At 71.3% G+C, this 56,293-nt stretch carries 51 protein-coding genes and 1 pseudogene (1 of these 52 cut by a window edge); 22 read left to right on the forward strand and 30 right to left on the reverse strand.

Annotated elements, in window-relative coordinates:
- Positions 1–154 precede the first annotated feature (154 nt).
- The 3 genes from ACZ5CZ_RS24625 to ACZ5CZ_RS24635 all read right to left on the reverse strand — a co-directional run bounded on the left by ACZ5CZ_RS24625 (position 155) and on the right by ACZ5CZ_RS24635 (position 4,537).
- Positions 155–1,480 carry an ABC transporter substrate-binding protein gene (locus ACZ5CZ_RS24625; RefSeq protein ID WP_385843127.1) on the reverse strand — a complete coding sequence of 442 codons (1,326 nt, stop codon included), beginning with the start codon at positions 1,478–1,480 and terminating at the stop codon, positions 155–157.
- Between the two features lie 28 nt (positions 1,481–1,508).
- The gene (locus ACZ5CZ_RS24630; RefSeq protein WP_385843125.1) at positions 1,509–3,119 is read right to left on the reverse strand and encodes a glycoside hydrolase family 13 protein; all 1,611 of its coding nucleotides are present in this window, start codon (positions 3,117–3,119) and stop codon (positions 1,509–1,511) included.
- 146 nt (positions 3,120–3,265) lie between these two features.
- Positions 3,266–4,537, reverse strand: a complete 1,272-nt coding sequence (locus tag ACZ5CZ_RS24635; RefSeq protein WP_468946020.1) for an ABC transporter substrate-binding protein — start codon at positions 4,535–4,537, stop codon at positions 3,266–3,268.
- A 130-nt stretch (positions 4,538–4,667) separates the two neighbouring features.
- Between ACZ5CZ_RS24635 and ACZ5CZ_RS24640 the strand changes: the two genes are divergently transcribed.
- The 3 genes from ACZ5CZ_RS24640 to ACZ5CZ_RS24650 are packed head-to-tail and all read left to right on the forward strand — an operon-like array spanning position 4,668 to position 8,220.
- Complete coding sequence (locus tag ACZ5CZ_RS24640) at positions 4,668–5,174, forward strand: PadR family transcriptional regulator (protein WP_450790083.1); 507 nt, start codon at positions 4,668–4,670, stop codon at positions 5,172–5,174.
- Positions 5,171–5,923, forward strand: a complete 753-nt coding sequence (locus ACZ5CZ_RS24645) for an ABC transporter ATP-binding protein (protein ID WP_385843122.1) — start codon at positions 5,171–5,173, stop codon at positions 5,921–5,923. The genes ACZ5CZ_RS24640 and ACZ5CZ_RS24645 overlap by 4 nt, the downstream gene beginning before the upstream one ends.
- A gap of 2 nt (positions 5,924–5,925) precedes the next feature.
- Entirely contained in the window at positions 5,926–8,220 is a 2,295-nt protein-coding gene (locus ACZ5CZ_RS24650) for an FtsX-like permease family protein (RefSeq protein ID WP_468946024.1), read from the forward strand.
- A gap of 25 nt (positions 8,221–8,245) precedes the next feature.
- Here ACZ5CZ_RS24650 and ACZ5CZ_RS24655 read toward each other — a convergent pair whose 3' ends face one another.
- The 11 genes from ACZ5CZ_RS24655 to uvrC form a co-directional block, all read right to left on the reverse strand.
- Positions 8,246–9,076 (reverse strand): hypothetical protein, encoded by an 831-nt coding sequence (locus ACZ5CZ_RS24655; protein ID WP_385843120.1) that lies wholly within the window; start codon positions 9,074–9,076, stop codon positions 8,246–8,248.
- Between the two features lie 91 nt (positions 9,077–9,167).
- Positions 9,168–10,820 (reverse strand): glucose-6-phosphate isomerase, encoded by a 1,653-nt coding sequence (gene pgi / locus ACZ5CZ_RS24660; protein ID WP_385843119.1) that lies wholly within the window; start codon positions 10,818–10,820, stop codon positions 9,168–9,170.
- Positions 10,821–11,025: 205 nt separating this feature from the next.
- On the reverse strand, positions 11,026–11,361 hold the full coding sequence (locus tag ACZ5CZ_RS24665) for an RNA polymerase-binding protein RbpA (protein ID WP_010352468.1): 336 nt from the start codon (positions 11,359–11,361) through the stop codon (positions 11,026–11,028).
- Positions 11,362–11,566: 205 nt separating this feature from the next.
- The gene (gene secG / locus ACZ5CZ_RS24670) at positions 11,567–11,797 is read right to left on the reverse strand and encodes a preprotein translocase subunit SecG (protein WP_385843305.1); all 231 of its coding nucleotides are present in this window, start codon (positions 11,795–11,797) and stop codon (positions 11,567–11,569) included.
- Positions 11,798–11,911: 114 nt separating this feature from the next.
- Positions 11,912–12,688, reverse strand: coding sequence for a triose-phosphate isomerase (gene tpiA, locus ACZ5CZ_RS24675; RefSeq protein WP_385843117.1), 777 nt, complete (start codon positions 12,686–12,688; stop codon positions 11,912–11,914).
- Positions 12,689–12,694: 6 nt separating this feature from the next.
- On the reverse strand, positions 12,695–13,906 hold the full coding sequence (locus ACZ5CZ_RS24680) for a phosphoglycerate kinase (protein WP_385843116.1): 1,212 nt from the start codon (positions 13,904–13,906) through the stop codon (positions 12,695–12,697).
- Positions 13,907–14,050: 144 nt separating this feature from the next.
- Positions 14,051–15,058 (reverse strand): type I glyceraldehyde-3-phosphate dehydrogenase, encoded by a 1,008-nt coding sequence (gene gap, locus ACZ5CZ_RS24685; protein ID WP_385843115.1) that lies wholly within the window; start codon positions 15,056–15,058, stop codon positions 14,051–14,053.
- Positions 15,059–15,463: 405 nt separating this feature from the next.
- Positions 15,464–16,453, reverse strand: coding sequence for a DNA-binding protein WhiA (gene whiA, locus ACZ5CZ_RS24690; protein WP_030605113.1), 990 nt, complete (start codon positions 16,451–16,453; stop codon positions 15,464–15,466).
- Entirely contained in the window at positions 16,444–17,535 is a 1,092-nt protein-coding gene (locus ACZ5CZ_RS24695) for a gluconeogenesis factor YvcK family protein (RefSeq protein ID WP_385843113.1), read from the reverse strand. Before ACZ5CZ_RS24695 ends, whiA begins: the two co-directional genes overlap by 10 nt.
- Positions 17,532–18,620 carry an RNase adapter RapZ gene (rapZ, locus tag ACZ5CZ_RS24700; protein ID WP_468946031.1) on the reverse strand — a complete coding sequence of 363 codons (1,089 nt, stop codon included), beginning with the start codon at positions 18,618–18,620 and terminating at the stop codon, positions 17,532–17,534. Before rapZ ends, ACZ5CZ_RS24695 begins: the two co-directional genes overlap by 4 nt.
- On the reverse strand, positions 18,617–20,710 hold the full coding sequence (gene uvrC, locus ACZ5CZ_RS24705) for an excinuclease ABC subunit UvrC (RefSeq protein ID WP_468946034.1): 2,094 nt from the start codon (positions 20,708–20,710) through the stop codon (positions 18,617–18,619). The genes rapZ and uvrC overlap by 4 nt, the downstream gene beginning before the upstream one ends.
- A gap of 410 nt (positions 20,711–21,120) precedes the next feature.
- On the opposite strand from uvrC, the gene ACZ5CZ_RS24710 reads away from it, so the two are divergent.
- Entirely contained in the window at positions 21,121–22,068 is a 948-nt protein-coding gene (locus ACZ5CZ_RS24710) for a hypothetical protein (RefSeq protein WP_385843110.1), read from the forward strand.
- Between the two features lie 79 nt (positions 22,069–22,147).
- Here ACZ5CZ_RS24710 and ACZ5CZ_RS24715 read toward each other — a convergent pair whose 3' ends face one another.
- Positions 22,148–22,573: a Rieske (2Fe-2S) protein gene (locus tag ACZ5CZ_RS24715; RefSeq protein ID WP_468946037.1), complete on the reverse strand. Its 426-nt coding sequence runs from the start codon at positions 22,571–22,573 to the stop codon at positions 22,148–22,150.
- Positions 22,574–22,899: 326 nt separating this feature from the next.
- Between ACZ5CZ_RS24715 and ACZ5CZ_RS24720 the strand changes: the two genes are divergently transcribed.
- Entirely contained in the window at positions 22,900–24,003 is a 1,104-nt protein-coding gene (locus ACZ5CZ_RS24720; protein ID WP_468946040.1) for a LacI family DNA-binding transcriptional regulator, read from the forward strand.
- Positions 23,984–24,895, forward strand: coding sequence for a carbohydrate kinase family protein (locus ACZ5CZ_RS24725; protein WP_468946042.1), 912 nt, complete (start codon positions 23,984–23,986; stop codon positions 24,893–24,895). Before ACZ5CZ_RS24720 ends, ACZ5CZ_RS24725 begins: the two co-directional genes overlap by 20 nt.
- 222 nt (positions 24,896–25,117) lie before the next feature.
- Here the strand turns inward: ACZ5CZ_RS24725 and uvrA are convergent, their stop codons facing one another.
- The gene (uvrA, locus tag ACZ5CZ_RS24730; RefSeq protein ID WP_385843105.1) at positions 25,118–28,144 is read right to left on the reverse strand and encodes an excinuclease ABC subunit UvrA; all 3,027 of its coding nucleotides are present in this window, start codon (positions 28,142–28,144) and stop codon (positions 25,118–25,120) included.
- A 225-nt stretch (positions 28,145–28,369) separates the two neighbouring features.
- On the opposite strand from uvrA, the gene ACZ5CZ_RS24735 reads away from it, so the two are divergent.
- The 5 genes from ACZ5CZ_RS24735 (at position 28,370) to ACZ5CZ_RS24755 (ending at position 32,599) form a co-directional block, all read left to right on the forward strand.
- Positions 28,370–29,056 carry a maleylpyruvate isomerase family mycothiol-dependent enzyme gene (locus tag ACZ5CZ_RS24735; RefSeq protein ID WP_385843104.1) on the forward strand — a complete coding sequence of 229 codons (687 nt, stop codon included), beginning with the start codon at positions 28,370–28,372 and terminating at the stop codon, positions 29,054–29,056.
- A gap of 44 nt (positions 29,057–29,100) precedes the next feature.
- Entirely contained in the window at positions 29,101–29,757 is a 657-nt protein-coding gene (locus tag ACZ5CZ_RS24740; RefSeq protein ID WP_385843102.1) for an MBL fold metallo-hydrolase, read from the forward strand.
- Positions 29,758–30,051: 294 nt separating this feature from the next.
- Complete coding sequence (locus tag ACZ5CZ_RS24745; RefSeq protein ID WP_385843101.1) at positions 30,052–30,936, forward strand: ABC transporter substrate-binding protein; 885 nt, start codon at positions 30,052–30,054, stop codon at positions 30,934–30,936.
- On the forward strand, positions 30,933–31,844 hold the full coding sequence (locus ACZ5CZ_RS24750; RefSeq protein ID WP_385843099.1) for an amino acid ABC transporter permease: 912 nt from the start codon (positions 30,933–30,935) through the stop codon (positions 31,842–31,844). Before ACZ5CZ_RS24745 ends, ACZ5CZ_RS24750 begins: the two co-directional genes overlap by 4 nt.
- A complete protein-coding gene (locus tag ACZ5CZ_RS24755; RefSeq protein WP_468946046.1) occupies positions 31,841–32,599 on the forward strand; it encodes an amino acid ABC transporter ATP-binding protein in 759 nt (252 codons plus the stop codon). Before ACZ5CZ_RS24750 ends, ACZ5CZ_RS24755 begins: the two co-directional genes overlap by 4 nt.
- 8 nt (positions 32,600–32,607) lie before the next feature.
- Here ACZ5CZ_RS24755 and aroQ read toward each other — a convergent pair whose 3' ends face one another.
- A complete protein-coding gene (gene aroQ / locus ACZ5CZ_RS24760; protein WP_468946048.1) occupies positions 32,608–33,081 on the reverse strand; it encodes a type II 3-dehydroquinate dehydratase in 474 nt (157 codons plus the stop codon).
- Positions 33,082–33,257: 176 nt separating this feature from the next.
- Between aroQ and ACZ5CZ_RS24765 the strand changes: the two genes are divergently transcribed.
- Entirely contained in the window at positions 33,258–34,562 is a 1,305-nt protein-coding gene (locus ACZ5CZ_RS24765) for an MFS transporter (RefSeq protein WP_468946051.1), read from the forward strand.
- On the opposite strand, the gene ACZ5CZ_RS24770 is transcribed toward ACZ5CZ_RS24765, so the two are convergent.
- Positions 34,552–35,652 carry a calcium:cation antiporter gene (locus ACZ5CZ_RS24770; RefSeq protein ID WP_468946053.1) on the reverse strand — a complete coding sequence of 367 codons (1,101 nt, stop codon included), beginning with the start codon at positions 35,650–35,652 and terminating at the stop codon, positions 34,552–34,554. The genes ACZ5CZ_RS24765 and ACZ5CZ_RS24770 overlap by 11 nt on opposite strands.
- Positions 35,653–35,845: 193 nt before the next feature.
- Between ACZ5CZ_RS24770 and ACZ5CZ_RS24775 the strand changes: the two genes are divergently transcribed.
- Entirely contained in the window at positions 35,846–36,370 is a 525-nt protein-coding gene (locus ACZ5CZ_RS24775; RefSeq protein ID WP_468946056.1) for an EF-hand domain-containing protein, read from the forward strand.
- A 7-nt stretch (positions 36,371–36,377) separates the two neighbouring features.
- Here the strand turns inward: ACZ5CZ_RS24775 and ACZ5CZ_RS24780 are convergent, their stop codons facing one another.
- The 5 genes from ACZ5CZ_RS24780 to ACZ5CZ_RS24800 all read right to left on the reverse strand — a co-directional run bounded on the left by ACZ5CZ_RS24780 (position 36,378) and on the right by ACZ5CZ_RS24800 (position 43,430).
- Positions 36,378–37,367, reverse strand: coding sequence for a TerC/Alx family metal homeostasis membrane protein (locus ACZ5CZ_RS24780; RefSeq protein ID WP_468946058.1), 990 nt, complete (start codon positions 37,365–37,367; stop codon positions 36,378–36,380).
- A gap of 199 nt (positions 37,368–37,566) precedes the next feature.
- Entirely contained in the window at positions 37,567–39,510 is a 1,944-nt protein-coding gene (locus ACZ5CZ_RS24785; protein WP_468946061.1) for a TerD family protein, read from the reverse strand.
- Positions 39,511–39,572: 62 nt separating this feature from the next.
- Positions 39,573–40,151 carry a TerD family protein gene (locus ACZ5CZ_RS24790; RefSeq protein ID WP_385843089.1) on the reverse strand — a complete coding sequence of 193 codons (579 nt, stop codon included), beginning with the start codon at positions 40,149–40,151 and terminating at the stop codon, positions 39,573–39,575.
- Positions 40,152–40,319: 168 nt separating this feature from the next.
- Positions 40,320–42,467 (reverse strand): excinuclease ABC subunit UvrB, encoded by a 2,148-nt coding sequence (uvrB, locus tag ACZ5CZ_RS24795; RefSeq protein ID WP_385843088.1) that lies wholly within the window; start codon positions 42,465–42,467, stop codon positions 40,320–40,322.
- Between the two features lie 84 nt (positions 42,468–42,551).
- Positions 42,552–43,430 (reverse strand): MHYT domain-containing protein, encoded by an 879-nt coding sequence (locus ACZ5CZ_RS24800; protein WP_385843087.1) that lies wholly within the window; start codon positions 43,428–43,430, stop codon positions 42,552–42,554.
- A gap of 279 nt (positions 43,431–43,709) precedes the next feature.
- On the opposite strand from ACZ5CZ_RS24800, the gene ACZ5CZ_RS24805 reads away from it, so the two are divergent.
- Positions 43,710–44,693: a glycerophosphodiester phosphodiesterase gene (locus ACZ5CZ_RS24805; protein WP_468946066.1), complete on the forward strand. Its 984-nt coding sequence runs from the start codon at positions 43,710–43,712 to the stop codon at positions 44,691–44,693.
- Positions 44,624–45,178, forward strand: a complete 555-nt coding sequence (locus ACZ5CZ_RS24810) for a methylated-DNA--[protein]-cysteine S-methyltransferase (protein ID WP_467542452.1) — start codon at positions 44,624–44,626, stop codon at positions 45,176–45,178. Before ACZ5CZ_RS24805 ends, ACZ5CZ_RS24810 begins: the two co-directional genes overlap by 70 nt.
- A 49-nt stretch (positions 45,179–45,227) precedes the next feature.
- Here the strand turns inward: ACZ5CZ_RS24810 and ACZ5CZ_RS24815 are convergent, their stop codons facing one another.
- Positions 45,228–45,659 (reverse strand): VOC family protein, encoded by a 432-nt coding sequence (locus tag ACZ5CZ_RS24815; RefSeq protein WP_468946068.1) that lies wholly within the window; start codon positions 45,657–45,659, stop codon positions 45,228–45,230.
- Positions 45,660–45,758: 99 nt separating this feature from the next.
- Here ACZ5CZ_RS24815 and ACZ5CZ_RS24820 point away from each other — a divergent pair, with 99 nt between their 5' ends.
- The 3 genes from ACZ5CZ_RS24820 (at position 45,759) to corA (ending at position 48,971) form a co-directional block, all read left to right on the forward strand.
- Positions 45,759–46,667: a pseudouridine-5'-phosphate glycosidase gene (locus tag ACZ5CZ_RS24820; RefSeq protein ID WP_468946071.1), complete on the forward strand. Its 909-nt coding sequence runs from the start codon at positions 45,759–45,761 to the stop codon at positions 46,665–46,667.
- Positions 46,664–47,587: a carbohydrate kinase family protein gene (locus ACZ5CZ_RS24825; protein WP_385843082.1), complete on the forward strand. Its 924-nt coding sequence runs from the start codon at positions 46,664–46,666 to the stop codon at positions 47,585–47,587. Before ACZ5CZ_RS24820 ends, ACZ5CZ_RS24825 begins: the two co-directional genes overlap by 4 nt.
- Positions 47,588–47,843: 256 nt before the next feature.
- A complete protein-coding gene (corA, locus tag ACZ5CZ_RS24830; protein WP_385843080.1) occupies positions 47,844–48,971 on the forward strand; it encodes a magnesium/cobalt transporter CorA in 1,128 nt (375 codons plus the stop codon).
- A 21-nt stretch (positions 48,972–48,992) separates the two neighbouring features.
- Here the strand turns inward: corA and ACZ5CZ_RS24835 are convergent, their stop codons facing one another.
- Positions 48,993–49,625: a nucleoside/nucleotide kinase family protein gene (locus ACZ5CZ_RS24835; protein WP_385843079.1), complete on the reverse strand. Its 633-nt coding sequence runs from the start codon at positions 49,623–49,625 to the stop codon at positions 48,993–48,995.
- 225 nt (positions 49,626–49,850) lie between these two features.
- Between ACZ5CZ_RS24835 and ACZ5CZ_RS24840 the strand changes: the two genes are divergently transcribed.
- A complete protein-coding gene (locus tag ACZ5CZ_RS24840) occupies positions 49,851–50,546 on the forward strand; it encodes a DUF2293 domain-containing protein (protein WP_385843078.1) in 696 nt (231 codons plus the stop codon).
- Between the two features lie 99 nt (positions 50,547–50,645).
- Positions 50,646–52,133: a glutamate synthase subunit beta gene (locus ACZ5CZ_RS24845; RefSeq protein WP_385843077.1), complete on the forward strand. Its 1,488-nt coding sequence runs from the start codon at positions 50,646–50,648 to the stop codon at positions 52,131–52,133.
- Between the two features lie 36 nt (positions 52,134–52,169).
- On the opposite strand, the gene ACZ5CZ_RS24850 is transcribed toward ACZ5CZ_RS24845, so the two are convergent.
- Both ACZ5CZ_RS24850 and ACZ5CZ_RS24855 read right to left on the reverse strand, forming a co-directional pair.
- Positions 52,170–52,424 carry a DUF397 domain-containing protein gene (locus ACZ5CZ_RS24850; RefSeq protein WP_385843076.1) on the reverse strand — a complete coding sequence of 85 codons (255 nt, stop codon included), beginning with the start codon at positions 52,422–52,424 and terminating at the stop codon, positions 52,170–52,172.
- Positions 52,425–53,285: a helix-turn-helix domain-containing protein gene (locus ACZ5CZ_RS24855; RefSeq protein WP_385843075.1), complete on the reverse strand. Its 861-nt coding sequence runs from the start codon at positions 53,283–53,285 to the stop codon at positions 52,425–52,427.
- 199 nt (positions 53,286–53,484) lie between these two features.
- Here ACZ5CZ_RS24855 and ACZ5CZ_RS24860 point away from each other — a divergent pair.
- Both ACZ5CZ_RS24860 and ACZ5CZ_RS24865 read left to right on the forward strand, forming a co-directional pair.
- Positions 53,485–54,075: pseudogene (locus tag ACZ5CZ_RS24860) on the forward strand (ATP-binding protein); the annotation flags it as partial.
- 317 nt (positions 54,076–54,392) lie between these two features.
- Positions 54,393–54,791: a hypothetical protein gene (locus tag ACZ5CZ_RS24865; RefSeq protein WP_468946274.1), complete on the forward strand. Its 399-nt coding sequence runs from the start codon at positions 54,393–54,395 to the stop codon at positions 54,789–54,791.
- Between the two features lie 90 nt (positions 54,792–54,881).
- On the opposite strand, the gene ACZ5CZ_RS24870 is transcribed toward ACZ5CZ_RS24865, so the two are convergent.
- The 3 genes from ACZ5CZ_RS24870 to ACZ5CZ_RS24880 form a co-directional block, all read right to left on the reverse strand.
- Entirely contained in the window at positions 54,882–55,052 is a 171-nt protein-coding gene (locus ACZ5CZ_RS24870; RefSeq protein ID WP_385843074.1) for a hypothetical protein, read from the reverse strand.
- Between the two features lie 153 nt (positions 55,053–55,205).
- Positions 55,206–55,853 carry a DUF899 family protein gene (locus ACZ5CZ_RS24875; protein ID WP_468946077.1) on the reverse strand — a complete coding sequence of 216 codons (648 nt, stop codon included), beginning with the start codon at positions 55,851–55,853 and terminating at the stop codon, positions 55,206–55,208.
- Positions 55,854–55,983: 130 nt separating this feature from the next.
- Positions 55,984–56,293, reverse strand: the end of a protein-coding gene (locus ACZ5CZ_RS24880; protein WP_468946079.1) for a cytochrome P450 family protein. Its footprint extends 857 nt past the window's final position; only the last 310 of its 1,167 coding nucleotides appear in the window; the start codon falls outside the window, past its right edge — the gene reads right to left on this strand; the stop codon is at positions 55,984–55,986.

Raw genomic sequence — 56,293 nt, forward strand, 5'->3', positions numbered from 1 at the left:
ACCATCCCGAAAGAGGACAGGGGGGGAAAAAAAGAAAAGGAGGGCCCTTGCCGGTCCCCTCCGCTGGCCGCGGCGAGAGGCCCTAGGCCAGGACCCCGGGCCGCGGGCCCGCCTGCTGTTTCACGAGTGCGGTGGCGGTCATGGGGTCGGCCGCTCAGTCCTGGTAGGCCTTGGCCGCCGCGGACTCCAGCTTCGCCGCGGTCGCCTTGGGGTCGGAGGGGTCGCGCAGGAAGTCCTGGAGCAGCTTCCACTCCCCCGCGCCCTTGGTGCCGCCGAAGGCGGCGGGCGCCTGGTCGGACATGTCGAAGCGGACCGAGTCGCCGGCCGAGACCAGGGACCTGGCGGTGGCGCGGGTGACGTCGTCGGCGTACGCCGTGAGGGCGAGCTTCTTGTTGGGGGACAGGAAGCCGCCCGCCTTCGCCCATACGGCCGCGGCCTCGGGCGTGGCCAGGTACTCCAGGAGCTTCATCCCGGCCGTGGCGTTCTTGCCGTCCTTGAGGACGACCGCCGCGTCACCGCCGCTGACCACCGGTGCCGTGCCGCCGTCGACCGCGGGGAAGGGGAAGAAGTCCGCGTCCTTGCCGATGGTCCTGCCGAACTGGTCGTGCGCGACGCCGGCCACGAAGTCGCCCTCGAAGACCATGCCGGCCTCGGGCTTGGGCCCGAACACCTTCTCCACCGAGCCGGGGAAGTCGGTGTTCAGGGCCTCCTTCCGGCCGCCCGCGATCAGCTGCTTGTCCTTGAACAGCTTGCCGAGCGTCCCCAGCGCCTTGACCACGCTCGCGTCGGTCCACTTCAGCTTGTGGGCGGCGAGGGCGTCGTACTTCTGCGGACCGGCCTGGGAGAGGTAGACGTTCTCGAACCAGTCGGTGAGCGTCCAGCCGTCCTCGCCGCCGACCGCGAACGCGGCGAGTCCGGAGTCGGAGACGGTGTGCCCGTCCTTGAGCATCTCGTCGTACGTCTTCGGCGGCTTGACCCCGGCCTGGGTGAGGGCCTCGGGGCTGTACCAGACGGTGGACTTGTGGGCGGCCTTGAAGTAGAGGCCGTACAGGGTGCCGTCGACGCTGCCGTACTTCTTCCACACGGGGGCGTAGTCGGCGGTGACCGTCGCTCGCGCGGCCGGGGACAGCGGCTTCAGCCAGCCCTTCTTCGCGAACTGCTGGAGCACGCCGACCTGCGGGACCATCACGACGTCGGGCGCGTTGCCGCCCTCGATCTTGCTGCCGACGACGGTCGAGACATTGTCGCCGGTGGACACGAACTGGGTCTTGGCGCCGGTCTTCGCGGTGAACGCGTCCAGCACCTTCTGGAAGTTCTTCTGCTCGGCCCCGGACCAGACACCGGCCACGGTGACGGTCTGGCCGCTGAGCGCCTTGTCCCCGCCGCCGGCCGAGACGGGCCCGCCGCCGCAGGCGGTGGCGCCGAGGGCGAGGGTGAGGGCGGTACAGCTGGTGAGCAGGGTGGTACGGCGTCGCATCATCGTCGATGTCCCTTCGAGAACCGGTTGATCAGAGGTCGCTGAGCCACCAGGCCGCCGTGGAGCCGGGCAGGACGCCGGGCGGGCAGGGGCCGCTGGAGAGCAGGGGGGTGCCGGAGACCGGCGCGGGGGTGGGTGCGGTGGTGAAGTTGACGGCGCAGACCAGGCCGTCGCCCCGGACGAAGGCGAGCACACCGGGCGGGGTGTCCAGCCAGTGCAGCGAGCCCTCGCCCAACTGGGGCAGTTGCCTGCGCAGGTGCAGGCCCTCCCGGTACAGGTGCCAGAAGGAGCGGGTGTCGGCGAGCGCGCGGTCGGTGGCGTACTCGGCGAAGTAGTCGGGCTGCGGCAGCCAGGGCCTGGCGCCCTCGGCGCCGGAGGTGAAGCCGAACGGGGAGGCCTGTCCGGACCAGGGCAGCGGCACCCGGCAGCCGTCGCGGATCCGGGCGCGGCTGCCGGTGCGGCGGAAGATCGGGTCGGTGAGGACGTCGTCGGGCAGGTCGACGACCTCGGGCAGGCCCAGCTCCTCGCCCTGGTAGATGTACGCGGCTCCGGGCAGCGCCAGCATCAGCAGCGCGGCGGCGCGGGCGCGGGCGGCGCCGAGGCCGCTGCCGTGCGGGGCGGGTTCCCCGTAGCGGGTGACGGTGCGGACCTGGTCGTGGTTGTTGAGGACCCAGGTGACGGTGGAGCCGGTGCCCGCGATGTCCTGCATGGCCTCGGAGACGACCTTGCGGAAGGCGTCGGCGTCCCAGGGGGCGCCGAGCAGGTCGAAGAAGAAGGCCTGGTGGAGTTCGTCGGGGCGGACGTAGAGGGCGTGTTCGCGGGCGGTGGGCACGGAGACCTCGCCGACCAGGAGCCGCTCCCGGCCGTCGTGGGCCGTGTACTCCTCGCATATCGCGCGCCACCGCCGCCATATGCCGTGCACCTCGGGCTGGTTCCAGGCGAGCGGGTTGACCGAGTCGCGGGTGCGGGCGTCGGCCTCCGGGTCGTCGGAGTCGGGCAGCTCGGGGTGTTTGAACAGTCCGGCGGCGACGTCGATGCGGAAGCCGTCGACTCCGCGGTCGAGCCAGAAGCGCAGTACGCGGTCGAACTCGGCGGTGACGGCGGGCTCGCGCCAGTTCCAGTCGGGCTGTTCGGGGGTGAACATGTGCAGGTACCACTGGCCGTCGTCGACCCTGCTCCAGGCGGGGCCGCCGAACATCGCGTGCCAGTTGTTGGGCGGCTGCGAGCCGTCCGGGCCGCGGCCGTCGGCGAAGTGGAAGCGGGCGCGGGCCGGGCTGCCGGGCTCGCTCGCCAGCGCCTCGCGGAACCACGGGTGCTCGCTGGAGCAGTGGTTGGGGACGATGTCGAGGAGGACCTTGATGCCGAGCCGGTGGGCGGCCGCCATCAGCAGGTCGAACTCGGCGAGGTCGCCGAAGAGCGGGTCGACGTCGCAGTAGTCGGCCACGTCGTAGCCGTGGTCGGCCTGCGGCGAGGGGTAGAACGGGCTCAGCCAGATGCCGTCGACGCCGAGCTTCTTCAGATACGGCAGCCCCGCACGGACCCCCGCGAGATCGCCGACGCCGTCGCCGGTGCTGTCCAGAAAGCTGCGGACATAGACCTGGTAGATCACCGCGTCGCGCCACCAGCCGTACTTACTCAACATGCATGCATGTTAGGTAGGCGTGTCGCAGAGGTGTCAATGAAAAGAACGGAAGCTACTGCAGAGTTGGGGTGGCGAAGCAGGATGTATTAGGACAATCTGAAGCCAGATGAGATGTCTGCGTTACTTAACAAGTAACTAGAAGATGGTCAGCGGTGGGTGATCGCGTCCAGCTCGTGCGCCAGCCGCCGCACCGCCTGCTCGGGCGTCTGCCGGCCGGTCAGGGCGCCGTACACCACCGCCTGCACCACCAGGCTGACCTGGTCGTAGTGCGCGCTCTTCGGGCGCGGCGCGGCGGTGAGCACGGCGGTGCGCAGGGTCGGCAGATAGGGGAACCGCCGGATCAGCCCGGGGTCCTGGTAGAGCGCGGCGCGTACGGGAGGCAGCGCGCCCCGGACGAGCACCTGGCGCTGGACCGGTGCGCTGGTGAGGTAGGCGATCAGCCGCGCGGCCGAATCGGGGTGCCGCGCATGGGAGTTGACCGCCAGGTTGGAGCCCCCGAGGACGCTCGTCCCCGGCCCGTCGGGCCCGGGCAGCGGTACGGCGCCGATCTTCCCGGCGACCTCGGAGCCCCGGGCGGAGGCGACGGCGTAGGCGTAGGGCCAGTTGCGCAGGAAGAGCAGCCTGCCGTCCTGGAATGCCTGTTTGGACTCCTCCTCCTTGTACGTCAGCGCCTGCTTCGGTATCCACCCCTCGCGCAGCCCCCGGGCGAGGAAGCCGATACCCTCGCGGGCGGCCGCCGAGTCGACGGTGACCCGGGTGCCCTCGTCGCCGAGGATCGTGCCGCCCGCCGAGTAGACGGCCTCGGCCGCGTTGACGGTGAGGCCCTCGTAGGGCAGGAACTGGCCCGCGTAGCCGCCGAGGTGGTACTTCGGCGCGATCGTCCGCGCGTCGTGTTCCAGCTCGGCCCAGGTGCGCGGCGGGGGGACGCCCTCCTTGGCGAGGACGTCCCTGCGGTAGAGGAGAAGTCCGGCGTTGGTGACGTACGGGACCGCGTACAGCCGTCCCTCGTAGGTCGCCGTGTCCACCACCGGCGGCAGGAAGCTGCGCAGCGGGAACCGGCTGCGGGGCAGCGGGCGGATCCAGCCGGCCGCCGCGAACTCCGAGGTCCAGTTGACGTCGATGTTGAGGACGTCGAAGCGGCCCCGGTCGCCGCCGCGCAGGTCGGTGGTCATCTGCGCATGGGTCTCGTCGGCGGAGTCCGGCAGCTCGACGAGCGTGACCTTCTCGCCGGGATGGGTGCGGTTCCAGCCCTGGAGCAGCGGGCCGAGATAACCGGTGAGATCGCCGGCGGTGGCCAGGGTCAGCGGGCCGCGCCCGCTGTGCGCGCCCCCGTCGGACCGGACCCCGGAGGCGACGTACCCGGTGACGATCACCACGAGAACGAGGAGGCCCCTACCGGCGGCGCGTATCCACCGCATAGGTTCCTCCTTGCACACGTACACATGGCTCCGGGCGCCCTCGCCGGGAGTCAGAGGCCATGTATACCTGTTAGGTATGGGCGATACTAGAGCCTGGAGCACATTGTGAGAGGACAGGAGGACAGCACGCGTGCGCCTGGCTCTCCTGGCACTCCTGGCCCGCGGCCCGGCCCACGGCTATGAACTGAAGCAGGACCTTGAGCAACTGCTGGGCTCCGCGTACCCTCAGCCGAACGTCGGCCAGATCTACGTCACCCTCGGCCGCCTGGAGAAGTCCGGGCTGATCGAGGGCGAGGACGTCGAGCAGTCCAGCCGGCCCAACAAGAAGGTCTACCACCTCACCGACGCCGGTCGGGAGGCGCTGCACGTCTGGTTCGAGGAGACCGAGGACGAGCCGCGGGTACGGGACGAGTTCTTCATGAAGCTCGCCCTCGCCCCGCAGACCGGTCTCGCCGACCAGATCACCCTCATCAACCGGCAGCGGCGCCAGTACCTCAACACCATGCGCAGCCTGTCGAAACTGGCCGCGGCCGAGGACCGGGACAACAGAATCGCCCATCTGCTGATCGAGGGCGCGATGCTGCACCTGCAAGCCGACCTCGACTGGCTGGAGCGGTGCCAGGAGGAACTGGAATGAGCGAGGACAGTGTTCCGGTGCTGCGCGCCGAGGGGCTGGTCAAGACCCATCACGGCGAGGGCGCGCCCGCGCATGCCGTCCGCGGGGTCGACCTGAGCGTGGCCCGCGGCGAGTTCGTGGCGATCACCGGCCCGTCCGGCGCCGGGAAGTCGACCCTGCTGCACCTGCTGGGCGGGCTGCAACGGCCGGACGAGGGCAGCATCTGGCTGGACGGCCGGTGCACCGACTCCTTCGGTGAGGCCCGCTGGGCGGTGGAGCGGCGCAGGGCCATCGGCATCGTCTTCCAGTTCTTCAACCTGGTGTCCAACCTGTCCGTCGCCGACAACGTGGAACTGCCCGCCCTGCTCGCCGGGGTCCCGCCGAAGCAGGCCCGCGCCGAGCGCGAGGCGCTCCTGGCCGAGCTGGGCCTCGCGGGCAAGGAGCGCAGCATGCCGGGCGAGCTGTCCGGCGGCGAGCAGCAGCGGGTCGCCCTCGCCCGGGCCCTGGTCAACCATCCGCCGCTGCTGCTGGCGGACGAACCCGCCGGGAGCCTGGACAGCAAGGGCACCCGCGAGGTGATGCGGCTGCTGTCCCGCTTCCACGGGCGCGGCCAGACGATCGTCCTGGTCACGCATGACGCCCGGCTGGCGAGCGCGGCCGACCGGGTGATCAGCTTCTTCGACGGCCGGATCGCGGACGACGCGGCGCTGGACACCGCCCCGCCGCCCCGCCGCGGTGGCATCTCCGGGGTGCTGGAGCTGAGGGACTGACCGTGCTGGATCTGAGGGACGTACGGGCCACCCTGCGCTGGGCCCACTCCGATCTGCGCACCCACCGCGGCGAGGCGCTGTTCCTGGTGCTGGCCACCGCCGGCATCGTCGTCTCGCTGCTGCTGGCCACCGCCCTGTTCGGCTATGCCACCAACCCCTGGCAGCGCACCTTCGCCGAGGCGCGCGGGGCGCATGTCTGGCTGCACACCGTGCCGACCGCGGACGCCGGCCGGCTCGCCCGGCTGGACGGCGTCACCGCCGTCGCCGGTCCCTACCGCACCGAGTCCGTCACCGTCGCCGTACGCGGCACCCGTGCCTCCGTGGAGCTGCGCGGCACCCCCCGGCCGCCCGCCGTGGGCCGGCCGCTGCTCACCAGCGGGCACTGGCTGGATCCGGCCCGGCCGGACGGGGTCGTGCTGGAGAGCAGCCTGGCCCGCGCCCTGCTGGCCGAACCCGGCGACACCCTCAGCCTGCCCGGCACCGCCCGCACCCTGACCGTCGAGGGCGTCGCCGACAGCGCCGAGGCCCCGTACACCCCGGGCGAGCAGCCGGGCCTGGTCTGGGCGCTGCCCTCCGCGGTGCGGGCACCCGGCGGCCAGGTCATCGGGCTGCGGCTCGGCGATCCGGCCGACACCGACTACGCGGTGCAGCGCGCCGTCACCGCGCTGGGCGCGGGCGCGGTCGGCGAGGTGTCCACCTGGCAGCAGGCGCGGGCCGCGGCCCAGGGCGACAACCGGCTGCTGGGCCAGGTGCTCGGCCTGTTCGGGCTGGGCGCGCTGATCGCCGCCGGTCTCGCGGTGCACGGGGCGATCGCCACCCGGATCCGCGGACACCTGCGGGACCTGTCGGTGCTGAAGGCGATCGGCTTCACCCCCGGCCAGGTCGTCCGGGTCTTCCTGCTCCAGCATCTCGCCTACGCCCTGCTCGGCGCCCTGGCCGCCGCCGCGCTCACCGAGACGCTGGGCAGCCGGATCCCCGGGCGGCTCGGCGACGCGGTGGGCGTGTGGCAGGGGCTGCCCGGGCACACCGTGGCGCTGTGCGCGGTGCCCGTGGCCGCGGTGCTCTTCATCGGCCTGACCACGGGCCTCGCGGCCTGGCGGGCGGGCCGGGTGCCGCCGGTTCCGGTGCCGCGTCCCGACGCGCCGGCGGGCGGACGGCTCTCCGGTCCGGCCCGGCGGGCGCTGGGGCTGCGGCTGCCGGCCGCGCTGGTCCTCGGCTGCCACAAGCTGTGCGCGGGGCGCGGCCGGTCGCTGGCCACGGTGGCCCGGCTGACGCTGCCGCTGCTGCTGATCGTGGTGGCGCTCAGCGCCTGGACCACGATCGACCGCTTCCACAGCAGCCCGGACCGGGTCGGGCTGCCCACCTCCCTCACCGTCCGCTCGGACGGGCGACCGGACACCGTCCGCGCCCTGCTGGCACACGACTCCCGGGTGGCCGCCGCCTATCCGGGCGTCGAACTGGCCGCGCTGGTGCCCGGGCAGACCGGGACCATCGCGCTGCGCGGCCTCGGCACCGACGCACGGCCCTACCCCTGCGCCCTCGCCGAGGGCCGCGCCGCACACGGGCCGGACGAGGCGGTGGCCGGCCAGGGCCTGCTGGACCTGCTGCACGCGCGGGTCGGCGACTGGGTGCGGCTGACGGTCGGCGACCGGCCGCAGATCCTGCACATCGTCGGCCGCAGCATCGAACCGCAGAACGCCGGCCGGGTCGTCACGGCCTCCCTGGACACCCTCCGGGAGAACGCCCCGGGGCTCGCTCCCGCCTTCTACCAGCTGCGGCTGCGGCCCGGCGCCGACCCGCACCGGGTGGCCGCCGCGCTCACCGCGGCCGGTCACGGCCGTCTGGACGTGCACACCGTGACCAATCCGGCCGACGGGCTGTCCCCGCTGCGCGGAGTCGTCGCCGGACTGATCGCCGTACTGGCCCTGATCGGGCTGGTGGAGCTGCTGACCGCGATCGGCGGCAGCGTCCGCGAGGGCGAGCGGGACCTGCTCGCGCTCAGGGCGATCGGCATGTCCCCGCGCCAGATCACCGCGATCACCGTCACGGCCACGAGCGGTACGGCGCTGGCCGCGATGCTTCTCGCCACCGCCCTGGGGCTGCCGCTGGCCCACCGGCTGATCGACGCCCAGGGCGCCTCCAGCGGCATCGGCGCGGGGATCGCCCAGTCCCCGTCCGCCGGGCTGCTGCTTCTGCTGGGCTCGGCGGCCGTCCTGGGCTCGGCCGCGCTCGCCGCCCTGCCCGCGGCCCGAGCGACCCGCCGCCGCCTGGCGGACACGCTGAGCGCGGTGGCCTGAGGGCGGGGGGCTGGGCCGCCGGGCGTCAACGGCCGTATGGATTACTGCTGTTGTACGGCCCGTAGCCGCTGGTGTAGGGCCCGTGGCCGCTGGTGTACGGCGCCTGGCGCGGGGTGCGCAGCGACGGGTGGGCGGCCAGCCGGATGCCATGCCTCCGCTTGAGCCGGGCCATCTCGTACAGCGCGATGGCCGTGACCGTGACCGGGGCGCCGAGAATGAAGACGATGCCCAGCGTCAGTCCGAGACCGTGCAGATCACCGGTGAGCAGATCGGGCAGGGCCATCAGCCAGCTGGTGACGATGGCGAGCAGCGGCGGCAGACAGCGGTGTACGGCCGCCGTGCCGAAGAAGTTGCCGGTGATCCGCAGGGCTCCGGCACCGACGAACCAGACCAGCCACAGCGTCAGCACACCCACCGGGATCACCAGCAGACCCCCGCTCAGCGCGGTGCCGTTCTGGAGCAGCAGGACGGTCACGACGGCCGAGCCGACGAAGGTCACCAGCAGGCCCAGCGCCCGCAGCAGTGCCGGCCGCAGCGGGCGCAGGCTTCCGCCGCGCCGCCAGATCCAGAGCATCACCCCGACCGTGAGCGGGGTGACGACCAGCAGGACGAGCGAGGCGATCAGCAGGTTCTCCAGCATCTCCTGGGGAGCGAAGCCGCCCTCCACGAAGGTGTAGACACCCACCGCCGCGACCGTGCCGGCGGCGACGCGGATCCGCTTGAGCTGCTCGACCGCCGGATCCAGCGGCTCGGGTATCCATCCCGGATGGAACACCGCCGAGGCCGCGTGATGCGCCTTCAGATAGTTCCGGCCGGCCGGACCGGACCCCGTACGTCTCCCCCGCCCACGGGCCACCGCACACTCCCCCGCGTCATGACTCACATGATCACCGGGAGTGTACGGGAGCCGGGCGGTGTGCGCCGCGCCCGGCTCCCGCGGTCCTGGGTCAGCTACGGCCGCGCAGTTCCCGGTACTTGGCGACCAGCGCCGTGGTCGACGCGTCGAGGCCTGCCACCTCCGCCCCCTCGGTCAGCGCCGGCTCGACCCGCTTGGCCAGCACCTTGCCGAGCTCGACGCCCCACTGGTCGAAGGAGTCGATGTTCCACACCGCGCCCTGCACGAACACCTTGTGCTCGTAGAGAGCGACGAGCTGGCCGAGCACGGACGGGGTGAGTTCCTTCGCCAGGATGGTGGTCGTCGGCCGGTTCCCCTGGAACGTCTTGTGCGGGACCAGCTCCTCCGGCACCCCCTCCGCGCGGACCTCGTCGGCGGTCTTGCCGAAGGCGAGCGCCTGGGTCTGGGCGAAGAAGTTGGCCATCAGCAGGTCGTGCTGCGCCTTGAGTTCCCCGCTCAGCTCGGCGACCGGGCGGGCGAAGCCGATGAAGTCGGCCGGGATCAGCTTGGTGCCCTGGTGGATCAACTGGTAGTAGGCGTGCTGGCCGTTGGTGCCCGGGGTGCCCCAGACGACCGGCCCGGTCTGCCAGTCCACGGGCTCCCCGTCCCGCTGCACCGACTTGCCGTTGGACTCCATGTCCAGCTGCTGGAGGTAGGCGGTGAACTTGGACAGGTAGTGGCTGTAGGGCAGCACCGCGTGCGACTGGGCGTCGTGGAAGTTGCCGTACCAGATGCCCAGCAGGCCCAGCAGCAGCGGGGCGTTGGCCTCGGCCGGGGCGGTGCGGAAGTGGTCGTCGACGATCCGGAAGCCGTCGAGCATCTCCCGGAAGCGGTCCGGCCCGATGGCGATCATCAGGGACAGGCCGATCGCGGAGTCGTACGAGTAGCGGCCGCCGACCCAGTCCCAGAACTCGAACATGTTGGCCGTGTCGATCCCGAACTCGGCGACCTTCTCGGCGTTGGTCGACAGCGCCACGAAGTGCCGGGCGACCGCGGCCTGGTCACCGAGCGCGTCCAGCAGCCACGTCCGGGCGGAGGTCGCGTTGGTGATGGTCTCGATGGTGGTGAAGGTCTTGGACGCGATGATGAACAGCGTCTCCGCCGGGTCCAGGTCGCGGGTGGCCTCGTGCAGGTCGGCGCCGTCCACGTTGGAGACGAAACGGACCGTCAGCTCGCGGTCGGTGAAGCTGCGCAGCACCTCGTAGGCCATCGCGGGGCCGAGGTCGGAGCCGCCGATGCCGATGTTGACGACGTTCCTGATGCGCTTGCCGGTGTGGCCGGTCCAGGCACCGGAGCGGACCCGGTCGGCGAAGTCGCTCATCCTGTCCAGCACCGCGTGCACCTTCGGTACGACGTTCTCGCCGTCGACCTCGATCACCGCGTCCCGCGGCGCGCGCAGCGCGGTGTGCAGCACCGCCCGGTCCTCGGTGACATTGATCTTCTCACCGCGGAACATGGCGTCCCGCAGCCCGAACACGTCGGTCGCCGCGGCCAGCTCGCGCAGCAGCCGGAGCGTCTCCTCGGTGACCAGGTGCTTGGAGTAGTCGATGTGGAGATCGCCGACCTGGAGCGTGTACCCGCTGCCCCGCCCGGGGTCGGAGGCGAACAGCTCCCTCAGACCGGTGTCGGCCAGCTCCTCCCGGTGCTTGGCGAGCGCGGTCCACTCGGGCATCTGGTGGAGCCTGGTACGGCCGTCTGCGTTCATGTCCGACTTCAGCCTTCTTTCGTGCCTGTCCCAGCGGTTCCAACCTAATTGATCACCCCGCCGGTATCAGGGCGGTGTCAGCGGTGTCGAGGAGGATCCGAAGGGCTGCCGGGGTGAAGGCCGGCACGATGAGCAGCGGTCGGCCGCACGGGCCGGAAGACGACTCCGGCCCGGCACCCACAGGCGCCCGGCCGGTCTCGAACTCCTAGATCTCGCCCCGCAGTTTGGCGAGCGCCTCGGCGAGGATCGCCTCGCCGTCCGCGTCGCTGCGCCGCTCCCGTACATACGCGAGGTGCGTCTTGTAGGGCTCGGTGCGCGGCGGAGCCGGCGGATTGTCCCGGTCCTGGCCGGCCGGGAAGCCGCAGCGCGGGCAGTCCCAGGTGTCGGGGACCTGTGCGTCGCTGGCGAAGCTGGGCTGCGTCTCATGCCCGTTGGAGCACCAGAAGGAGATGCGCAGACGCGGCGCGGACTCGCCGCGCTCGGCCTCGCCCATCGGCCCCGCCCCGACCCGGCTTCCCCGGATCGCGTTGCCACTTGCCACGGTCGTAACTCCCTGCGTGATGGTGCCGCGAAGCGAGTCGGCGTTTCGCTTCGCTGCGAGCGCCTCAGTCTACGTAAGGCCCAACGCGCGTCCAGTGATTGGAGTTACAAGACCCCACACCTAGACGCAAGCCCCATGATAGGCCGCGCTCACGAGCGCGTACCGAACATGGGGCGTTACGTACGGAATGTGCGGATCGTCCGCGTCAGCTGTTCGTCTTCATCAGGATGCCGAGGACGATGATGCACGCGAACCACAGCACGCCGATCACGATGGTGATCCGGTCAAGGTTGCGCTCGGCGACCGAGGAGCCGCCGACGGAGGACTGCATGCCGCCGCCGAACATGTCGGAGAGGCCGCCGCCCTTCCCCTTGTGCATCAAGACCAGCAGCATCAGCAGCAGGCTGAAGATGATCAGGGCGATCGAGAACCCCAAAACCACGGCTGGACCAACTTCCTCGGATTCGGATGGGACGACGGGGCCCAGCACACAGCGCTGGACCCCGCAAGGGTACGACGGATCGCGCCTACCGCATACTCACAGCTCGGATCACTGGTCGCGGAAACGCACGATCTTGACGAACTCGTCGGCGTCCAGCGAGGCGCCGCCCACCAGAGCGCCGTCGATGTCGGCCTGCGCCATGATCTCGGCGACGTTGCCCGACTTGACGGAGCCGCCGTACTGGATGCGCACCTTGTCGGCCAGATCCTGCGAGTACAGCTCCGCGAGCTTGGCGCGGATGGCGGCGCAGACCTCCTGCGCGTCCTCGGCGCCGCAGACCTTGCCGGTGCCGATGGCCCACACGGGCTCGTAGGCGATCACCACGGTCTCGGCCTGCTCGGCGGGCAGGTCCTTGAGACCGCCCTCGACCTGGGCGAGGGTGTGGGCGACGTGGTTGCCCGCCTCACGGACCTCCAGCTCCTCGCCGACGCACAGGATCGGGGTCAGGCCGTGCTTGTAGGCGGCCTTGACCTTGGCGTTGACCAGCTCGTCGGTCTCGTTGTGGTACTGGCGGCGCTCGGAGTGGCCGATGGCCACGAACGTGCACTTGAGCTTGGCCAGCATCGAGCCGGAGATCTCGCCGGTGTAGGCACCGGAGTCGTGCTGCGAGATGTCCTGGGCGCCGTACTTGATCTTGAGCTTGTCGCCGTCGACCAGGGTCTGCACGGAGCGCAGGTCGGTGAAGGGCGGCAGGACGGCGACCTCTACGGCCTCGTAGTCCTTGTCGGCCAGGGCGAAGGCGAGCTTCTGGACGTGGGCGATGGCCTCCAGGTGGTTGAGGTTCATCTTCCAGTTGCCCGCCATCAGCGGCGTGCGAGTGGTCATGCGGGGTCAGTCCTCCAGTGCGGCGAGGCCGGGGAGCGTCTTGCCCTCGAGGTATTCGAGGGAGGCGCCGCCACCGGTCGAGATGTGGCCGAACGCGTTCTCGTCGAAGCCGAGCGTGCGCACGGCCGCGGCCGAGTCACCGCCGCCGACGACGGTGAAGCCCGGCGAGTCCAGCAGTGCCTGCGCGACGGCCTTGGTGCCGTTCGCGTAGTCGGGGTGCTCGAAGACACCCATGGGGCCGTTCCAGAAGACCGTACCGGCGTCGGCCAGCTTCGCTGCGTACAGCTCCCGGGTCTTCGGACCGATGTCGAGACCCTCCTTGTCCGCCGGGATGGCGTCCGCGGAGACGGTGTCGGGGTGGGCGGGCGCCTTGGTCTTCAGGTCCGGGAACTCGGACGCGACCAGGACGTCGACGGGGAGCACGAACTCCACGCCGCGCTTCTCCGCCTCCGCCAGGTACTCCAGGCACCGGTCCTTCTGGTCCTCCTGGAGCAGCGAGATGCCCACCTCGAGACCCTTGGCGGCGAGGAAGGTGTACGCCATGCCGCCGCCGATCAGGATGCGGTCGGCCTTCTTGAGCAGGTTGTCGATGACGCCCAGCTTGTCGGAGACCTTGGCGCCGCCCAGCACGACCACGTACGGGCGCTGCACCTCGTCGGTGAGCTTCTTCAGGACGCCGACCTCGGTGGCGATGAGGTAGCCGGCGTAGTGCGGCAGCTTGGCCGGGAGGTCGTAGACGGAGGCGTGCTTGCGGTGCACCGCGCCGAAGCCGTCACCGACGTACACATCGGCGAGGGCGGCGAGCTGCTCGGCGAAGGCGGCGCGCTCGGCGTCGTCCTTGGACGTCTCGCCGGGGTTGAAGCGGAGGTTCTCCAGGACGGCGACCTGGCCCTCCGTCAGACCGGCGACCGCGTCCTTGGCGGACTGTCCGACGGTGTCGGCCGCGAAGGCGACGGCGGAGCCGATGATCTCGCCCAGTCGCGAGGCGGCCGGGGCGAGGGAGAAGGCGGGGTCCGGGGCGCCCTTGGGACGGCCCAGGTGCGAGGCCACGACCACCTTGGCGCCCGCCTCCGTGAGGGCCTTGACGGTGGGCGCGACGGCGCGGATACGGCCGTCGTCGGTGATGGTCGTACCGTCCAGCGGCACGTTGAGGTCGGCGCGGACGAAGACCCGCTTGCCGCGCACACCGGCGGCGAGAAGTTCGTCGATCGTCTTCATTGAGTGGACTCCTGGGGAGGGCTCGTGGTGCACCTGATCGTAAAAGGACGTGGTCCGTACGCGAGACAGGGCCCGGACAGCGCGACGGCGCGCTGCCCGAGCCCTGCACTCACTTCAAGGTCCTGCTGCGGTGTTCTACGGCGATCAGAGCTGGCCGCCGACGAAGACCGTGAGGTCCACGAGGCGGTTGGAGTAGCCCCACTCGTTGTCGTACCAGCCGATGACCTTCACGTTCTTGCCCTCCTGGACCATGGTCAGGGAGGAGTCGAAGGTGCAGGACGCCGGGGCGTTGACGATGTCGGAGGAGACGATGGGGTCCTCGGTGTAGTCGAGGAGGCCCTTCAGCTCGCCCTCGGCGGCCTTCTGGAAGGCGGCGTTGACCTCTTCCTTGGTGACCTCGCGGGAGAGCTCGACGACCAGGTCGGTGACCGAGCCGGTCGGGACCGGGACGCGCATGGCGATGCCGTCCAGCTTGCCCTTGAGCTGCGGCAGCACCAGAGCGGTGGCCTTCGCGGCACCGGTGGTGGTCGGGATGATGTTCTCGGCGGCGGCACGGGCGCGGCGCAGGTCCTTGTGCGGGAAGTCCAGGATGCGCTGGTCGTTCGTGTACGCGTGCACCGTGGTCATCAGACCCTTGACGATGCCGAAGTTCTCGTCCAGGACCTTCGCCATCGGCGCCACACAGTTGGTGGTGCAGGAGGCGTTGGAGATGACGTGGTGGTTGGCCGCGTCGTACTTGTCCTGGTTGACACCCATGACGATGGTGATGTCCTCGTCCTTGGCCGGAGCCGAGATGAGGACCTTCTTGGCGCCACCGGCGATGTGCTTGGCGGCGTCCGCCTTGCTGGTGAAGATGCCGGTCGACTCGATGACGATGTCGACGCCCAGCTCACCCCAGGGGATGTCGGCCGGGTTGCGCTCGGACAGCACCTTGATGGTGTGACCGTCGACGGTGATCGTGTCGGCGGTGTGGGTGACCTCCTGCTTGAGGCGACCCAGGATCGTGTCGTACTTGAGCAGGTGAGCCGTGGTCGCGGTGTCACCCAGGTCGTTGACAGCCACAACCTCGATGTCCGCACCCTGCTCCAGCAGCGCGCGGAAGTAGTTACGCCCGATGCGGCCGAAGCCGTTGATGCCTACGCGGATCGTCACGAACCGATCTCCTCGTTGGTACGCCGGCTATGCGGTGCCGGCGAGCTCTGTTTGGGATGTCCCCGACCACCACCGACCCTACCTCTCTGAGGGCCCCGAGGTGACATCGAGATGGCCCATACACGGGCAGGCGTTCCGTACCCGTCAGTAGAGGTACGGACCGTCCCGGATCGGCAATGGGTTCACCCGTTTTTGGTACGGAATGCGGGGCACTCTTGGCGCCTTTTTCACTCGTTCGTGAGCCGGTTGGCTCACTTGATGACTACCCCATTCCTGCACCCTTGAGAGGGGGTTCCGCTCACCTGCCAAATTCAGCTGCCGAAAGGTGTGAAAAACGCCGGTGCCGAGACCCGTGGCGGATCTCGGCACCGATGTTTTTTCGCGTTTTCCGTGTCGGACAGGCCGTCAGCCGGCCAGATTCTCCGCCAGCTCCTCGGTGAGATTGGCTTCCGTGCCCGGAATGCCCAGATCGGCGGCGCGCTTGTCGGCCATGGCCAGCAGCCGGCGGATACGGCCCGCGACCGCGTCCTTGGTCAGCGGCGGGTCGGCGAGCGCGCCCAGCTCCTCCAGCGAGGCCTGCTTGTGCTCCATCCGCAGCCGGCCGGCCGCGGCGAGATGCTCGGGGACCTCGTCGCCCAGGATCTCCAGAGCGCGCTGCACCCGGGCCCCGGCGGCCACGGCGGCGCGTGCCGAGCGGCGCAGGTTGGCGTCGTCGAAGTTGGCGAGCCGGTTGGCCGTCGCCCGCACCTCGCGGCGCATCCGGCGCTCCTCCCACGCCAGCACCGACTCGTGTGCGCCGAGCCGGGTCAGCAGCGCGCCGATCGCGTCCCCGTCCCGGACGACCACCCGGTCCACCCCGCGCACCTCGCGCGCCTTGGCGGCGATGGACAGTCTGCGCGCGGCACCGACCAGTGCGAGCGCGGCCTCCGGGCCGGGGCAGGTCACCTCCAGGGAGGAGGAGCGGCCGGGCTCGGTCAGCGAGCCGTGCGCCAGGAAGGCACCGCGCCAGGCCGCCTCCGCGTCACAGGTGGCCCCGGAGACCACCTGCGGCGGCAGACCGCGGATCGGGCGGCCCCGGCCGTCGACCAGACCGGTCTGGCGGGCCAGCTGGTCACCGCCCGCGACGACCCGTACGACATAGCGCGAGCCGCGGCGCAGCCCGCCGGGCGCCATCACGATCAGCTCGGAGCTGTGGCCGAAGATCTCCAGGATGTCCCGCTTGAGACGGCGGGCCGCCATCGCGGTGTCCAGCTCCGCCTCGATCACGATGCGCCCGCTCACCAGGTGGAGGCCGCCGGCGAACCGCAGAATGGCGGAGACCTCCGCCTTCCTGCAGCAGGTCCGGGTGACGGGGAGCCGGGAGATCTCGTCCTTCACCGCTGCCGTCATCGCCATGGGCCGATCCTTCCATGCATCCGAAAAATACGGTCGTACGCGGCGGCCAACAGCTCCGGGTCGTGCCGGGGCGATCCGTCGGTCCGGGCCACCGGCGCCAGCTCGACCGCGGCTCCCAGCCGCTTGGCGGCCTCGGTGAGCGAGTCGCGGTCGGGCACCGCGGCCTCGTCGGCCAGCACCACGTCCAGGGCGAGTTTAGGGGCGTGTCGCCCCAAAACCTCCAAATGACGCTGCGGTGAGAAGCCCTCGGTTTCTCCCGGCTGCGGGGCGAGGTTCAGCGACAGGACCTTGCGCGCCTTGGTCTCGGTGAGCGCGTCCAGCAGGTCGGGGACGAGCAGATGCGGGATCACCGAGGAGAACCAGGAGCCGGGGCCCAGCACCACCCAGTCCGCGTCCAGCACCGCCGCGACGGCCTCCGGCACCGCGGGCGGGTCGTGCGGTACGAGGTGCACCGACTGCACCTCGCCGGGGGTGAGCGCGACCGTCGCCTGCCCGCGCACGGTGTCCACGTCCTCCGGGCGCGCCGGATCATGCCCCTTGACCAGGGCCTGGAGCTCCAGCGGTACGGCGGACATCGGCAGCACCCGCCCGTGCGCGCCCAGCAGCTTGCCGACCAGGTCCAGGGCCTGGACATGGTCGCCGAGCTGCTCCCACAGAGCCACGATCAGCAGATTGCCGACCGCGTGCTCGTGCAGGTCGCCCTGGGACTGGAAGCGGTGCTGGATGACGCGGGCCCAGGTCTGTCCCCACTCGTCGTCCCCGCACAGCGCGGCCAGCGCCTTGCGCAGGTCCCCGGGCGGCAGCACGCCCAGCTCGTCGCGCAGCCGGCCGCTGGAGCCGCCGTCGTCGGCCACCGTGACCACGGCGGTCAGATCGCCGGTGATCCGGCGCAGCGCGGCGAGCGAGGCGGACAGGCCCATGCCGCCGCCGAGTGCGACCACCTTGGGCTGTGTGCCCCGGCGGCGCGGCCGCCCGCCGCGGGACTCGGCAGGGCGGCCGGAGCGGCTCTCGGCGGGACGGCCGGCGCGCGCCTCCGGCACCATCCGGCGCAGCCTGCTCAGCCGCGGTGTACGTTCCGTCATTCCCGTCCCATGTCCCGGTGCACGACCACCGTCTCCACGCCCTCGGCCGCGAGCCGTGCGGCGAGCTTCTCCGACATCGCGACCGAGCGGTGCTTGCCGCCGGTACAGCCGATGGCGATGGTCACATAGCGCTTGCCCTCCCGGCGGTAGCCGGCCGCGATCAGCCGCAGCAGTTCCGCGTACCGGTCGAGGAACTCCTTGGCGCCGGGCTGGTTGAAGACGTACGCGGCGACCTCCTCGTTGACGCCGGTGTACGGGCGCAGCTCCGGGACCCAGTGCGGGTTGGGCAGGAACCGCATGTCCGCGACCAGGTCGGCGTCGACCGGCAGGCCGTACTTGAAGCCGAAGGACATCACGGTGGCCCGCAGCTCGGGCTCCTCCTCGCCGGCGAACTGGGCGTCCATCTTGGCGCGCAGCTCGTGCACGTTGAGGCTGGAGGTGTCGATCACCAGGTCGGCGTCGCCGCGCAGCTCGCGCAGCAGCTCACGCTCGGCGGCGATGCCGTCCACGATGCGGCCGTCGCCCTGGAGCGGGTGCGGCCGGCGCACCGACTCGAACCGGCGCACCAGGGCGTCGTCGGAGGACTCCAGGAAGACGATCCGCCGGGTGACGCCCCGGGTGTCGAGGTCGGCGAGGGACTCGCGCAGGTTGTCGAAGAAGCGCCGGCCGCGCACGTCGACGACGACCGCGATCCGCGCCACGTTGCCCTGGGAGCGGGCGCCCAGCTCCACCATGGTGGGGATCAGGGCGGGCGGGAGGTTGTCCACGACGAACCAGCCGAGGTCCTCCAGACACTTCGCGGCCGTCGACCGCCCCGCCCCGGACATGCCGGAGATGATCACCAGCTCGGGAATGGCCGCGTCCGCGGTCCCGGCTGCCTCGCTGCCCGTACTCACCTGTGCTCCGTTGTCCTGACCCGCGTCCTGGCCGGTGGCCTGACCGGTGTCCTGGCCCGCGTCCAGGACTCTGTCCTGGCCCGCGTCCAGGACTCTGTCCTGGTCCGTGTCGCGCCGGACGGCTGCGTCGCCCGGGGCGCTGTGCGTCTGATCTCGCCCCGCTGTGGGCTGTGCCTCGTGCTCGCTCATGTCTCCTGCCCCCGTCGTTCGTCCGGGGGGCCCGCGGTGACGGGCTCCCCCGAGGAACCCGCCGTCGTATCGGGTTCCTCGTCTTCAATGATCTCTCCGGTCGCCGTGTTCACGGCGGGTGCGGCCGGGGCCGCCTGGGCGAGGGCCGCGGCGATGGTCTCGGCCGTCTTCCGGCCTATGCCGGGCACTTCCTGGATCTGCTCGATTGTGGCGGACCGAAGCTTCTTCACCGAGCCGAAATGCTTGATCAGCGCCTGTTTGCGGGTGTCGCCGAGGCCAGGGACGTCGTCCAGCGCCCCGGAGCGGAAGCGCTTGGCCCGCTTGGCGCGCTGGTAGGTGATCGCGAACCGGTGAGCCTCGTCCCGGACGCGCTGGAGCAGATAGAGGCCCTCGCTGGTGCGGGGCAGGACCACCGGGTCGTCATCGCCGGGGAGCCAGACCTCCTCCAGGCGCTTGGCCAGACCGCACACGGCGATGTCGTCGATGCCCAGCTCGTCCAGGGCCCGCCGGGCCGCCGCGACCTGCGGCTGCCCGCCGTCGACCACGACCAGCTGGGGCGGGTAGGCGAACTTCCTGGGCCGGCCGTCGTCGTCCTTCAGGGAGGTGGTGATCGGCTCGCCGTCGGGCAGCGCGCTCCCGCCGTCCGGGGCGCTCTCCTCCCCGTCCCCGTCGGTCCACTCCCCCGTCCGCTCCTTCTCCGCGAGGTACCGCTTGAAGCGGCGGGTGATCACCTCGTGCATGGAGCGCACGTCGTCCTGTCCGGCGAAGCCCCTGATCTGGAAGCGGCGGTACTCGCTCTTGCGCTGGAGGCCGTCCTCGAAGACCACCATCGAGGCGACCACGTCGTCACCCTGGAGGTGCGAGATGTCGTAGCACTCGATGCGCAGCGGGGCGCTGTCCAGGTCGAGGGCCTCGGCGATCTCCTCCAGCGCACGGGAGCGCGTGGTGAGGTCGGAGGCGCGCTTCGTCTTGTGCAGGACGAGCGCCTGCTGGGCGTTGCGCTGCACGGTCTCCATGAGCGCCTTCTTGTCGCCGCGCTGCGGGATGCGCAGCGACACGTTCGCCCCGCGGCGGCCGGCCAACCACTCCTGGACCGGCTCGACCGGCTCGGGCAGGGCCGGGACGAGCACCTCCTTGGGGACGGCGTCCCCCGTCTCCTCGCCGTACAGCTGCTGGAGCGCGTGCTCGACCAGGGCGCCGGTGGTGACCTCCTCGACCTTGTCGGTCACCCAGCCGCGCTGGCCGCGCACCCGGCCGCCGCGCACGTGGAAGATCTGCACGGCCGCCTCCAGCTCGTCCTCGGCGACGGCGATGAGATCGGCGTCGGTCGCGTCGGCGAGCACGACCGCGTTCTTCTCCATGGCCTTTCTCAGGGCCTCGATGTCGTCGCGCAGGCGGGCGGCCCGCTCGTACTCCATCTCCTCGGCCGCCTCCGTCATCTGCTTCTCCAGACGGCGGAGGTAGGTGCCGGTGCGCCCCGCCATGAAGTCGCAGAACTCCTCGGCCAGATCCTGGTGGTCCTCGACGGTGATCCGGCCGACGCAGGGCGCGGAGCACTTGCCGATGTACCCGAGCAGGCAGGGCCGGCCGGTGCGGGCGGCGTTCTTGAAGACGCCGGCCGAGCAGGTGCGCACCGGGAAGACCCGCAGCATCAGGTCGACGGTGTCCCGGATGGCCCACGCGTGCCCGTACGGCCCGAAGTAGCGCACGCCCTTCTTCTTGTGACCGCGCATCACCTGTACCCGCGGGAACTCCTCGTTCATCGTCACCGCGAGGTACGGGTAGCTCTTGTCGTCCCGGTACTTGACGTTGAACCGGGGGTCGTACTCCTTGATCCAGGAGTACTCCAGCTGGAGCGCCTCGACCTCCGTGGACACCACGGTCCACTCCACGGACGCGGCGGTGGTCACCATCGTCCGGGTCCGGGGGTGCAGGTTCGCCAGGTCCTGGAAGTAGTTCGCCAGGCGCTGGCGCAGGCTCTTCGCCTTTCCGACGTAGATCACCCGGCGGTGCTCGTCACGGAACCGGTACACCCCCGGAGAGTCCGGGATGTCTCCCGGCCTGGGGCGGTAGCTGGAGGGGTCGGCCATGTCTCACACCCTACTGGCGAGCACCGACACCGCGTCGGGCCTGTGGACAACGCCGGTGCCGTGCGCGCCGCCGACCTTCCCGGACCCCGCGCCCGGGCGGGTTTCCGGTCATGCTGCCCGCCCCGCCCGGCGCGCCCGGGCCCGGCCCGTCGTGCTGTGCCCGCTTTCGCACCGCTTCCCCCGCTCCGGAGGGACGAGGTCCGGCCAGGAACGGACGGCGGCCGAGTCCGAGGTGTTGTCGGGGTCTGGTCAACACGCTTCAATGCGGGGGAACTCGGGGCCGCGCACGCCCGCCTCAGGGCAGCGGCATGCGCAGCCACGGCGTCGACGACGCCCACGGGGGGTGGCCCCGCACACCCGCGCAGCGGCCTGACCAGCCGTAGTGACACCACACAGAAAGGCGCCTCGGCATGCTGCATGTCACAGAGCACGCGGACGTCCCCACCGCGGAACTGGACGTGGTCCTGCGGGGCGGCCCCTTCCATGTGGCGCTGCGCGCCGCGATCGCCGCACGCGGCCTGCCCCTCCAGCGCGTCCAGCACCATCTGTCGCGCCACGGGGTCAAAGTCGGCGTCACCAGCCTGAGTTACTGGCAGCAGGGCGCCCGCCGGCCGCAGCGCCCGGAGTCCCTGCGCGCCGTACGGGCGCTGGAGGAGATCCTCCGACTGCCGGACGAGTCGCTGATCCGGCTGCTCGCCGAGACCGGCGAACACCAGGGAACCGGACGCCCGGCGGGCCGCTCCTACCGCTCCCTGCTCGCGGCCTCGGACGCCTCCGACCGGCTCCGGGCCGAACTGGGCTGGTCCCTCGACGGCGGGCTGCACACCCTGGGCCACCACGAGTGCGTCCGCATCGGCGCCCGGCGCGAGCTGGCGGTCCGCGAGGCCCACCACATCGTGCGGGCCCACCGCGACGGCGTCGACCGCTTCGTGGCCGTGCACCACGGCGACCCCGGTTGCAGCCCGCGCGACATCAGGGTGCGGGCCCTGGAGAACTGCCGCACGGGCCGGGTCCGCTGGGACCAGGACACCGGGGTGCTGTCGGCCGAGCTGCTCTTCGGCACCCGGCTGCGCTCCGGCGACACCTTCCTCTTCCGGTACGGCTTCGAGGACGGCACGGCCGGGCCCTCCCGCGAGTACCTGCACCGCTTCGACTCCCCCGGCGGCCAGTACGCCCTCCAGGTGCGGTTCGACCCCACCGCCCTGCCCGCGCGCTGCCACCGCTTCACCCAGCACTCCCCCGCGGCCCCACGCGCCAGCCGCCGGGAACTGTCCGTCACCGGACCGCACCACTGCGTCCATGTCGTCGAGCCCCGGATCCGGCCCGGTCTCATCGGCATGGCGTGGGAGTGGGACTGACGTAACGGGACTGACGTAACCCACCGGCGAGCGCCCGCCCGCGGGCACGCCCCGGGACAGCCGCCCCCCCAGCATCCCGTCAGGCGGCCGGGCCCGCGACGATCCTGCCGTTCACGTCCTTCACCGACAGCTCCGTCAGCGGCACGGTGGCCGGAGACTGGACCACCTTGCCCGTCACGGCGTCGAACTGGCTGCCATGGCAGGGGCAGATCAGGGTCGTCCCCTCCAGCTTGTTGATCGGGCAGCCCGCGTGCGTGCAGATCGTGCTGTACGCCTTCAGCGTGCCGTCCCGGTCACGGCTGACGACCACGTTGTGATCGCGGTAGAGCTTGTCGCCGCCCTTGGCGACCTCGCTCTCGGCGCCGAGATCGACAGGCGCGGTCGGGGCGGCGGCCGCGCCCCCGTCTCCCGGCGCCGCGCACGCGGCCAGGCCGAGCCCGGCGACCGGTGCCACGGCGGCCCCTCGAAGGACGGTACGACGACTCGCGGACGGTCGGGCGGACATCTGGACTCCACTGGTCAAGGGGCGGTGCAGGGCGCACGATACCCGGGCAGAACGACCGGGCCCGGGGCGGGGGCTCACCCGGCGGGACGGTGCGAGGGGTGGGCCGGCGGTGCGCGACACGGGTGGGCAGGGGTCGGTGCGCAGTCGCGGGGAGCGCCGCGCGGGCGCGGGTGCGGGGGCGGGTGCGGTCAGGGGTGGGTGGGGGTGCGTGGAGGACGTAAACGCTTGCGTAAGCGTTTACGTACGGGTGGCCGATGGGATACCTTCCCGGCCGGAAGACCGCGGCGGCTCGGCGCGGAAGGGGCTCGGCTCGGAAGGGGAACGCGATGCCCACCATGGCGGACGTCGCCCGCAGCGCCGGGGTCTCCGTGGCGACGGTGTCCCATGTCCTCAACGGGACCCGCCCGGTCCTGCCCCACACCCGCCAGGCCGTGCTGGACGCGGTCGACGCCCTCGGCTACACCCCCAACACCCTGGCCCGCTCCCTGGTGACGTCACGGACCCGCTCCATCGGCCTCGCGGTGTCGGCGATCAGCAACCCGTACTTCACGGAGATCCTCCAGGGTGTCGAGGCCGCCGCGCTGGAAGCCGGCTACAGCCTGCTCATCGCCGATCCGCACGACGACCCCGGGCATGAACGCACGGTCGTACAGCTCCTCCACGAGCGCCGGGTGGACGGCATGATCGTGGCCCCCTCCGCGCACCCGCACGACCTGGTCGCCTACCTGCACCGCCACGCCGTACCGACGGTGTTCCTGGACCGGTTGATCGACCCGCTCGCGATGGACGGCGCGGCGCGCTTCGACCAGGTCTGCGCCGAGAGTGCCGCACCGACGGCCCGGCTCGTCTCCCACCTCGCCGGGCTGGGCCACCGCCGGATCGGCCTGGTCGCGGGGCTGCCCGGGCTCAGCACGACCAGCGAGCGCATCGCCGGCTACCGGGACGGACTGACCGCAGCCGGTCTGGCCCAGGACGACGGCCTCCTGGTGTCCGGCAACTCCGAGTCGGCCGGTGCCGAGCAGGCCACCGCCGCCCTGCTCGCCCTGCCGGATCCGCCCACGGCGCTGGTCACCGCCAACAACGCGATGACCATCGGAGCCCTGCGGGCCCTGCGCCGGCTCGGCCGGTCGGTGCCGGACGACATCGCGCTGTGCTGCTTCGACGACTTCGCCTGGGCCGATCTCTTCTCGCCCCGGCTCACCGCCATCGCCCAGCCCAGCAGGGAACTGGGCGCCCAGGCGGTCCGGGTGCTCCTGGACCGCCTGGCCGAGCCGCACCGGCCGGCCCGGACGCTGCGCCTGCCGTGCGCGTTCGTCCACCGCACCTCCTGCGGGTGCCCGGAGGAAGCGGGCGCGTCCCAGGAGTCCGAGCGCACCCCGCCATCCACGCAGTACGAGAAGGGAACCGCCCGTGATCGTCGTCGCCGGTGAGGCACTGATCGACCTGGTACCGCAGGGCCCCGGGGCCCTCGCGGCGCTGAAGCCGACGCCCGGCGGCGGCCCCTACAACACCGCCGTGGCCCTCGGGCGTCTCGGCTCGCGCACCGCCTTCTGCTCCCGCACGTCGACCGACGCCTTCGGTGAGGCCCTGCTCGACGGGCTGCGGCGGGCCGGGGTGGGGGTGTCGGGCGTACAGCGTGGGCCGGAGCCGACGACCCTCGCGGTGGCCACCGTCGACGGGACCGGTTCGGCCGCCTACTCCTTCTATGTGGACGGCACCGCCGACCGTCTGTTCACCGCGCCCGCCGAGCTCCCGGAGGGAACACACGCGGTGTCCTTCGGCACCTGCTCGCTCGTCCTGGAGCCGGGGGCGAGCGCCTATGAGGAGCTGATGCGCACGGCGTCCGCCCAGGGGCTGTTCACCGCGCTCGACCCCAACGTCCGGGCGGGACTGATCCCGGACGCGGACGCCTACCGGGCGCGTTTCAAGAGCTGGCTGCCCTCGGTGACGCTGCTGAAGCTGTCCGCGGAGGATGCCGCGTGGCTGGGCGGCACGCCGGGCGAGTGGCTGGCCGCGGGACCGTCGGCGGTGGTGGTCACCCGGGGCGGTGACGGCCTGACCGTGTTCACCCGGGACGGCGGGGAGTGCTCCGTGCCGGGTGAGGAGGTCGATGTCGTGGACACCATCGGCGCCGGTGACACGGTGAACGCGGCGTTGCTGCACGGGCTGTCCGCCCTGGACGCGCTGTCGGAGGAAGCGCTCGCCGCCCTGGGGACTCAGGGCTGGACGCGGCTGTTGCGCTTCGCGGCACGCGCGGCGGCGATCACCTGCTCACGGGCGGGGGCGGAGCCGCCGTACGCGGCCGAGCTGGGTGCGCTGTGAGCCGGCCGCTTCCCTGGTGATCCTTCTCTGGAGCCTTTCTCCTGCTTTCTTCTCCATCGGTTTCCCTGTGCTCTTGTCAAGGTGCGGCCGGGCCCGGACTGCGGGGACCGGTCGAACCGCAGGGCCTGGGTGGCTGATGGTGGAACGAGCGGCGCCCCGCGGGGAGTTCCCGCGGGGCGCCGGTTTTTTGATGAGCTGTCAGGCCTTGTCCGCTGAGGGCGCTCAGGCCTTCCGGGCCCGCGTCGTCTTCTTCGCGGGCGTCGCCTTCTTCGCGGCGGTGGCGGCCTTCTTGGTGGCCGTGTCGTTGGCCTTGGCCGTCACCGTCTTCTTCGCCGTCGACCTGGCCGCGGCCGTCTTGCGGGCAGCGGTGGCGCGGGGCGCCTGCACCGGCTCGGCGTCGCTGATGCGGTCGGCGCCGAGGATCTCGCGCAGGAACTTGCCGGTGTGGCTGGCCGGCACCCCGGCGACGTCCTCGGGGGTGCCTTCGGCGACCACGAGGCCACCGCCGGCGCCGCCCTCCGGGCCCATGTCCACGATCCAGTCGGCGGTCTTGATCACGTCGAGGTTGTGCTCGATGACGATGACCGTGTTGCCCTTGTCGACCAGGCCGCCGAGGACGGTCAGCAGCTTGCTGATGTCCTCGAAGTGCAGACCGGTGGTCGGCTCGTCCAGCACGTAGACGGTGCGTCCGGTGGACCGCTTCTGGAGCTCGCTGGCGAGCTTGACCCGCTGGGCCTCGCCGCCGGAGAGGGTGGTGGCCGACTGGCCGAGGCGGACATAGCCGAGGCCGACGTCATGGAGCGTCTTCAGGTGACGCGAGATCGCCGGGACCGCCTCGAAGAAGTGCATGGCCTCCTCGATCGGCATGTTCAGCACCTCGGCGATGGACTTGCCCTTGTAGTGGACCTCCAGGGTCTCCCGGTTGTACCGGGCGCCGTGGCAGACCTCGCACGGGACGTACACGTCCGGGAGGAAGTTCATCTCGATCTTGATGGTGCCGTCGCCCGCGCAGTTCTCGCAGCGGCCGCCCTTGACGTTGAAGGAGAAGCGGCCGGGCAGATAGCCGCGGACCTTCGCCTCGGTGGTCTCGGCGAACAGCTTGCGGATGTGGTCGAAGACGCCGGTGTACGTCGCCGGGTTGGACCGCGGGGTGCGGCCGATCGGCGACTGGTCCACGTGCACGACCTTGTCGACCAGGTCGTCGCCCGCCACGCGCGTGTGCCGGCCGGGGACGGCCCGGGCGCCGTTCAGCTCGCGGGCCAGGTGCGTGTAGAGGATGTCGTTGACCAGCGTCGACTTGCCGGAGCCGGAGACGCCGGTGACGGCCGTGAAGACGCCCAGCGGGAAGGACACGTCGATGTCCCGCAGGTTGTTCTCACGGGCGCCGTGCACGGTGAGCTGCCGGGACGGGTCACGGGGCCGGCGTACGTCCGGGAGCGGGATCGACTTGCGGCCCGAGAGGTAGGCACCGGTCTGCGACTCGGTATTGGCGAGCAGCTCCTTCAGGGAGCCGCTGTGCACGACCTTGCCGCCGTGCTCGCCGGCGCCGGGGCCGATGTCGACCACCCAGTCGGCGACCTTGATGGTGTCCTCGTCGTGCTCCACGACGATGAGCGTGTTGCCCATGTCACGCAGCCGGACCAGGGTCTCGATCAGCCGGTGGTTGTCCCGCTGGTGCAGACCGATGGACGGCTCGTCCAGCACGTACAGCACGCCGACGAGGCCCGAGCCGATCTGGGTGGCCAGCCGGATGCGCTGCGCCTCGCCGCCGGAGAGGGTGCCGGCCGCGCGGTTGAGCGAGAGGTAGTCCAGGCCGACGTCGACCAGGAAGCGCAGTCGCTCGTTGACCTCCTTCAGCACCCGCTCGGCGATCTTCTTGTCGCGGGCGTTCAGCTTCAGCTTGCCCAGGAAGTCCGCGCAGTCGCTGATCGACATCGCGGAGACCTCGGCGATCGACTTCTCCATGATGGTGACGGCGAGGACGATCGGCTTCAGGCGCGTGCCCTGGCAGGTGGGGCAGGGCACCTCGCGCATGTAGCCCTCGAAGCGCTCGCGGCTGGCGTCGCTCTCGGCCTCGCTGTGCCGGCGCTTGACGAAGGGCACCGCACCCTCGAAGGGCGTGGTGTACACACGCTCGCGGCCGTAGCGGTTGCGGTACCGCACCTCGATCTGGGTCTTGTGGCCGTACAGCAGGGCCTTCTTCGCGCGCTGCGGCAGGCCCGCGAACGGGATGTCCGTGCGGAAGCCGAGGGCGTCGGCGAGGGCGCCGATGAGACGGCCGAAGTAGTCCTTGGTGTGTCCGTGCGACCAGGGGTGGATGGCGCCCTCGTCCAGGGACTTGTCGGGGTCCGGGACGATCAGCTCGGCGTCGACCTCCATGCGCGTGCCGATGCCGGTGCACTCGGGGCAGGCGCCGAAGGGCGAGTTGAAGGAGAAGGAGCGCGGCTCCAGCTCCTCGAAGGACAGGTCGTCGTACGGGCAGTACAGGTGCTCCGAGTACATGCGCTCGCGCTCGGGGTCGTCCTCGGGGAGGTCGACGAAGTCGAGCACGACCATGCCGCCGGAGAGCCCGAGGGCCGTCTCGACGGAGTCGGTGAGGCGGCGCTTGGCGGAGTCCTTCACCGTGAGGCGGTCGACGACCACCTCGATGGTGTGCTTCTCCTGCTTCTTCAGCGTGGGCGGCTCGGAGAGCTGGATGGTCTGGCCGTCCACACGCGCGCGGGAGTAGCCCTTGGTCTGGAGGTCGGCGAAGAGATCGACGAACTCGCCCTTGCGCTCGCGGACCAGCGGGGACAGCACCTGGAAGCGGCTCCCCTCCGGCAGCTCCAGGACCTTGTCCACGATGGCCTGCGGCGACTGGCGCGAGATGGGGCGGCCGCACTCGGGGCAGTGCGGCTTGCCGATCCGCGCGAACAGCAGTCGCAGGTAGTCGTAGACCTCGGTGATGGTGCCGACCGTCGAGCGCGGGTTGCGCGAGGTCGACTTCTGGTCGATGGAGACCGCGGGCGAGAGACCTTCGATGAAGTCGACGTCCGGCTTGTCCATCTGGCCGAGGAACTGCCGGGCGTACGAGGAGAGCGACTCCACGTAGCGGCGCTGGCCCTCGGCGAAGATCGTGTCGAAGGCCAGGGAGGACTTGCCCGACCCGGACAGGCCCGTGAAGACGATGAGCGAGTCACGAGGCAGGTCGAGCGAGACATTCTTGAGGTTGTGCTCGCGCGCGCCACGGACGATGAGACGGTCGGCCACGCCGGTCCGCACCTTTCTTGAGAGAAGTGACAGGGGCGGGGCCCCCGTCCTTCTTCAGACTAGGGGGAGCCACTGACAACGCCGGTCGGATTGCCCCGGTTGCATAACAACCCCCGGCCCTCCAGCATGCCCGACGCCGCCTTCGACGATATAGCACGTGCTTTCGATTTACGGACGCGCTTCACCACCTTCACCCAAAGGTGTGACGGCACTAGGGTCAGGCCCATGACTGATCACGCGCATGACCTGGCCTGTGTACGTGAAGCGACCGAACGGCTCCTCACCGCGGTCGCCGCACTGGACAACGCCGCGCTCGCCGAGCCGTCACGGCTTCCCGGCTGGACCCGGGGCCACGTCCTCGCCCATGTCTCCCGGAACGCGGACGCCCTCGTGAACGTCCTCGAAGGCCGTCCCATGTACGCGAGCGCGGAGGCACGCGACGCCGACATCGAGCGGGACGCCCGGCGGTCGCTGGAGGAGCAGCTCACCGACCTGCGCGAGAGCGCGGCCCGCTTCCAGGCGGCGGGGGACGCGCCGGCGGACTGGACGCGCACGGTCGAGCTGCGCAACGGCGTCACCGACTCCGCGGCCGGCGTGCCGTTCCGCCGGTGGGTCGAGGTGGACCTGCACCACGTCGACCTCGGGACCGGGTACGACCTCGAGGATCTTCCGGCGGAGTTCCTGGAGCGGGAGACCGACTTCCTCACCCAGCGGTTCTCCGGGCACCCGGACGTGCCCGCGACCCGGATCACGGACGGCACGCGCGCGTGGAGCACCGGCCGGGCGGCGGACCAGCCGGAGGTCGCCGTCAGCGGCGCGCCGGCGGACCTGGTGGGCTGGCTCGCCGGACGCCGTGACGGCGCGGCCCTGAAGGTCCAGGGCGGGGCGCTGCCGAAGCTGCCCCCGCTGTAAGGCCGTACGGGCCCCGCAGGGCTTCCCGCTATAGGCTGATCGGCATGACGTACAGCGGACAGGTCAAGGTCGGCGGACCGGCGGACGTGCACGAGCTGAAAGACCTGATGATCACCAAGATCGCGGTCGGCCCGATGGACAACAACGCCTACCTGCTGCGCTGCCGGGCCACCGACGAGCAGCTGCTGGTCGACGCCGCGAACGAGGCGGGAACGCTCCTCGGCATGATCGGTGACGACGGCATCGCGTCCGTCGTCACCACCCACCAGCACGGCGACCACTGGCAGGCGCTCGCCGAGGTCGTCGCCGCCACGGGCGCGCGTACCTATGCCGGCCGTGCGGACGCGCCCGGCATCCCGGTGCCCACGGACGTCCTCGTCGACGACGGCGACGTCATCCGCGTGGGCCGGGTGGAACTCACCGCACGCCACCTCGTCGGGCACACCCCCGGTTCGATCGCGCTGGTCTACGACGACCCGCACGGCCATCCGCACGTCTTCACCGGCGACTGCCTGTTCCCCGGCGGGGTCGGCAACACGCGCAAGGACCCCCAGGCGTTCGCCAGCCTGATCCACGACGTGGAGACGAAGATCTTCGATGTGCTGCCGGACGAGACGTGGGTCTATCCCGGGCACGGCAACGACACCACGCTCGGCGCGGAGAGGCCGCATCTTCCGGAGTGGCACGCGCGCGGGTGGTAGGGGGCCGGGCACGCACCCCGTGTGAACCGTTCGCACGTGCCGAGGGCGTGCGCACGCTGGCCCCGCCCTCCTGTCGTGCAGTCAACTGCTGGTGGCCCCGCGCGGGATGACGGCTCCCGCGCGGCTGTGGCCGCCGGTCCGCGACCCTGCCCTCGGCCGGCGGCCCGGCCCGGGCAGGTCTTCGCGGGCGGGCTGTGCGGCCGGCGTTCACATCACCGCAACACTCGTTCCCACCATGCGGACAAACACCGCTGTGACGTCGACAAACGCGGCGTTCGCTGCCACTCTCCCGCCATGAACCCTGCTCCTCACATCCTGCGCCGCGCGGTAGCGGCCGTCACGATCGCTCTGCTCGCCACCGCCGTCGGCTGTGCTCCGCAGCCCGAGGAGAAGGCGTCGGCCACCTCGTCCGGTGCGGCCGCCAAGAGCTGCGCCAAGGGCAAGCTGGCCACCCAGACGTCCGGGAAGCTGACCATCGCGACGGACGAACCGGCGTACGAGCCCTGGTTCAAGGACGACAAGCCCGCGAACGGCAAGGGCTTCGAGTCGGCGGTCGCCTACGCCGTGGCCCGTCAGCTGGGGTACGACAAGAGCGCGGTCGTGTGGCAGAGCGTGCCGTTCAACAAGGCGTTCGCGCCTGGTGCGAAGACCTTCGACTTCGACATCAACCAGGTGTCGATCAGCGCCGAGCGCAAGAAGGCCGTGGACTTCTCCTCGGGCTACTACGACGTGCGGCAGGCCGTCATCGCGCTCAAGGGCAGCAAGGCCGCGAAGGCGGCGGGCATCGCCGACCTGAGGAACCTGAAACTGGGCGCCCAGGTGGGTACGACCAGCCTGGACTACATCACCGACGTGGTGAAGCCCAAGCAGGAGGCCGCCGTCTACGCCAAGAACGACCAGGCCAAGTCGGCCCTGAAGAACGGCCAGGTGGACGCCATCGTCACCGACCTGCCGACCGCCTTCTACATCACCGCCGCCGAGGTGACGGACGCGAAGATCGTCGGCCAGTTCCAGAACCAGGGCGGCACGCCGGAGCAGTTCGGGCTCGTGCTGGACAAGGGCAGCGCGCTGACCCCGTGCGTGAGCGGCGCCGTCGACGCCCTGCGCAAGGACGGCACGCTGGCGAAGCTCGAGAAGCAGTGGCTCTCCGACGCCGTCGACGCTCCGGTGCTCAAGTGACCGTCACCAAGGGCGAGTCCGCGCGGGAGGAGGCGGACGACAAGAGTGGCATGCCCGGCGGCGGCTATGTGCCCTCCGCACGGCGGCTGGAACGCGAGCGCTACAAGCGGGCGCGGGCCCGGCGTGCCACGGCGATCGCGGCGCTGTCCACCCTGGTGACGGCCGTCGTGCTGTACCTGGTCGTGGTCAGCGCGCCCGGCTGGCCGCGCACCAAGGAGACGTTCTTCAGCGCCCGGTACGCGCGCGAGGCGTTCCCTAAGGTGCTCGAAGGGCTGTGGCTGAACGTCCGGCTGCTGGTGGTGTGCGGAGTCGCCGTCCTGGTCCTCGGCATGGTGATCGCCGTCGCGCGGACGCTGCGCGGCCCGGTGTTCTTCCCGCTGCGGGTCCTGGCGGCCGCCTACACGGACTTCTTCCGTGGCCTTCCCCTGATCATCAACCTGATGATCGTGGTCCTGGGCGTGCCGGCGCTGCGGTTGCAGGGCGTGACGGTGGATCCGGTGCTGCTGGGCGGTACGGCGCTGACGCTGACGTACTCGGCGTACGTGGCCGAGGTGTTCCGGGCCGGCATCGAGTCGATCCACCCCTCGCAGCGCGCGGCGGCCCGCTCGCTCGGGCTGACGAACCGGCAGGCACTGCGCTACGTGGTGCTGCCGCAGGCGGTACGGCGCCAGGTGCCGCCGCTCCTCAACGACCTGGTGTCGTTGCAGAAGGACACCGGCCTGGTGTCGATCGGCGGCGCCGTGGACGCCGTACGCGCGGCCGACATCATCGTGGGCCGCAGTCTCAACTACACGCCGTACATCGTCGCGGGGCTGGTGTTCGTGGCGCTGACCATCCCGATGACCCGTTTCACCGACTGGGTGACGGCCCGGATGGACCGGCAGCGGGCCCAGGGAGGATCGCTATGAGCGACGCACACACGCCGGTCCTGCGCATGAAGTCCGTCCGGAAGACCTTCGGCGGCTCGGTCGTGCTGCGGGACGTCGATCTGGAGGTCGCGCCGCACACGGTGACCGCGCTGATCGGCGCCTCCGGCTCCGGCAAGTCCACGCTGCTGCGCTGCGCCAACCTCCTGGAGGAGATCGACGACGGCGCGATCTGGCTGGACGGCGAGGAGATCACGGATCCGCGCGCCGACCAGGACGCGGTGCGGCGCCGGATCGGTGTGGTCTTCCAGGCGTACAACCTCTTCCCGCACATGACGGTGCTGGAGAACATCACGCTCGCGCCGCGCCGGGTGCACGGCGTCTCCCGCGCGGAGGCCGAGGAACGGGCCAGGGAGCTGCTGGAGCGCCTCGGACTGGCCGCGAAGGCCGATGCCTATCCGGACCGGCTCAGCGGCGGTCAGCAGCAGCGTGTGGCGATCGTGCGGGCCCTTGCCGTACGGCCCCGGCTGTTGCTGCTGGACGAGATCACCGCGGCGCTCGACCCCGAGCTGGTGGGCGAGGTGCTGGAGGTGGTCCGGGGCCTGAAGGACGAGGGGATGACCATGGTGCTGGCCACCCACGAGATGGGCTTCGCGCGGGACGTCGCCGACCAGGTCTGTTTTCTGGACGGCGGGGTCGTCCTGGAGCACGGCACCGCGGAGCAGATCTTCGGCGACCCGCAGCAGGAGCGCACCCGGCGGTTCCTGCGGCGGATCGTGGAGGCCGGCCGCCTCTAGCCGCGCGGCTACGCGTCCGCCTGCGCGGCGCCGACCAGAGTGGCGACCCGCTCCACGCCGAACACGTATCCCTGCACTCCACAGCCCGCGATCACGCCGTCGGCACGGAGTGAGACGTACGAGTGGTGCCGGAACGACTCGCGCTGGTGGATGTTGGAGATGTGCACCTCCAGCACGGGCATGCCGTCGCAGGTGTTGAGCGCGTCCAGGATCGCGACCGACGTGTGCGAGTAGGCGCCGGGGTTGATGACGATCCCGCAGTGGTTCAGCCGGGCCTCGTGGATCCAGTCGACCAGCTCGCCCTCGTGGTTGGACTGCCGGAGGTCCACCGTGCCGCCGTGCGCGGCCGCCGCCTTGGCGCACATCGCCTCCACGTCGGCCAGTGTGTCCCTGCCGTAGATCTCGGGCTGGCGCTGCCCGAGCAGGTTCAGGTTGGGCCCGTTGAGGATCATGATCGGGGCGTTGGCCAGGGTGCGGGGCACGGTTCCTCCGGTCCGTCGGGGCGGTTGTCTACGACCGCTGCTCGCACCCGGTGTATCACGGTGACCGGCGGCGGGTACCGGGCCCGGTGCGCCGGTGGCCACGGCGCGCACCGCACTCGCTGATCACCCCCGAGCGCCCCCGTAACCCGCGATTACAGCGTGTGGTTGAACAGAGCATGGCCGATGCACTTACCGTGAGCACCCCGTCCTTGCCGCGGCTCGCCGCCGCCTCGCTCGTCGGCACCGCGATCGAGTACTACGACTTCTTCGTCTACAGCACCGCGGCGGCCCTGGTGCTGGGGCCGCTGTTCTTTCCGACGTTCTCGCCGCTCGCGGGGACACTGGCGGCGTTCGGGACGTTCGGGGTGGGTTTCGTGGCCCGGCCGTTGGGCTCGGTGCTGTTCGGGCACATCGGGGACCGGCGTGGACGGCGGCCGGTGCTCGTGGCCTCGCTGCTGCTCACCGGTGCCTCGACGGTGGCGGTGGGCTGTGTGCCCTCGTACCGGTCGATCGGTCTCGTGGCGCCCTTGCTGCTGCTCGTGCTGCGCTTCCTGCAAGGGCTGGGGCTGGGCGGCGAGTGGGGCGGTGCCGTACTGCTGGCCGGGGAGCACGCGCCGGCCGGGCGGCGCGTGCTGTGGTCGAGCATCCCGCAGATGGGGTCCGCGGTGGGCTTCCTCCTGGCCAACGGGGTGATGCTCGCGCTGTCGGCGGCGCTGTCCGACGCGGAGTTCGCGCGGTGGGGCTGGCGGGTGCCGTTCTGGGTGGCCGGGGTGCTGGCGGTGGCCGGGCTGTGGCTGCGCTCGTCGCTCACGGAGAGCCCCCGGTTCCTGGAGATCGACGACCACGCGCGCGTGCCGCTGGTGGAGGTCGTACGGCGGCACGGGCGGCTGGTGCTGCTGGCGGCCGGGGCGCTGTCGGTCGGGTACGCGGTGTTCTACGCGGTGACGACCTGGTCCCTGGCCTACGCAACGGAGCAGCTCGGGGTGGGCCGCGGGGTCATGCTGGGCTGCGTCATGGCCGCGGTGGTCGTGAACGGCGCGTGCACGCCCGTCGCGGCCGTGCTCGGCGACCGGTACGGGCGCCGGATCATGTGTCTGACGGGGTGCGCCGCGTGTGCCGTGTGGATGCTGCCGATGGTCGCGCTGCTCGCGACCGGCAGGCCGCTGCCCATGTTCCTCGGCATCCTGGGCGCGCTGCTGGCCTTCGTCACCATCGTGGCGGTGATCGCCGCCTATCTGCCGGAGCTGTTCGAGGCGCGGGTGCGCTGCACCGGCGCGGCGGTCAGCTACAACCTGGGCGGGGTCCTCGGTGGCGCGCTCACCCCGATCGTGGCCACCGCTCTCGCGGCGCACGGCGGCCGTGTGCCGTGGGGGGTGGGCCTCTATCTGACGGGGGTCGCGCTGTTCAGCCTGGGGTGCTTCGCGTTGCTGCCGGAGACCAGGCCGGCGCCGGTGCCGGCGGCGGAACCGGTCATGGGCTGACCGCCAGTTCCAGATAGGCCGCGAAAACGATCAGGTGGACGCCGCCCTGGAGGGGCGTGGCGCGCCCCGGCACCACGGTCAGCGTGCCGACCACCATGGTGAGCGCGAGCAGCAGCATATGGCTGGCACCGAGCCCGAGGACGAGGGGTCCGGACAGCCAGACGGTGGCGAGCGCCACGGCCGGAATGGTGAGGCCGATGCTGGCCATCGCGGAGCCGAGGGCGAGATTGAGACTGGTCTGCACGCGATCGCGCCGGGCCGCGCGCAGTGCGGCGATCGTCTCGGGCAGCAGGACGAGCAGGGCGATGATCACGCCCACCACGGCGTGCGGCAGGCCCGCCGCCTTCACCCCGGACTCGAGGGCGGGCGAGACGCCCTTGGCCAGGCCCACCACGCCGACGAGTGCGAGCGCGAGCAGCCCGAGGCTGGTCCGGGCGGTGCGCGCGGAGGGGGGTTGGGCGTGGTCGTCGGCGGTGATGACCTCGCCCTGGCGGGTGACGGGCAGGAAGTAGTCGCGGTGGCGCACGGTCTCGGTGGCCACGAACAGGCCGTACAGGGCGAGTGACGACACCGCGGCGAACGTCAGCTGGCCGGCGGAGAACTCGGGGCCGGGCCTGCTGGTGGTGAAGGTCGGAAGCACCAGGCTGAGGGTGGCGAGCGTGGCCACGGTGGCCAGGGCGGCGCCGGTGCCCTCGGGGTTGAAGACGGCGATGCCGTGCCGCAGGGAGGCGAAGAGCAGGCACAGCCCGAGGATGCCGTTGCAGGTGATCATCACGGCGGCGAAGACGGTGTCCCTGGCCAGGGTGGCACTCTTGGGTCCGCCGTCGGCCATCAGGGTGACGATCAGGGCCACCTCGATGATCGTGACGGCGATCGCGAGAACCAGGGAACCGAAGGGTTCGCCGACGCGGTGGGCGACCACCTCGGCGTGGTGCACAGCCGCCAGGACCGAGCCGGCGAGCACCACGCTCACCAGGGCGACGACGGCGTCGGGCAGAGCACGGCCCCAGGTGAAGGCCAGCAGGACGACGGCGAGCACCGGCGCGAGGGTCGTCCACTGCACGGCGGGCGATCGCGGCCGAGTGATCATGTGGTGATCGTCGCAGAGCCGTGCGGGGTTCGCATGTCGCTCGTTTCGGGCGGTCTTCGGTGGGCGGGGCGCTCGACCGGTCCGGTCCACCCACCGGGTAACTCCTCGGAGTGAAGCTTCGGCGCGTTCGGCCTCATGGACGGCTCCGCATGATCGACTCGGCTGTGTTGCAGGGCTGACAGAGGTGAGACGCATGACTGAAGCAAGCACCGTTTCGGTGTCCGACTCCGCCAAGCACCGCATCTTCGCCATGCTGGACGTGGACGGTGACGGCCTGATCACCACGGCGGAGTACCTCGCCAGGGTGGACCGCGTGGCCGCGGCCACGGGCCGCGACGCCGGTCATCCGGTCGTCACGGCCGCACGCGCCGCTCACGAAGCGGTCTGGCAGGACATGGATGCCGACGGCGACGGCCGGGTGAGCTTCGAGGAGTACCGGACGTGGGCGGGTCACGACGCGTTCGAGCGCTCTTGCCGGCCCGCCCTGGGTTCGCTGTTCGACCTCGCCGACCTCGATGACGACGGGCGGTTGAACCGGGAGGAGTTCACCCGTCTGCGGGTGGCGGCCGGGAACACGGGGACGCACGCCGACGCCGCCTTCGACGATCTCGACACCGACGGCGACGGATTCGTCGACCGCGACACCTACCTGGCGGGCATCCGGGAGTTCGTCACGACGGGTGTCTCCCCGATGGCCGCCATGTACGGCGACGGCTGACCGGCGCTCAGCCCGCTGAAGCCCGGTCGCGGACGAGGGGCTCCTCCTCGGCGGCCGTCTGCTTCCGGGAGGCCAGCAGGCTGGTGATCGTCGTGACCACCAGGACGGCGCAGATCACGCCGAGCGAGACCGGGATGCTGATCTCGGGGACGGGGACCCCGGACTCGTGCAGTGCGTGCAGCACCAGCTTGACGCCGATGAAGCCCAGGATGATCGACAGGCCGTAGGAGAGGTGGACCAGCTTCTTCAGCAGGCCGCCGATGAGGAAGTACAGCTGTCGCAGACCCATCAGGGCGAAGGCGTTGGCGGTGAAGACGATGTACGGGTCCTGGGTCAGGCCGAAGATCGCGGGTATGGAGTCGAGGGCGAACAGGACGTCGGTGGTGCCGATGGCGAGCATCACGACCAGCATCGGGGTCATGACCCGCTTGCCGTTCTGCCGGATCCACAGCCTGGTGCCGTGGTACCGGTCCGCCACGCCGAACCTGCGCTCGGCGGCCTTCAGCAGCTTGTTCTCCTCGAACTCCTCGTTCTCCTTATCCGCGCGGGCCTCCTGGACGAGCTTCCAGGCGGTCCAGACGAGGAAGGCGCCGAAGAGGTAGAACACCCAGGAGAAGCTCGCGATGATCGCGGCTCCGGCGGCGATGAAGACGGCCCGCAGGACCAGGGCTATGAGGACGCCGACGAGCAGGACCCGCTGCTGATACCGGGTCGGCACGGCGAACTTCGCCATGATCAGCACGAAGACGAAGAGGTTGTCCACGCTCAGCGACTTCTCGGTGATGAAGCCCGCGAAGAACTCGCCGGCCGGTCGTCCGCCGCCGAAGACGAGCAGCCCGAAGCCGAAGAGCCCGGCGAGGACGACCCAGACGACGGTCCAGATTCCGGCTTCCTTGACGGACACCTCATGCGGCTTGCGGCCGATGAGGAAGTCGACGGCGATCAGGGCGGCGAGGCCCACAACGGTAAGGACCCACAGGGTCAGGGAGACTTCCACGGCACCTCCGGCAGTGCGTCACGGCAAACACGTCAGCGTTGTCGCTGCCGGAGGTCTCTTCCACCCGCGCGGGGCCGGCGCCCCGGGACCGGAACCGGTCCGTACTGACGGGTGCGCCGCAGTCAGGGAGTACTCCCCTCCGTACGGAAGACAGTACCCCAATCACCAAGAAAAGGTAAAGAGGAAGGCAAAGGAAAATTCAAGCTTGCTGGTCAGGGCCGCTTTGCCTGTCCTTGATTCTCGCTGTGGCGACCTCAGTCAGCACCTGATCCAGGATCCGGCTGCCCCTCGGCACCAGAGCGGGTTCGTAGGTCCACGCATGGCCGACCCAGGGGTCGGCGAGGTGGTCGTCGGGGACGGGGGTGAGTCGCATCAGCGAACGCCACAGCGGGTCGAGCAACGGGCCGTAGGCAACCGAGTCCTTCCGGTCCGCCACCAGCAGCAGGTGCACACCGACGGCCGGACCCTCATCGGCGAGATAGCGCAGCCGGGTCACGGCCCGGTCGTCGAAGCCGTGCGGGAAGTCATTGACGATCAGCAGCTGCCGGGCGGTGTCGAGATCGTCGGGCAGTGCCTCCGGCGCGCCGCCCCGCACCGCCATCTGCACCAGGTCGACCCGCCGGGTGAGCCTCTCCAGCGCGGCGGTGACGCCGGCCGCCCCGGCCGCGGGCGGGGCGGCCAGCACCCCCGCCCGGGTCAGCGGGAACAGCGCCCGCGCTCCGGCGCCGGCCGGGTCGACGACCTGTACACCGAACTCACCCGCCGGATGAACGGCGAGCAGCCGCGCCGCGACCGACACCGCCGCCTCCATGGCCAGATGCCGCAGCTCGGCCGAGTCCGGGACGGAGCCGCTGAAGGCCGCCGGGCCGCTGTCGATCCACAGGCCGCGCTCCAGCGGCAGCCGCACCAGCATGGGAATGCGCAGCGGGGCGCTCTCCGGGAGGTGGAGATCGCCGAGCCGGAGGGCCATCGGCGGCTCGGTGGGCACCCGGTAACCGTGCCAGACCGGGTTGTCCCAGCGGGCGTAGGCGGGCGGAAGCGCGGGCTCGACCACCTCGGACTCCGCGGTGAGCTGGGCGAGGTCACGGTCGAGGGCAGCGCGGGCCTGGTCGACGAGCCGGGCCCGGCGGGCATGGGCCGCCTCGCGTACGGTGTCGCCCCCGGCGCCGAGCCGGCCGGCCGGGTCCGCGAGGGCCTGCTCCAGCTCCTTGTCCAGACGGGAGTCGGCGAAGTCGACGGCGCTGCGGTACGCCGCCGTGGTGCGGGCCAGGTCCTCGAACATGCCCCACACCTGGTTGTACAGCCGCTCCTCCATCGACCAGCCCACGGCATCGCCCGCGACGGGCGCGCCGGGCTGCGCGTCGCTGTCCGGGGCGGCAGGCGGCGGGGTGGTGGGGAGACGGCGGCCGGGGTGCGTGTAGTCGACCGGCACGCCCGTCGCGGGCACACCGGTGCCCGGCGCCTGGGTGTCGCAGGGGCTCCGGCCGGTGTCGTACGGGTGCTGCGCGGGCCGGGAGTCGTACGACGGCGTCGGCACTGCGGCTGTCGTCCCCACCGACGGAACGTCCTGGGGCGTGGGCACGGTGGACGGTGCGGGTGCCGCGGGGGCGGTCTGGACGGTGGCCGCGAGCCGGTCCGCCTCGGGCAGTCCCCGGTCGGTGAAGAGCGCCGGGAGACCGCCGGCATAGCCCTGGCCCGTGGCGCGCACCTTCCAGCTGCCCTGCCTGCGGTACAGCTCCAGGGCGAGCACGGCCGTCTCGGTGTCGAGGCCGGTGAGGGTGAAGCAGGCGAGTTCGGTGCCGTCGGGCCCGTTGACCGTGGTGTGCGGGGCGGGCGCGGCACCGAACCGGAGCGGGCCGCCGGTCCCGGTGGGCAGGGCGAGGAACACGTCGACGCAGTGCACGGCCTCGGCTACGGCAGTCAGGTCGACGGCCAGGCGGTGCTCGGCGGCGATCCGGTGGGACACCGCCACCCCGGGCAGCGCGGGGGCGCCGGGGTGGGCCACCCATTGGGGGCCGTGCACCGTGCCGTTCTCGTCGCCGAGCGTCGCTCCGGCCAGGACCGGTACTCCGGCCGAGATCCGGATCTCCAGCCGGTTCTGGGACAGCGGGTGGTTCTGCCCCCGCACCAGCTCGGCCGTCATCGCCGTGGCCCCCCTGTCTCGTGTTGTCGTCGCGCCTGCCCGCCGGTGCGGACGGTGTGGTGTCAGAGAAGCGGCAGGATCGCCGGCATCAGGTCCTGGAACGTGCGGCCCTGGGCCGGGTTGCCGAGCGCGGTCATCGTCCAGCCCGTGCCGGCACGGTGCACCTTGGCCATGATCTGGGCGGTGTAGTCGCCGCCGCCGTCCAGCGTGTAGCGGGCCAGCTCCTGACCGGTGGTCTCGTCCACGAGGCGGCAGAACGCGTTCTGCACCTCCTGGAAGGTCTGGCCCGTGAAGGAGTTCACGGTAAAGACGATCTGGTCGACGTGGACCGGAACCCGCTGGAGGTCCACCAGGATCGCCTCGTCGTCCCCGCCCTGGCCGACGCCGCCGACCAGGTTGTCACCGGTGTGGCGCACGGAACCGTCATCGCTCACCAGGTGACGGAAGAAGACGACGTCGACCGGCTGCTTCTCGGCGAAGAGCACCGCGGAGGCGTCCAGGTCGATCTCCTTGGTCCGCGAACCGAACAGACCGCGCCGCTTCGCCGCCTGCCAGCCGAGTCCCATGCGGACCGCGGTCAGGGAGCCTCCGTCCTTCTTCTCCAGGCTGATGGCCTGACCCTTGGTCAAGTTGACGGACACGGCTGAATCCCCTCTCGATGGTCCCCTGTTGCCGCGCACTGCGCGGTTGTCCAGAACCCTACGCAGGGGCACCGACCGTGCCGAACCCCGGCCCGCGCTTTGTGTCGGTGTTGCAACACTTGACACCTGACATACGCAAACGCCCGAGGTCCGGCACGGTGGCAGGGGTCAGGCGATGCCCGCCTCCCGCATCTGGCGCAGCTCCTTCTTCATCTCCGACACCTCGTCGCGCAGCCGGGCGGCGATCTCGAACTGGAGCTCCGCCGCCGCGGCGCGCATCCGCTCGGTCATCGCCTCGATCTGCTCGGCGAGTTCGGCCGCCGGACGGTCCGTGGGCACCGTCTTGCCCTGGGCCGACGTGGCGGCCTTTGTGGCCTTCGCTCCCTTTGCCGCCTTGTCGCCCAGCGACGGTACGGGTGCCTTGGCGCCCTTGCCGTCCTTGGACTTGCGGTAGCCGGAGCCGAGGAGCTGCTCGGTGTCGACCTCCTCGCGCGCGATCTGCGCGACGATGTCGTTGATCTTCTTCCGCAGGGGCTGCGGGTCGATGCCGTTGGCCTTGTTGTAGGCGATCTGCTTCTCCCGGCGGCGGTTGGTCTCCTCGATGGCCCGCTCCATCGCCGGGGTGATCTTGTCGGCGTACATATGGACCTGGCCGGAGACATTGCGCGCCGCGCGGCCGATGGTCTGGATCAGCGAGGTGCCGGAGCGCAGGAAGCCCTCCTTGTCGGCGTCGAGGATGGCCACGAGGGACACCTCGGGCAGGTCGAGGCCCTCGCGCAGGAGGTTGATGCCGACCAGGACGTCGTACTCACCGGAGCGCAGTTCGCGCAGCAGCTCGATCCGGCGCAGGGTGTCGACGTCGCTGTGCAGGTAGCGCACCTGGATGCCGAGTTCCAGGAAGTAGTCGGTGAGGTCCTCGGCCATCTTCTTGGTCAGCGTGGTGACCAGGACGCGCTCGTCCTTCTCGGTGCGCTTGCGGATCTCGTGCACCAGGTCGTCGATCTGACCCTCGGTGGGCTTGACCACGACCTCGGGGTCGACCAGGCCGGTCGGGCGGATGATCTGCTCGACGACGCCGTCGGAGCGCGAGAGCTCGTAGGCGCCCGGGGTGGCCGAGAGGTAGACGGTCTGCCCGATGCGCTCCTGGAACTCCTCCCACTTCAGGGGGCGGTTGTCCAGTGCGGAGGGCAGCCGGAAACCGTGATCCACAAGGGTGCGCTTACGGGAGGCGTCGCCTTCGTACATGGCGCCGATCTGCGGCACGGTGACATGCGACTCGTCGATGACGAGCAGGAAGTCGTCCGGGAAGTAGTCCAGCAGGGTGTTGGGCGGGGAGCCGGGCGAGCGGCCGTCGAAGTGCATCGAGTAGTTCTCCACGCCGGAGCAGGTGCCGATCTGGCGGAGCATCTCGATGTCGTAGGTGGTGCGCATCCGCAGCCGCTGGGCCTCCAGCAGCTTGCCCTGCTTCTCCAGCTCGGCCAGGCGCTCCCCCAGTTCCTTCTCGATGTCGTTGACGGCCCGCTCCATGCGCTCGGGACCGGCCACGTAGTGGGAGGCGGGGAAGACGTAGAGCTGCTGGTCGTCGCTGATGATCTCGCCGGTGAGCGGGTGCAGCGTGGACAGCGCCTCGATCTCGTCGCCGAACATCTCGATGCGGACGGCCAGCTCCTCGTAGACCGGGAAGATCTCGATGGTGTCGCCGCGGACCCGGAAGGTGCCCCGGGCGAAGGCCACGTCGTTGCGCGTGTACTGGATGTCGACGAAGCGCCGCAGCAGTTCGTCCCGGTCGATCTCGTCGCCCACCCTCAGCGGGACCATCCGGTCCACGTACTCCTGCGGAGTGCCGAGGCCGTAGATGCAGGACACCGAGGCGACGACGATGACATCGCGGCGGGTGAGCAGCGAGTTGGTCGCCGAGTGGCGCAGGCGCTCGACCTCCTCGTTGATCGAGGAGTCCTTCTCGATGTAGGTGTCCGACTGCGGAACGTAGGCCTCGGGCTGGTAGTAGTCGTAGTACGAGACGAAGTACTCGACCGCGTTGTTCGGCAACAGCTCGCGGAACTCGTTGGCCAGCTGGGCGGCCAGGGTCTTGTTCGGTGCCATCACCAGGGTGGGGCGCTGGAGCTTCTCGATCATCCACGCGGTGGTGGCGGACTTGCCGGTGCCGGTCGCGCCCAGCAGGACGACGTCCTTCTCACCGGCCTCGATGCGCTTGGCCAGGTCGGCGATGGCTGTCGGCTGATCGCCGCTGGGCTGGTAGGGGCTGACGACCTCGAAGGGCGCCACCGTGCGTTCGATGTGGGAAACGGGCCGCATGCCATCCACCGTACGACCCCGCACTGACAACGGGTTCCGATCAGCGGTTCCGCTCGGGTCCGGCCCCGGTTCCGCGGGTCCGGATCAGCGGTTCTGCGGGGTGCGGGAGCCGTGGTGCTCTGGGTGGCGGACCGGCCTGGCACCTTCGGGCGGCGCCGGGCGGCGGTCCGGGTGGGAGGCGACGGCGGCGGCCGGAACGCCGGGCTTGTGTTCGACGGGCCGGAGGCCCGGCCGGCCCGCGACCATCGACGGATCGAAGATCACGACGACTCCGGCGAGCAGCAGGAAGGCGAGCGGTCCGATCAGCATGGGCGCGAGCACGGACGGCTCCGGTGCACCGGCGGTGCCGTGGGAGACGCCGTCGAGATGGACGCCGAGGGCCGCCATTCCGGTGTAGTGCATGCCGCTGACCGCGAGCCCCATGACCAGGCTCGCTCCCACGCTCCACAGGAAGCCGCGGACGCGGCCGGCGGCCCACAGCGCGGCGGTGGCGGCGACGACGGCTATGACGACGGAGATGGCGACGGTGACGGTGTTGTAGGTGAACCGCCCGTGGAAGCGCACTCCGGCCATGCCCAGGTAGTGCATCGAGGCGACGCCCAGACCGGTGATCGTGCCTCCGGTGAAGAGGGCGGTGCCGGTGGCGCCGCGGTAACCGACGATGAAGATCCCGACGCCGACCATCACGATGGCCAGGCCGAGGCTCGCATAGGTGATCGGTTTGTCGTAGTGGATCGGCGCTTCCTTGATGGAGAAGCCCATCATCGCGACGAAGTGCATGGTCCATATGCCGGAGCCGATCGCGGCCGAGCCGAGGGCCAGCCAGGCGGGCCGCCGGGCGTGTGTGACCAGCAGGGACCGGGTGGTGCAGCGCAGGCCGAGGGCACCGCCGAGGCAGGCCATCAGATAGGCCACCAATGGGGTGACGGCCCCGTAGCTGAATCCGTCGACCGTGCCTTGCATCCGCGGCTGCCCTTCCGCCCTCTTCTGTCCCGGAATACCCGAAAACGCCCCCCGTCCCAGGACCGCGTCGGCGGCCAGGGTTGTCGCAGAGAGTATGACCCCCACCAGAATGGTCGAACGATTTTCCGGCAAAGAAACACGCCCTTGCCCCAGATGTGCGGCAGCGGTGAGCGGACCTGGACATCTTCGTGCGATCTGTGGCGGTCGTGCGCCCAGGTGCCGTTGACCCACTGCTGTCAGTCTGGTGCTGTCGGTGTTTGCTCGACGCGAGGAGTACGGATGCACGCGCGCGTAGTTGCCGCCACGGTCGCGGCGGTCCTCGGCACGGTGGCCCTGCTGGCCTCCGTCGCCGGATCCGACGCCCGGGCGGGCGAGGTCGGCGAGCCCACGGTGATCGCCCATCGGGGCGCTTCCGCCTACGCGCCGGAGAACACGCTGGCCTCGATCGACAAGGCCGCGGAGATGGGCTTCTCCTGGGTCGAGAACGACGTGCAGCGCACCAAGGACGGCGAGCTGGTCGTGATCCACGACGCCGGCCTCGCCCGGACCACCGATGTCGAGCAGGTCTTTCCCGGCCGGGCGCCGTGGAAGGTGAAGGACTTCACCGCCGCGGAGATCGCCCGGCTGGACGCGGGCAGCTGGTTCTCGTCCGCCTACGCGGGCACGCGCGTGCCGACGCTCCGGCAGTACATGCGCCGGATCGAGCACAACCACGAGAAGCTGCTCCTGGAGGTCAAGAACCCGGAGCTCTACCCGGGCATCGAGCAGCAGATCCTCAAGCTCCTCGGGGACGAGGGCTGGCTGGACCGCGCGCACCTGCGGCGGCTCATCGTGCAGAGCTTCAGCGCCGACAGCGTGCGCACGGTCCACCGGCTTGATCCCGAGGTGACCACCGCCTACCTCGGCGCACCCACCGCGGCACAGCTGCACGGGTACGCGCGCTTCACGGATCTGATCAATCCGTCGTACACCTCGCTCTCGAGGGGGTACGTGGCGGCGGTGCACGCCTTCGACGGGCCGCACGGCAGGCCGCTTCGGGTCTTCGCGTGGACGGTGAACGACGCGGCCACCGCCCGCAAGGCCGCGGGCCTGGGTGTCGACGGGGTGATCACCAACGAGCCCGACGTGGTCCGTGCGGCGCTGGCGGACCGGGCCGCGCAGGCGTTGTCGGTGGGGGGCCGTACCGTGGGCGCATGGACAGCCATGGGCAGGATGAGCAGCGGATCGTATGGGCGGTGGCCGGTACCGACATCGGCCCGCTGATGCTGGTCGCGACCCGGGACGGCCTGGTCAACGTCGTCTTCCATGCCACCGAGGCGGTGCGCGAGCGGACCCTGGAGCGGCTGGCGGCCCGGCTGGGCGCCGACCCCGTGGAGGACCCGGACGCACCCCTGCTGGCCGAGGCCATAGGCCAGCTGCGGGCGTACTTCGCGGGCGAGCGGCACGACTTCGACCTGCCGCTGGACTGGTCGCTGATCTCCGGCTTCAACCGGCAGGTGCTGCGGGAGCTGGCCTCGGGCGTCCCGTACGGCACCGTGGTGGGGTACGGGGATCTCGCCGGCCGGGTCGGGCAGCCCGGTGCGGCGCAGGCGGTCGGCGCGGCCATGGGCGCCAATCCCCTGCCGGTGGTCGTGCCGTGCCACCGGGTGGTGGAGAGCGACGGCGGCATCGGCGGCTTCGGGGGCGGTCTGGAGACCAAGCGGAAGCTGCTCGCCCTGGAAGGCGTGCTGCCCGAGCCGTTGTTCTGACCTCCGCTGGGGAGGGTCCGCGACGCCGGCAGGATCCGAAAGAGAGGCCCTAGTCGTCGTAGTGCCGGGCCTCGAACACATTGCCGTCCGGGTCCTGGAAGTAGAAGTTCCGGACGGCGTTCCCGCGGGCTCCGGAGGAGTCGTGGCCGATGCCGCTCAGCGGGACGCCGTGCTCGGTCAGCCGGGCGTGCAGGGCGTCGAACGCGTCCGTCGGCAGGGCCAGACAGATGTGGTTGACGGGATGGCCGGCGCGGTCCGCGGAGCCGGGCAGCATCCGCATCCGTTCCGCGAGGGTGTGGGGCGCGAGATCCAGGATGGTCTCCTCGTTGACGCGGACCGAGGGGAAGGAGAGCTTGCCCTCGGTGAACTCGCCGACTCCCATGGGCTCCAGGCCGACGGCCGTCTCGTAGAAGCGGGCCGCGGCGACCGGGTCGGCGACCCAGAGGACGACATGGTCGAGGCGCATGGTGTTCTTCGTCATGCGGCCCAGGCTGGTGGCGTCCCCCACAGGCCGCAAGCGTTTAGCCGCGTCCGGCGCCCGCCAGAGATGAGGAAGGGCCGACGGACGGGAGGCGGGCACATGGTGCTGGTGGTGTCGGAAGAGGTCCGGGAGGCGATCGCGGCGCGGCGGCCGGTGGTGGCCCTGGAGTCCACGATCATCGCGCACGGGCTGCCGCGCCCGCGCAACCTTCAGGTGGCGCTGGAGCTGGAGGAGGCGGTACGGCACGAGGGGGCGGTGCCGGCGACCGTCGCCGTGCTCGACGGACGGCCCTGTGTCGGGCTGGACAAGGAACAGGTCGAGCGGATCGCGAACGAGGACGGCATCCGCAAGCTGAGCCACCGCGATCTGCCGCTCGCCGTGGCAAGCGGAGCGAGCGGGGCGACGACCGTGTCCGCGACGGCCCGGCTCGCCGCGCTGGCGGGGGTCCGGGTGTTCGCCACCGGCGGGCTGGGCGGCGTGCACCGGGAGTGGACGGTGACGCAGGACGAGTCGGCCGACCTGGGGCTGCTGGCGCACACCCGGATCACGGTCGTATGCGCGGGCGTGAAGTCGATTCTGGATGTGCCGGCGACCCTGCAACGGCTGGAGACGCTCGGCGTGGCCGTCGCCGGGTACCGCACGGACCGGTTCCCCGGCTTCTATCTGTCCGACTCGGGGCATCCGGTGGACTGGACCCTGGAATCTCCGGAGCAGGCCGCGGACGTCATGCGGGCCCAGGACGCGCTGGGCGCACCGCCTTCGGCGCTGATCGTCGCCAACCCCGTGCCGGAAGCGGAGCAGCTCGATCCGGAGCTGCACGCCCGTGTGCTCGCCGACGCGCTCACCGCCTGCGCGGAGCAGGGCATCACAGGGCAGGCAGTGACCCCGTTCCTGCTGGACTACCTGGTCCGGCACACGGACGGCGCCTCGCTGAGCGCCAATCTGGCGGCGGTGCGCGGCAATGTACGGCTGGCGGCGCGGATCGCCACCTCGTGGGCCCGGGAGTGACCACCGGGCGGACCGGGGCGCTGCTGGTCGTCGGGGACGTCGTCACCGACGTGGTGGCCCGGCACCGGGGTCCGCTCGCGGGCGGCACCGACACGGCCGCGGCGATCCGGACGGTGCCGGGCGGCGCGGGCGCCAATGTCGCCTGCTGGGCCGCTCACGCCGGCTGCGCGGACGTACGGCTGCTCGGCCGGGTGGGCGCGGACGCGGCGGCGTGGCACGAGCGGGAGCTGCTCGCGGCCGGGGTGCGACCGCGGCTGGTGGTGGACCCGGAGGCGGCGACCGGCACGGTGATCTGCCTGGTCGACACGGGGGCGGCGGCCGAGCGTACGTTCCTCACGGACAGTGGGGCCTCGCTGCGGCTCGAACCCGGAGACTGGTCGGACGCGCTGCTCGACGGCGTGGCCTGGCTGCATCTGTCGGGCTATCTGCTGTTCACCGAGCCGAGCCTGGCGCTTGCGCGGGTGGCGCTCGCGGCCGCCCGGGCGCGTGAGGTGCCGGTGAGCCTCGATCCGGCGTCGGCGGGGTTTCTGGTGGAGCTGGGGCTGGACCGGTTCCTGTCGTTCGCGGGCGGGCTGGACGTGCTGCTGCCGAGCCGGGACGAGGCGTGCCTGCTCACGGGGCTGCCGGACCTGGCGGACGCCGCGGCCAAGCTGAGCCGGCTGGTGCCGCTGGTGGTGGCCAAGGCGGGTGCCGACGGAGCCCTCGTGGCCCGGGCCGGCGCCGCACCGGCACGGGTCCCGGCCGTGCCGGCCACCCCTCGGGACACCACGGGCGCGGGGGACGCCTTCACCGGCGCGTTCCTCGCCGCCCTGCTCGCGGGCGCATCCGCGGAGGAGGCGGCGGCCGGCGGGTGCCGAGCGGGTGCGGAGGCGGTGGCCAGGGTGGGCGGCAGACCACCGCGGGCACAGAGCGGCGGGTAGGACGTGGATACGCGTCTGCGGAAGGCCGGGGCGCAGGCCCTGGCGTAGCCGGTTGGCGAGCCGTTGCACCGGGACGTGCTCGTCGGGGCAGGCCCCAACTGCCGGTTCCCTTGGCTCGTCCGACGCTCGTCCACAGGCGGGAACCAAGCGGAACTTCGTGTTCCCACAGGCTCGCCCGCACTGTGCCGGGGCCTGGCAGACTTGCCGGGCAAGGCGCGAAAGCGTCGCGCACGAGGTCCATGCGAGGGGGATCCGGATGTCCATGGCGGGGAATCTGCGGAAGGTCACGGAGCTGGGCAGGGTCGGCGGCCTGCGCAGGGTGGCACGGCTCGGCCGGCGCCGGCCGCGAGTGGACCTGAGCCATCCCGCCAGGTCGCCGCTGGGCTCGTCGGTGGTCAACTGCGTGACCTATCAGGACGGCGTACGGGTGCAGGGGAGCGCCGATCTGGTGGACGCGGTGAGGCTCGTACGCAAGAGCGGTGAGGGATTCGTCTGGCTGGGACTGCACGAGCCGACGGACCGTGAGTTCGCCGGCATCGCCGAGCTCTTCAACCTGCACCCGCTGGCGGTGGAGGACGCGGTCGAGGCCCATCAGCGTCCGAAGCTGGAGCACTACGGGGACACGCTCTTCGCGGTGTTCAAGACGGTCTGCTACGTGGAGCACGAACGACTGACCGCGACCAGCGAAGTGGTGAACACCGGCGAGATCATGGTGTTCGTCGGCAAGGACTTCGTCATCACGGTGCGGCACGGCCGGCACGGTTCTCTGGGACCGCTGCGCGAGGAGCTGGAGTCGGATCCGCAGCAGCTCGCCAAGGGCCCGGCGGCGGTGCTGCACGCGATCGCCGACCATGTCGTCGACGACTACCTGAACGTCACCGACGCGGTCCAGGCGGACATCGACCAGGTCGAGACCGAGGTGTTCTCCGAGGAGGGCGCGCGGCTCGATCCGGGGCGGATCTACCAGATGAAGCGCGAGCTGCTCGAACTGAAGCGGGCGGTGGTGCCACTGGGCCGCCCGGTGGAGGACCTGGCCACCCGGCCCATACGCGTCATCGCCCCGGAGATACAGGCCTACTTCCGGGATGTGCTCGACCACCTCATACGGGCCAAGGACCAGATCGCCGCGTTCGACGAACTGCTCAACTCCATCCTCCAGGCCCATCTCGCGCAGGTGACCGTCGCGCAGAACGAGGACATGCGGAAGATCACGGCATGGGCCGCGGTGATCGCCGTACCCACGATGGTGTGCGGGGTGTACGGCATGAACTTCGACCATATGCCGGAGCTGCACTGGCGGTTCGGATATCCGCTGGTCATGGCCGTGATGGCCGGGGCCTGCGTGGCGCTGTACCGGGGCTTCAGGCGCAACGGCTGGCTCTGAGCGGGACGGTCGCGCCGGGGGTCAGCCGCTCCAGGCGGGATGGCGTGGGTCGTCGGCACGGACCAGGACGTCCGCCGTGCCGGCCGGATCGGCCTCGGAGGCGTAGCGCTCGAAGGCCGGGAGCGTCCAGTGGTCGGACTCAGGGGTACGGCGGCGCAGGGCGCCCGGGGAGAGGAGGACGTGGACGGTCAGGTCGAACGGGAACCAGTGCCGCAGCAGTAGCGGGCCGTGCAGCAACAGCAGTCCGCCTGGCGGGAGTTGGACGTAGGGGCTGCGGGTGGCCCGGTCGGTGACCGGATCCCACAGGTCGGGCAGGACGCGCCCGCTGCCGCCGGGATCGAGCGGTCCGAAGACCTCGCGCCACAGGGCACCCGTGTCGAACCATCCGTTGTAGTACGACTCCTCGTCCCGCCGCCCGTGTTCCAGGCGCAGCGAGGCCGGGCGCAGAAAGCCCTCGGCACCGACCACGAGCGAAGGCCGGCCACGCACCCGCAGCGCCTCGCCCACGCGCTCGGCGAGATCGCCGGGCCGGGCGGCCGGAGCCCCGTCGAAGCCGACCCGCGGCCAGGCTCCGCCGTCGGCCGGCTTCAGGTCGGTCAGCCGGTCGGCGAGCTGCTCGGCGAGCCGGTCCCAGGTGATCGCTTCGAGTCGCACAGGGCCCATGATGCCGGGTGCCGTGGCCGAGCGGCGACGGCGGCTGCCGGGAGAGGAGGTCACCAGAGCGGGGAGAGGGGGAAGCGGCCGGACAGGCACATAGGCGGGCCATGCCTTCGGTGAGGAGAAGGTGTCGATGATCAGCTCATGGGAGGAGTGCGGAAATATGCTCTGAAGAGCCCCGGGGAAGGGGACAGGCCCGCGGCGGTGGGGAAAGAAACGCGTATGGCGCTTCCCGCAACTCCCCACTCCCCCGGCCGCCTTGTCGCCATCCAGCCGCTGAAGGCCAAGCGCTGTGCCGCGTGCCGGCGGGGGCCGCTGTCGCTGCTGGTGCTGGAGGACGGAGCGCCCCGCTGTCTGGAGTGCGCCGACCTCGGGCACCTGGTGTTCCTGCCGCGCGGGGACACAGCGCTCACCCGCAGATCGCGGGAGGAGAGTGGGCTGTCGGTGGTGGTCGTGCGGTTCAACCGGCGCAAGAGCCGCTACGAACGGCAGGGCGTGCTCGTGGAGGAGGCGGCGCTGGCCCGGGCCGAGGCGCGGTGCCTGGCCGACGCGGAGGCACGGCGCCGGCGGCGGGCCCGGGACGCGCGGCGAAGGGCCGCGGAGGACGAGCGGTTCGCGGCGGCGTTCGCGGGCGAGATCCTCCGGCTGTTCCCGGGCTGTCCGGCCGAGCGGGCGCGGGCGATCGCCGGTCATGCCTCCGTGCGCGGCAGCGGGCGGGTCGGGCGCAGTGCGGCCGGGCGGGCCCTGTCCGAGGGGGCGGTGATCTCGGCGGTCGTGGCGGCCGTACGGCATGTGGACACGGCGTACGACCAGCTGCTGATGAGCGGGGTGCACCGGTTCGAGGCGCGGCGCCGGATCGCGCCGGCCGTGGAGAGCGTGCTGCGGACCTGGCAGGGGGCCGGGGAGGAGGTGGGCTGAAGGCGGGGGAGAAAGCGCTCTCCGACGTGCTGCGCGGCCGTCGGGGGAGACGTATCGTGGCCGGAAGAGCGCGGGTACCGGTACGCGAGGAAGACGCTCATGGCCGATCCCAAGGGGTTCATGACGACGCCGCGCCAGGAGTGGCCGCGGCGGCCCGTGGAGGAGCGGGTGCGGGACTGGGACGAGGTGTACGTCCCGGGCGCGCTGCTGCCCATCATCAGCAAGCAGGCCGATCGCTGCATGGACTGCGGCGTGCCTTTCTGCCATGACGCGTGCCCGCTGGGCAATCTCATCCCCGAGTGGAACGACCTGGTGTCGCGGGAGGACTGGCGGGCCGCGAGCGACCGGCTGCACGCCACCAACAACTTCCCGGAGTTCACCGGGCGGCTGTGTCCGGCGCCGTGCGAGGCGGGGTGTGTGCTGGCGATCAACCAGCCGGCCGTCACCATCAAGAACGTCGAGTGTGCCATCGCCGACCGGGCCTGGGAGGAGGGTTTCACACCGGCGCTGCCGCCCGACCGGCTGTCCGGGAAGACGGTCGCGGTCATCGGCTCCGGGCCCACCGGACTCGCCGCGGCACAGCAGCTGACCCGGGCCGGTCACACGGTCGCGGTGTACGAGAAGGACGACCGGCTCGGCGGGCTGCTGCGGTACGGCATCCCGGAGTTCAAGATGGAGAAGCACCATCTGGAACGGCGGCTGGCGCAGATGCGGGCCGAGGGGACGAAGTTCCGCACCTCGACATCCGTCGGGCGGGACGTCTCCGCGGCGGAACTGCGGTCCCGGTACGACGCGGTGGTGATCGCCACCGGCGCCACCGCCTGGCGGGAACTCACGGTGCCGGGCCGGACGTTGGACGGGATACACCAGGCGATGGAGTATCTGCCGCTGGCCAACCGGGTGTGCGAGGGCGATCTGGAGGTCTCGCCGCTGTCGGCCGCCGGCCGGCATGTGGTGATCGTCGGCGGCGGGGACACCGGTGCCGACTGTCTGGGGACGGCGGTGCGCGAGGGGGCCGCGTCCGTGACCCAGCTGGACATCTACGCGCAGCCGGGCGCCGAGCGGGACGAGGACACCGACCCGTGGCCGACGTACCCGAAGATCTATCGGCTGTCGGCGGCACACGAGGAGGCGCGGGAGCTGCGGACGGCACCGGAGGCGGACGCGGACGCGCGGCTGTTCGCGGCGTCCACGCTCCGCTTCACCGGAGACGAGAGGGGGTGGGTGCGTTCCCTGCACCTGGAGGAGGTCGACGAGCGGCGGCTTCCGGTGCCGGGGACCGAGCGGGAGCTGCCCGCCGACCTGGTGCTGCTCGCCCTCGGCTTCACCGGCCCCGACCGGGAGGACGGGCTGATCGAGCAGCTGGGGCTGGCGCTGGAGGAGCGGGGCACGATCAGCCGGGACGGCGGCTTCGCGACGAACGTCCCGGGGGTGTTCGCCGCCGGGGACGCGGCGCGGGGACAGTCGCTCGTCGTCTGGGCGATCGCGGAGGGGCGTGCGGTGGCGGCGGCCGTGGACGGTTTCCTCATGGGAAGCAGCCGGCTGCCCGCTCCGATCGCACCGACGGACCGCCCGATGCGGGTGTGAGAGACGGGTGGACGGCGGGCGCCCACCGGCAGGGGGTCAGGACAGCAGGAAGTCGGCCACCCCCGCCTTGGCGCCCTCGATGAACGCGGTCATCTCGTCCGTGGTGTAGATCAGTGCGGGCCCGTCCGGATCGGTGGACTGGCGTACGGCGATCCGGCCGTCGGCCAGCTTCATCGCCTCCAGGCAGTTTCCGCCGTTGCCGCCGCTCCAGGGCTTGTGCCAGCCCTCGCTGCCCAACTCCCGCGCGGGCATGCCGTTGTAGACGTGACCGCGGGGCTCTATGCGATCCATTCACAGCTCCTTGCGGAGATCGCCGAGGATCTCCTTCGTGCGTTGTGCCGTAGCGGCCTGTGCCGCCATGCGGTCCATGACCTCCAGGTGGGTCGCCACCTCGATGCGCGCGTCCAGGTAGACCGCGCCGGTCAGGTACTCGCTGTAGACCATGTCCGGCAGTTCCGGCATGGCAAAGCGGAACAGCACGAAGGGCCCGTAGGTCCCCGGGTGCGGCCCGTTGGCGAACGGGGCGACCTGGAGCGTCACATGGGGCAGCTTCGTGGCCTCGAGCAACTTGTCGATCTGCGCGCGCATCACCTCCGGACCACCGACCGGGCGGCGCAGGACGGTCTCGTCGATCACCGCCCAGAAGCGGGGCGCGTCAGGGCGGTTGAGCAGCTCCTGGCGTTGCATGCGCAGCGCGACATGGCGCTCGATGTCGTCCGGGCTGGTCTGGCCGACGGCACCGGACTTCAGCACCGCGCGTGCGTAGTCCTCGGTCTGGAGCAGGCCGGGGACGAAGTGCGGTTCGTAGGAGCGGATGAGGGAGGCCGCGCCCTCCAGGCTGACGTACATCGAGAACCAGCCCGGCAGGATGTCGTGGAACCGCTGCCACCAGCCGGGCCTGTTGGCCTCCTCGGCGAGCCGGACGAAGAGTTCGGCCTCGTCGGCGGGGACGCCGTACGCCTTCAGCAGCAGCTGCACATAGGGGATCTTGAGAGCGACCTCGGCCGTCTCCATGCGGCGGACGGTGGCGGGAGCGACATGGAGGACACGGGCGGCCTCCTCACGCTTCAGCCCGGCGCGCTCCCGCAGGTCCATCAGGCGCCGGCCGAGGACCACCTGGCCCACGGTCGGCGCGGACCGCGGTTCGCTCACGCTCCCACCTCCACAAGTATCCGGACAGCCCTGCGGCGCCGTTCGAAGACTCATTCGAAGACCGGGTCGGACTCCGGTGGTCCCAATTGGCGCCGCTCAACATGCTGTTGCGAGCAGTGTGCCACGGCCTCCGACCGAGTCACACAGCACTCTGCAATTTTCAGAGTGACACTTGCCAAGTGTTCCGGGCAGGGAGATAGTGGCAAGCGTGATTCCGTCCGCGCCCTTAGGAACAGACGCCGCCACAGGCCTTCCCGGCCTCGGCGCCGCACCGGGAGCCCCCCTTGCACGGGACGCTGCCGAGCGCCGGTTCCGCTTCGAACTGGCCGCGCATCCGGGTTCCGTGGCCCGGGCCAGACGCCTGGCGCACGCCCGGCTCGCCGGCTGGGCGGTGGGCGCGGACACCTGCGACAACGCGGCCCTGGTCATTTCCGAGCTGGTCACCAACGCGATCGTGCACACGGCGAGCAGCCGTGTGGTGTGCGAGCTGCACGACCACGACGACATGGTGCGCATAGCCGTACGCGACGAGGGCTGCTCCCCCGGCGAACCGCATCCGTCGCCGCAGCGCCCCGATGACGAGCACGGCAGGGGGCTGTTTCTCGTCGACGCGCTGTGCCAGGCCTGGGGCGCCCAGGAGCAGGGGGCCGGACTGCTGGTCTGGGCCGAGCTGGCCCGGCAGGCCGACCCGGCCCAGGAGGATGCCGCACCCCGCGCCGACCTCGGCTGGGGCGCGCGCCCCAAGCCGGGCCGCCCGCAGGACTCCGGCGAGGAAGGGGCCACCGAGACCCCGGACGGAACAGCGCGACAGCGCCGTCCCGGGTGCGCCGGCGAAGAGCGCCACGGTCACGACGGCCCGGAGCCCCCCGCACACGGCGACTCCGCGCACCCCACCCACGGCGAGCCCGTGCACCCCGCGCACGACGGCCCGGAGCACCGTACGCATGGCGGCGCCGGCCGGCCGCGGTTCGGGACGTCCGGGCAGCCGCTGCACCGCACTCCGGGACAGCACCGGCCGCGGGAGCAGTCGTGACCGGCACCAGCGGCACCGGCCGGCCTGACGTCGTACGCGCCGAGCGGCCGGGTGCGGCCGGGTCCGAGCAGTCGATCGGGCTGGACACCCTGGTGCGCTTGCAGCGTCGGCGGCCCGCCACGGAGAACGCTCGTCGGCTGCGGATTCCGGACGGCATGACGGCTCCGCTCGGCTTCGACGCCGTGGCCGTGCCCGACCGGCTGGGGCCTCTTGTCGTGCCGCGGCTGCCCCGGCTGGGCTGTGTGTACGCCGACGGCTCCCGCTGGTGGTGGATCGTGCCGTCGGACTCCGACTACGCGCTCCCCTGGCCGGAGCCGGCCCACTACGCCCCCGGCGCCCAGGTCAGCGGCACCGCGCGGCTCATCCATCGCCCCGACGGCACGGTCCCGTACACCCCGCCGATCCCGCTGTACCTGGCGCTGTGCCGGGCGACCGGGACCGCCCCGGACTGGTCGAGGGCGATGCCGGCCTAGGGCCTCTCTCTCGGGTCGGCCGAGAAGGCGCCGACCCCGCAGCCGACCTGATCCGAAAGAGAGGCCCTTGCCGCCGCGCACCCGGGCGGCTCAGTCGGCGGCTTCGCGCACGATCACCAGGAACGTGTCCGTCGCGAGGTCCATGACGACCTCGGCGGGCATGCCCTCCAGGCGCCGCGCGTGCGCGAACTCCTCGGCGGGCCAGGATCCGCGCGGACCACCGGCGGGAAAGCGTTCGAGCACCGTTCGCCCGCTCACCATCTCGCACCTCCAGGAAACGTCGTTCTCATAGGAGTGAACGCCCTGGAGAAGGCGAAGGGCTCGCCGGATGACGGGACTGAGACAATGCCGACACCGAATCGGCGCGGACCGTGATAATCCGGTCACGTTACGACACCAATGGCACCATCCGTATCAGAAGTCGTACTCGTCGTGAAGGCGCAGCCGGTCGCTCCCGGCCGGGTTGCGGCCGAGCACGGTCAGGTCGAGCAGCCCGGCGGTGGTGCCCAGCTCGTCCAGCGCGTCGTCGTACACGGAGTAGGTGTGGAAGACGCGGTCGCGGTCGCGCAGGAAGCAGCTCAGGCCCGGCCGCTCGGCCGGGCCGCCGCCGTCGGCCTCGACGGTCGCCTCGAAATCGCGGTTGAAGTCGCTGTGGTACGAGGAGTACCAGGGCACCGCCCAGCCCATCCGTGCCTTGAACGGCAGGATCCGGGTGAACGGCGCCTGGGAGACCACGGCGAAGGAGGTGTTCCGGGCGCGCAGATGGGCGAGATGGCCGACTTGGTCCAGAAAGCCGGCGCAGCAGGGGCAGCCGGTCTCCCACTCCGGCGCGAACATGAAGTGGTGCACCACGAGCTGGGCCCGCTCCTCGAAGAGGTCGAGGAGGGTCGCCTTGCCGTCGCCGCCCTCGAAGACGTACTCCGGGTCGACCTCGACCATGGGAAGCCGCCGCCGCTCGCCGCTCAGCGCCGCCCGCGCCCGTCTGACCGCCTCCTCCCTGCGCCGCAACTCCTCGCGCGCCGCGCGCCACTGCTCACGCGAGACGATCCCCGGAAGCGCCATGAGCCCTCCTGTGCCCTCTGTCCGACGGTCGGACCGAGGTGGTGACCGTCGGCGGGCGGGGAACTCATCGGCGCGCGCGGAGTTTTTCCGGTCGCCGCGCGGAGTTCTTCCGGTCGCCCTGCGGGAATGATCAGTACGTCACCGGCAGAGCCATCAGCCCCCGCGCGCGCATCGAGGGGCGCCACCGCGCCTCCCCTTCGGCCAGTGCCAGTCGGGGGAACCGCTCCAGCAGGGCGGCCAGTGCGATCTCCGTCTCGGCGCGGGCCAGGGGCGCGCCGACGCAGTAGTGGATGCCGTGGCCGAGGGCGAGATGGCCGGCGGCGTCGCGGGAGAGGTCGAGCCGGTCGGGGTCGGGGAAGCGGTGGGGGTCGCGGTCGGCGGCGGACGGTGACACCCAGACCGTCTCCCCCGCCGGGATGGTGACCCCGGCGATGGTCACG

The organism is Streptomyces sp. NPDC031418 (assembly GCF_055581605.1).

Coding starts and splice junctions, on each gene's coding strand:
- ACZ5CZ_RS24735 (WP_385843104.1), top strand. CDS start 28,370: ATGACTGATCACGCGCATGACCTGGCCTGTGTACGTGAAGCGACCGAA.
- ACZ5CZ_RS24850 (WP_385843076.1), bottom strand. CDS start 52,424: ATGGATCGCATAGAGCCCCGCGGTCACGTCTACAACGGCATGCCCGCG.
- ACZ5CZ_RS24625 (WP_385843127.1), bottom strand. CDS start 1,480: ATGATGCGACGCCGTACCACCCTGCTCACCAGCTGTACCGCCCTCACC.
- ACZ5CZ_RS24810 (WP_467542452.1), top strand. CDS start 44,624: ATGGACAGCCATGGGCAGGATGAGCAGCGGATCGTATGGGCGGTGGCC.
- ACZ5CZ_RS24770 (WP_468946053.1), bottom strand. CDS start 35,652: ATGATCACTCGGCCGCGATCGCCCGCCGTGCAGTGGACGACCCTCGCG.
- ACZ5CZ_RS24740 (WP_385843102.1), top strand. CDS start 29,101: ATGACGTACAGCGGACAGGTCAAGGTCGGCGGACCGGCGGACGTGCAC.
- ACZ5CZ_RS24720 (WP_468946040.1), top strand. CDS start 22,900: ATGCCCACCATGGCGGACGTCGCCCGCAGCGCCGGGGTCTCCGTGGCG.
- whiA (WP_030605113.1), bottom strand. CDS start 16,453: ATGGCGATGACGGCAGCGGTGAAGGACGAGATCTCCCGGCTCCCCGTC.
- ACZ5CZ_RS24870 (WP_385843074.1), bottom strand. CDS start 55,052: ATGGTGAGCGGGCGAACGGTGCTCGAACGCTTTCCCGCCGGTGGTCCG.
- pgi (WP_385843119.1), bottom strand. CDS start 10,820: ATGAACGCAGACGGCCGTACCAGGCTCCACCAGATGCCCGAGTGGACC.
- ACZ5CZ_RS24710 (WP_385843110.1), top strand. CDS start 21,121: ATGCTGCATGTCACAGAGCACGCGGACGTCCCCACCGCGGAACTGGAC.
- ACZ5CZ_RS24765 (WP_468946051.1), top strand. CDS start 33,258: ATGGCCGATGCACTTACCGTGAGCACCCCGTCCTTGCCGCGGCTCGCC.
- ACZ5CZ_RS24755 (WP_468946046.1), top strand. CDS start 31,841: ATGAGCGACGCACACACGCCGGTCCTGCGCATGAAGTCCGTCCGGAAG.
- ACZ5CZ_RS24875 (WP_468946077.1), bottom strand. CDS start 55,853: ATGGCGCTTCCGGGGATCGTCTCGCGTGAGCAGTGGCGCGCGGCGCGC.
- ACZ5CZ_RS24745 (WP_385843101.1), top strand. CDS start 30,052: ATGAACCCTGCTCCTCACATCCTGCGCCGCGCGGTAGCGGCCGTCACG.
- tpiA (WP_385843117.1), bottom strand. CDS start 12,688: ATGACCACTCGCACGCCGCTGATGGCGGGCAACTGGAAGATGAACCTC.
- ACZ5CZ_RS24800 (WP_385843087.1), bottom strand. CDS start 43,430: ATGCAAGGCACGGTCGACGGATTCAGCTACGGGGCCGTCACCCCATTG.
- ACZ5CZ_RS24630 (WP_385843125.1), bottom strand. CDS start 3,119: ATGTTGAGTAAGTACGGCTGGTGGCGCGACGCGGTGATCTACCAGGTC.
- ACZ5CZ_RS24785 (WP_468946061.1), bottom strand. CDS start 39,510: ATGACGGCCGAGCTGGTGCGGGGGCAGAACCACCCGCTGTCCCAGAAC.
- ACZ5CZ_RS24645 (WP_385843122.1), top strand. CDS start 5,171: ATGAGCGAGGACAGTGTTCCGGTGCTGCGCGCCGAGGGGCTGGTCAAG.
- ACZ5CZ_RS24805 (WP_468946066.1), top strand. CDS start 43,710: ATGCACGCGCGCGTAGTTGCCGCCACGGTCGCGGCGGTCCTCGGCACG.
- rapZ (WP_468946031.1), bottom strand. CDS start 18,620: ATGAGCGAGCACGAGGCACAGCCCACAGCGGGGCGAGATCAGACGCAC.
- ACZ5CZ_RS24635 (WP_468946020.1), bottom strand. CDS start 4,537: ATGCGGTGGATACGCGCCGCCGGTAGGGGCCTCCTCGTTCTCGTGGTG.
- uvrB (WP_385843088.1), bottom strand. CDS start 42,467: ATGCGGCCCGTTTCCCACATCGAACGCACGGTGGCGCCCTTCGAGGTC.
- ACZ5CZ_RS24775 (WP_468946056.1), top strand. CDS start 35,846: ATGACTGAAGCAAGCACCGTTTCGGTGTCCGACTCCGCCAAGCACCGC.
- uvrC (WP_468946034.1), bottom strand. CDS start 20,710: ATGGCCGACCCCTCCAGCTACCGCCCCAGGCCGGGAGACATCCCGGAC.
- ACZ5CZ_RS24820 (WP_468946071.1), top strand. CDS start 45,759: ATGGTGCTGGTGGTGTCGGAAGAGGTCCGGGAGGCGATCGCGGCGCGG.
- corA (WP_385843080.1), top strand. CDS start 47,844: ATGTCCATGGCGGGGAATCTGCGGAAGGTCACGGAGCTGGGCAGGGTC.
- ACZ5CZ_RS24715 (WP_468946037.1), bottom strand. CDS start 22,573: ATGTCCGCCCGACCGTCCGCGAGTCGTCGTACCGTCCTTCGAGGGGCC.
- ACZ5CZ_RS24845 (WP_385843077.1), top strand. CDS start 50,646: ATGGCCGATCCCAAGGGGTTCATGACGACGCCGCGCCAGGAGTGGCCG.
- ACZ5CZ_RS24680 (WP_385843116.1), bottom strand. CDS start 13,906: ATGAAGACGATCGACGAACTTCTCGCCGCCGGTGTGCGCGGCAAGCGG.
- ACZ5CZ_RS24815 (WP_468946068.1), bottom strand. CDS start 45,659: ATGACGAAGAACACCATGCGCCTCGACCATGTCGTCCTCTGGGTCGCC.
- ACZ5CZ_RS24695 (WP_385843113.1), bottom strand. CDS start 17,535: ATGACGGAACGTACACCGCGGCTGAGCAGGCTGCGCCGGATGGTGCCG.
- ACZ5CZ_RS24840 (WP_385843078.1), top strand. CDS start 49,851: ATGGCGCTTCCCGCAACTCCCCACTCCCCCGGCCGCCTTGTCGCCATC.